At 56.9% G+C, this 57671-nt stretch carries 49 protein-coding genes (2 of these 49 cut by a window edge); 27 read left to right on the forward strand and 22 right to left on the reverse strand.

Annotated features, from left to right (window positions below):
- The 10 genes from nirJ to GS636_RS18280 form a co-directional block, all read right to left on the reverse strand.
- Positions 1–896, reverse strand: partial view of a heme d1 biosynthesis radical SAM protein NirJ gene (gene nirJ, locus GS636_RS18235; RefSeq protein ID WP_171671398.1) — the 5' portion only. It extends 319 nt beyond the left edge of the window; 896 of the gene's 1215 nt are visible here — the first part of the coding sequence; it begins with the start codon at positions 894–896; the stop codon falls past the left edge of the window.
- A gap of 3 nt (positions 897–899) precedes the next feature.
- A complete protein-coding gene (locus GS636_RS18240) occupies positions 900–1382 on the reverse strand; it encodes an AsnC family transcriptional regulator (protein ID WP_171671401.1) in 483 nt (160 codons plus the stop codon).
- The gene (locus GS636_RS18245) at positions 1379–1828 is read right to left on the reverse strand and encodes an Lrp/AsnC family transcriptional regulator (protein ID WP_171185622.1); all 450 of its coding nucleotides are present in this window, start codon (positions 1826–1828) and stop codon (positions 1379–1381) included. Before GS636_RS18245 ends, GS636_RS18240 begins: the two co-directional genes overlap by 4 nt.
- The gene (locus tag GS636_RS18250; protein ID WP_171671404.1) at positions 1825–2814 is read right to left on the reverse strand and encodes an AsnC family transcriptional regulator; all 990 of its coding nucleotides are present in this window, start codon (positions 2812–2814) and stop codon (positions 1825–1827) included. Before GS636_RS18250 ends, GS636_RS18245 begins: the two co-directional genes overlap by 4 nt.
- Before the next feature lie 3 nt (positions 2815–2817).
- On the reverse strand, positions 2818–3963 hold the full coding sequence (locus GS636_RS18255) for a cytochrome D1 domain-containing protein (protein WP_171671406.1): 1146 nt from the start codon (positions 3961–3963) through the stop codon (positions 2818–2820).
- Positions 3960–4340 carry a cytochrome c gene (locus GS636_RS18260; RefSeq protein ID WP_253762878.1) on the reverse strand — a complete coding sequence of 127 codons (381 nt, stop codon included), beginning with the start codon at positions 4338–4340 and terminating at the stop codon, positions 3960–3962. The genes GS636_RS18255 and GS636_RS18260 overlap by 4 nt, the downstream gene beginning before the upstream one ends.
- A complete protein-coding gene (gene cobA, locus GS636_RS18265; RefSeq protein ID WP_171671408.1) occupies positions 4333–5094 on the reverse strand; it encodes a uroporphyrinogen-III C-methyltransferase in 762 nt (253 codons plus the stop codon). Before cobA ends, GS636_RS18260 begins: the two co-directional genes overlap by 8 nt.
- A gap of 187 nt (positions 5095–5281) precedes the next feature.
- A complete protein-coding gene (locus tag GS636_RS18270; RefSeq protein ID WP_171671411.1) occupies positions 5282–5683 on the reverse strand; it encodes a plastocyanin/azurin family copper-binding protein in 402 nt (133 codons plus the stop codon).
- A 54-nt stretch (positions 5684–5737) separates the two neighbouring features.
- Positions 5738–7522 carry a NapC/NirT family cytochrome c gene (locus GS636_RS18275; RefSeq protein ID WP_171671414.1) on the reverse strand — a complete coding sequence of 595 codons (1785 nt, stop codon included), beginning with the start codon at positions 7520–7522 and terminating at the stop codon, positions 5738–5740.
- 124 nt (positions 7523–7646) lie between these two features.
- Positions 7647–9323, reverse strand: coding sequence for a cytochrome D1 domain-containing protein (locus GS636_RS18280; RefSeq protein WP_171094602.1), 1677 nt, complete (start codon positions 9321–9323; stop codon positions 7647–7649).
- Between the two features lie 244 nt (positions 9324–9567).
- On the opposite strand from GS636_RS18280, the gene GS636_RS18285 reads away from it, so the two are divergent.
- Positions 9568–10764, forward strand: coding sequence for an NnrS family protein (locus tag GS636_RS18285; protein ID WP_171647278.1), 1197 nt, complete (start codon positions 9568–9570; stop codon positions 10762–10764).
- Between the two features lie 21 nt (positions 10765–10785).
- On the opposite strand, the gene GS636_RS18290 is transcribed toward GS636_RS18285, so the two are convergent.
- Entirely contained in the window at positions 10786–11892 is a 1107-nt protein-coding gene (locus GS636_RS18290) for a Hint domain-containing protein (RefSeq protein ID WP_171671416.1), read from the reverse strand.
- 241 nt (positions 11893–12133) lie between these two features.
- Between GS636_RS18290 and GS636_RS18295 the strand changes: the two genes are divergently transcribed.
- Genes GS636_RS18295 through GS636_RS18320 form a run of 6 tightly spaced genes read left to right on the forward strand, consistent with a single transcriptional unit; the run spans position 12134 to position 17553 of the window.
- A complete protein-coding gene (locus GS636_RS18295; RefSeq protein WP_171094608.1) occupies positions 12134–12583 on the forward strand; it encodes a cytochrome c in 450 nt (149 codons plus the stop codon).
- A 16-nt stretch (positions 12584–12599) separates the two neighbouring features.
- Complete coding sequence (locus tag GS636_RS18300; RefSeq protein WP_171094611.1) at positions 12600–13967, forward strand: cbb3-type cytochrome c oxidase subunit I; 1368 nt, start codon at positions 12600–12602, stop codon at positions 13965–13967.
- 4 nt (positions 13968–13971) lie between these two features.
- Positions 13972–14781, forward strand: coding sequence for a CbbQ/NirQ/NorQ/GpvN family protein (locus tag GS636_RS18305; protein ID WP_171671417.1), 810 nt, complete (start codon positions 13972–13974; stop codon positions 14779–14781).
- 9 nt (positions 14782–14790) lie between these two features.
- Complete coding sequence (locus GS636_RS18310) at positions 14791–16716, forward strand: nitric oxide reductase activation protein NorD (RefSeq protein WP_171671418.1); 1926 nt, start codon at positions 14791–14793, stop codon at positions 16714–16716.
- Entirely contained in the window at positions 16713–17261 is a 549-nt protein-coding gene (locus tag GS636_RS18315) for a cytochrome c oxidase subunit 3 (RefSeq protein ID WP_171671419.1), read from the forward strand. Before GS636_RS18310 ends, GS636_RS18315 begins: the two co-directional genes overlap by 4 nt.
- Before the next feature lie 4 nt (positions 17262–17265).
- Positions 17266–17553 (forward strand): cytochrome C oxidase subunit IV family protein, encoded by a 288-nt coding sequence (locus GS636_RS18320; RefSeq protein WP_171671420.1) that lies wholly within the window; start codon positions 17266–17268, stop codon positions 17551–17553.
- A 56-nt stretch (positions 17554–17609) separates the two neighbouring features.
- Here GS636_RS18320 and hemA read toward each other — a convergent pair whose 3' ends face one another.
- Positions 17610–18833, reverse strand: coding sequence for a 5-aminolevulinate synthase (hemA, locus tag GS636_RS18325; protein ID WP_171671422.1), 1224 nt, complete (start codon positions 18831–18833; stop codon positions 17610–17612).
- A 185-nt stretch (positions 18834–19018) separates the two neighbouring features.
- Here hemA and GS636_RS18330 point away from each other — a divergent pair, with 185 nt between their 5' ends.
- Complete coding sequence (locus GS636_RS18330; protein WP_171671424.1) at positions 19019–19711, forward strand: Crp/Fnr family transcriptional regulator; 693 nt, start codon at positions 19019–19021, stop codon at positions 19709–19711.
- Positions 19712–19816: 105 nt separating this feature from the next.
- Here the strand turns inward: GS636_RS18330 and GS636_RS18335 are convergent, their stop codons facing one another.
- The 6 genes from GS636_RS18335 to GS636_RS18360 all read right to left on the reverse strand — a co-directional run bounded on the left by GS636_RS18335 (position 19817) and on the right by GS636_RS18360 (position 27772).
- Positions 19817–23122 (reverse strand): adenylate/guanylate cyclase domain-containing protein, encoded by a 3306-nt coding sequence (locus GS636_RS18335; RefSeq protein WP_171671427.1) that lies wholly within the window; start codon positions 23120–23122, stop codon positions 19817–19819.
- A 195-nt stretch (positions 23123–23317) separates the two neighbouring features.
- Entirely contained in the window at positions 23318–24577 is a 1260-nt protein-coding gene (locus GS636_RS18340; RefSeq protein ID WP_171671429.1) for a TRAP transporter large permease, read from the reverse strand.
- The gene (locus GS636_RS18345) at positions 24574–25107 is read right to left on the reverse strand and encodes a TRAP transporter small permease (protein WP_171671432.1); all 534 of its coding nucleotides are present in this window, start codon (positions 25105–25107) and stop codon (positions 24574–24576) included. Before GS636_RS18345 ends, GS636_RS18340 begins: the two co-directional genes overlap by 4 nt.
- Before the next feature lie 63 nt (positions 25108–25170).
- On the reverse strand, positions 25171–26145 hold the full coding sequence (locus tag GS636_RS18350) for a TRAP transporter substrate-binding protein (protein ID WP_171671435.1): 975 nt from the start codon (positions 26143–26145) through the stop codon (positions 25171–25173).
- 24 nt (positions 26146–26169) lie between these two features.
- Positions 26170–26712 (reverse strand): 3-hydroxyanthranilate 3,4-dioxygenase, encoded by a 543-nt coding sequence (locus GS636_RS18355; RefSeq protein ID WP_171185587.1) that lies wholly within the window; start codon positions 26710–26712, stop codon positions 26170–26172.
- A 106-nt stretch (positions 26713–26818) separates the two neighbouring features.
- Positions 26819–27772: a dihydrodipicolinate synthase family protein gene (locus GS636_RS18360; RefSeq protein WP_171671438.1), complete on the reverse strand. Its 954-nt coding sequence runs from the start codon at positions 27770–27772 to the stop codon at positions 26819–26821.
- Positions 27773–27919: 147 nt separating this feature from the next.
- Between GS636_RS18360 and GS636_RS18365 the strand changes: the two genes are divergently transcribed.
- From GS636_RS18365 to GS636_RS18445, 17 genes are all read left to right on the forward strand, one after another.
- On the forward strand, positions 27920–28693 hold the full coding sequence (locus GS636_RS18365) for an aspartate dehydrogenase (RefSeq protein WP_171671440.1): 774 nt from the start codon (positions 27920–27922) through the stop codon (positions 28691–28693).
- Between the two features lie 2 nt (positions 28694–28695).
- The gene (locus tag GS636_RS18370) at positions 28696–29661 is read left to right on the forward strand and encodes a LysR substrate-binding domain-containing protein (RefSeq protein WP_171671519.1); all 966 of its coding nucleotides are present in this window, start codon (positions 28696–28698) and stop codon (positions 29659–29661) included.
- An 81-nt stretch (positions 29662–29742) separates the two neighbouring features.
- Entirely contained in the window at positions 29743–31173 is a 1431-nt protein-coding gene (locus GS636_RS18375; RefSeq protein ID WP_171671443.1) for an NAD-dependent succinate-semialdehyde dehydrogenase, read from the forward strand.
- A gap of 129 nt (positions 31174–31302) precedes the next feature.
- The gene (locus GS636_RS18380; protein WP_171105430.1) at positions 31303–33528 is read left to right on the forward strand and encodes a PAS domain S-box protein; all 2226 of its coding nucleotides are present in this window, start codon (positions 31303–31305) and stop codon (positions 33526–33528) included.
- Positions 33529–33664: 136 nt separating this feature from the next.
- Positions 33665–34771 carry a cytochrome-c peroxidase gene (locus GS636_RS18385; RefSeq protein ID WP_253762880.1) on the forward strand — a complete coding sequence of 369 codons (1107 nt, stop codon included), beginning with the start codon at positions 33665–33667 and terminating at the stop codon, positions 34769–34771.
- Positions 34772–34782: 11 nt separating this feature from the next.
- Positions 34783–35967 carry a cytochrome-c peroxidase gene (locus tag GS636_RS18390; protein ID WP_171094650.1) on the forward strand — a complete coding sequence of 395 codons (1185 nt, stop codon included), beginning with the start codon at positions 34783–34785 and terminating at the stop codon, positions 35965–35967.
- A 5-nt stretch (positions 35968–35972) separates the two neighbouring features.
- Entirely contained in the window at positions 35973–36542 is a 570-nt protein-coding gene (locus GS636_RS18395; protein ID WP_170675639.1) for an arsenate reductase (azurin) small subunit, read from the forward strand.
- 14 nt (positions 36543–36556) lie between these two features.
- On the forward strand, positions 36557–39238 hold the full coding sequence (locus GS636_RS18400; RefSeq protein WP_171671446.1) for an arsenate reductase (azurin) large subunit: 2682 nt from the start codon (positions 36557–36559) through the stop codon (positions 39236–39238).
- 141 nt (positions 39239–39379) lie between these two features.
- Positions 39380–41584, forward strand: a complete 2205-nt coding sequence (locus tag GS636_RS18405) for a HEAT repeat domain-containing protein (RefSeq protein ID WP_171671448.1) — start codon at positions 39380–39382, stop codon at positions 41582–41584.
- A gap of 14 nt (positions 41585–41598) precedes the next feature.
- Positions 41599–42084, forward strand: coding sequence for a plastocyanin/azurin family copper-binding protein (locus GS636_RS18410; RefSeq protein ID WP_171671451.1), 486 nt, complete (start codon positions 41599–41601; stop codon positions 42082–42084).
- On the forward strand, positions 42077–43321 hold the full coding sequence (gene glp, locus GS636_RS18415) for a gephyrin-like molybdotransferase Glp (protein WP_171671454.1): 1245 nt from the start codon (positions 42077–42079) through the stop codon (positions 43319–43321). Before GS636_RS18410 ends, glp begins: the two co-directional genes overlap by 8 nt.
- Positions 43321–44160, forward strand: a complete 840-nt coding sequence (locus tag GS636_RS18420) for a response regulator (RefSeq protein ID WP_253762882.1) — start codon at positions 43321–43323, stop codon at positions 44158–44160. Before glp ends, GS636_RS18420 begins: the two co-directional genes overlap by 1 nt.
- A 253-nt stretch (positions 44161–44413) precedes the next feature.
- On the forward strand, positions 44414–45664 hold the full coding sequence (locus GS636_RS18425) for a sarcosine oxidase subunit beta family protein (RefSeq protein WP_171671456.1): 1251 nt from the start codon (positions 44414–44416) through the stop codon (positions 45662–45664).
- A 12-nt stretch (positions 45665–45676) separates the two neighbouring features.
- Positions 45677–45964 carry a sarcosine oxidase subunit delta gene (locus tag GS636_RS18430; protein ID WP_171671459.1) on the forward strand — a complete coding sequence of 96 codons (288 nt, stop codon included), beginning with the start codon at positions 45677–45679 and terminating at the stop codon, positions 45962–45964.
- Positions 45961–48915 carry a sarcosine oxidase subunit alpha family protein gene (locus GS636_RS18435; protein ID WP_171671462.1) on the forward strand — a complete coding sequence of 985 codons (2955 nt, stop codon included), beginning with the start codon at positions 45961–45963 and terminating at the stop codon, positions 48913–48915. The genes GS636_RS18430 and GS636_RS18435 overlap by 4 nt, the downstream gene beginning before the upstream one ends.
- The gene (locus GS636_RS18440; protein WP_171671465.1) at positions 48908–49471 is read left to right on the forward strand and encodes a sarcosine oxidase subunit gamma; all 564 of its coding nucleotides are present in this window, start codon (positions 48908–48910) and stop codon (positions 49469–49471) included. Before GS636_RS18435 ends, GS636_RS18440 begins: the two co-directional genes overlap by 8 nt.
- A gap of 593 nt (positions 49472–50064) precedes the next feature.
- Positions 50065–51891 (forward strand): BCCT family transporter, encoded by a 1827-nt coding sequence (locus GS636_RS18445; protein WP_171671467.1) that lies wholly within the window; start codon positions 50065–50067, stop codon positions 51889–51891.
- 140 nt (positions 51892–52031) lie between these two features.
- Here the strand turns inward: GS636_RS18445 and GS636_RS18450 are convergent, their stop codons facing one another.
- From GS636_RS18450 to GS636_RS18465, 4 genes are all read right to left on the reverse strand, one after another.
- Positions 52032–52823 (reverse strand): xanthine dehydrogenase family protein subunit M, encoded by a 792-nt coding sequence (locus GS636_RS18450; protein ID WP_171671471.1) that lies wholly within the window; start codon positions 52821–52823, stop codon positions 52032–52034.
- Positions 52824–52916: 93 nt separating this feature from the next.
- A complete protein-coding gene (locus GS636_RS18455) occupies positions 52917–55277 on the reverse strand; it encodes a xanthine dehydrogenase family protein molybdopterin-binding subunit (RefSeq protein ID WP_171671473.1) in 2361 nt (786 codons plus the stop codon).
- A 51-nt stretch (positions 55278–55328) separates the two neighbouring features.
- On the reverse strand, positions 55329–55811 hold the full coding sequence (locus GS636_RS18460) for a (2Fe-2S)-binding protein (RefSeq protein WP_171094676.1): 483 nt from the start codon (positions 55809–55811) through the stop codon (positions 55329–55331).
- A gap of 28 nt (positions 55812–55839) precedes the next feature.
- On the reverse strand, positions 55840–56364 hold the full coding sequence (locus GS636_RS18465) for a CoxG family protein (RefSeq protein ID WP_171185554.1): 525 nt from the start codon (positions 56362–56364) through the stop codon (positions 55840–55842).
- Between the two features lie 230 nt (positions 56365–56594).
- Between GS636_RS18465 and GS636_RS18470 the strand changes: the two genes are divergently transcribed.
- Positions 56595–57278, forward strand: a complete 684-nt coding sequence (locus GS636_RS18470) for a response regulator transcription factor (protein WP_171671476.1) — start codon at positions 56595–56597, stop codon at positions 57276–57278.
- A 44-nt stretch (positions 57279–57322) separates the two neighbouring features.
- Positions 57323–57671, forward strand: partial view of an FIST N-terminal domain-containing protein gene (locus GS636_RS18475; protein WP_171671478.1) — the 5' portion only. 821 nt of this gene lie beyond the right edge of the window; only the first 349 of its 1170 coding nucleotides appear in the window; its start codon is at positions 57323–57325; the stop codon falls past the right edge of the window.

Genomic DNA, 57671 nt, shown 5'->3' on the forward strand with positions numbered 1-57671 from the left:
TCCGGATGAACCCGACCGAGATTGTCGATATTGGCGACTCCCAACCCGCTGGAGTTTCCACCCCATGCGGCCAGATGCTCGCGGACATGGGCAGCTTTCTCGGCATCGAAATGCGCGCGGATCCAGTTCAGGAAATACCCTGCATCGGCGTCATTGTTGCCGGTCACGATATCCAACGGTCGCCCGCCTGACGCGGCCTCCCACGCGCGCTCCAACAGTAGTTCCAATCCCTTGCGTGTGCGCTGGTGTTCGGCGTCTTCGCCTCGGTTCTTGTCTCCCCGCCCAGCATAGACGAGGTGAGACAAATAGAACTTATCGACCCCTTCATCATCACAGAGCTTTAGCAAGTCAGGCAAGTGATGCTGCGTGCCTTCGGTCAGGCAGAACCGCAGGCCGACCTTGATGCCGCGCTTTTTACACTCTCGCACGCCGCGCAAGGCGTCGGCAAAAGCGCCCTCGACGCCACGAAACCAGTCATTCGTCGCTCCAATTCCATCCAGCGATATGCCGACGTAGTTGAAACCCACATCGGCAATCATGTCGGCGGTTTCATCATAAATCCGCGTACCGTTGGTCGACAAAGCCAGCATCGGCACCAGATCACGGGCACGTTTGGCGATGTCGAAGAAATCGAACCGGTCAAGCGGCTCCCCACCCGAGAGGATCAAGGCCGGGACGCGAAACTGGCCAAGATCCTCAAGGGTTACCATGGCTTGCTCATGGCTGAGCTCACCGGGGAACGCCACATCCGCCGAGACGGTATAGCAATGGCGGCATTTCAGGTTGCAGCGTCGCGTCAGGTTCCAGATCACCACAGGTTTCACTGGGCCAGGGCGGCGTTTGCGCACCGGTGTCGGGTTGACCAGTTGGTGCATGTATTCTGTCAGGCGGAACATGTCTCAGCCTTTCTTTTTCAGGCGCAGACCGGTCTTTTTCAGGATGCGCGTGGAATAGAGGATGTCCTTGGCCCGGCAGGCATCGCCCAGAATTGCAGCGATTTCGGCGCGCTTTTGTTCAACCTCATCAGGGTTGGCACCATGCACCATGGCAAACAAGTTATAGGGCCAGTCGGGCAGGGCGCGGGGCCGTTCATAACAATGGGTCACAAAGGGCAGGGCGCCGATCTGTGCACCCAACTTGGTGATGCTGGCATCGTCTACATCCCAAACAGTCATGCCGTTCGATGTCATGCCAAGTTTGTAGTGATTTGGGGCCGCAGCAATGCGACGGATCACACCGCGTGCTTTCAGGGCTGTCAGCCGTTCAAGCAGATCGGTTTCCTGAAGCCCAAGATCCTTGGCAACCTGCGCATACGGGGTCGGCGACAAGGGTAAGCCCCCTTGCAACGCCTCGATAATCTGTCTGTCGGTTGCATCGATCATGCTGCCACCCGGAAGCCAATGAAAAATTCCTGGAGTTTGGGGAAACGGAGAACATCGATCCCCGTTTCCCGTTCGATGGCATCGGCGGCGGCCTCGATCCCCTCAGGTGTTTCGGTGGCCAGCACGAACCACATGTTCAGCCGGTGCGTACGTTCATAATTATGGGCGACCTCAGGGTGCGCATTGACTTTGGTCAGGACGGTTTCGAAATTTTCAGTCGGAACAGCCATGGCGCACAAGCAGAAGGCCCCGCCCATGGCGGCTGCGTCGAAAAACGGGCCAAAGCGCGTGATAACGCGGTCTTTCTTCAGCCGTGTCAGACGCTCCAGCAGCTCGGTTTCGGACAGGCCAAGCTCGTCGGCCACTGCCGCAAAAGGATGAGAGGTGAGCGGCAGATCGTCCTGCATCCGGTTCAGGATCGCGCGGTCTTTGTCGTCCAGAGTCATGCGGCAACCTCCCGCGCTTGAATCAAGGCTCCGGTCTGCTTGAAGCAACGGGTCGAAAACAGCACCTTGTTCCGCGCGCCAGCCAGTTCGGGCAGCTCCATTGCACCGGCCAGCACGTCCATAGCCTCGTTCCGGGTCCGGGCGTGGATCATCGAATAGAGGCGATAGGGCCAGACATCTTCAACCGGATTGCGCTCATAACACAGCGTGACACCGGGATAGGCGGCCAGCGCCGGACCGGCAGTGTCAATTTGTTCCGCAGGCAAGTCCCAAACAACCATCGCATTGGCAGACCAACCCAGTGCCCGGTGGCGCACGATAACGCCGAGCCGAGAAATGATACCGGCAGTGTGCAAGGCGGCGATCCGTGCCATCACGTCATCCACGTTCCGGTTCAAGGAACGGGCCAGAGCCTCATAGGGCTCTGCGACCAGTGAAAGGCCCGAGCTGAGTGTCTGCAGCAAACAACGATCCCCATCGCGCATGGCTGATGCGTCTACTTTGCGCGCACTAGGAACGTTCTTGGCGCCAGCAGTCATGCGAAACCCAAGGTCCACGTTGAACGGTCGGACCAGACGCAGATCCAGCACCCGCAACCCCGAGGTCCGGCTGATCCGGGCCAGTGTCTCGTTGACATGTTCGCGGTCCGGGCCTGTTGCGACAAACCAGAGGTTCCAGGCATCTTCACGCTGATAATTGTGGTTCACCCCAGGTTCGGCATCGATCAGGGCGGCAACTTCTTCCAACCGACTTTCCGGTGCGGATACAGCCGCCAAAGTGCTCGCTGTGACTGCGCCGGGCGTGATGGTTGCGCCAACCCGCGTGATGCGGCCGGTGGCACGCATCCGGGTCAGACGGTCAAGTACTTCGGTTTCGTCCAGCCCCAGTGCGTCTCCCAGCACTTGAAATGGGCGCTCTGTGATCGGGAAATCGCGCTGAAAGTCGTCCAACAGGCGGCAATCAATCGGGTCGGTGATATGCTGCATCCATCAAAGCCCCGTTTTGTGCGCGCGGGCCGTGAAGAAGATGCCCGAAGGGCTGTCGGCGTCGATTTCGCGCAATTTCTCAAACGTTTGCGTGTCGTAGACCATCACCTTGTTGGCGTCGCGCACGCTGATCCAGACTTCATGCCCGCGTGGTGTGAATTCCATATGCAGTACCGCAGGGCCGGGCTTGAATTCGTGAATGATCTCTTTGCTGACGCTATCGATCACTTGAATGGTGTCGTTCAGCGGGTGGGCGAAATTGACCCAAACCTGTCGCCCGTCCGGGCGCGCCATGGCAAAAACCGGCTGGCCGTGCGTTTTGGTGCGCCCGGTTTCGGACAAAGTGTCGGCATCGACCCAGAGCACCTCGTGATGACCAACCGCGGGTAGTACGAATTCGCGCCCCGTCAGTGCCCAGCCTTCCAGATGGGGCATCTTGTAGACCGGCATTTCCTCTTGCCCGCGCCCATAATCAGGCAGCACACGGATGGGTTCCGGGTTGTCGGCCCACAGATCAAGTGCGGTCAGGCCGTCTTCGCCAAACAGGCCGGTGATATAGGTGCGGCCATTGGCGGTGATCAGCGCGTCATAGGGGTTCTTGCCCATGTCAGGTATCTTGGTGATCGCGGGTTCGCCTTCGGCGAAGTTGGCAATCCAGGTCTCGCCTGTATCCCACATTGTGAAGACAAACCGACGTCCCGGCGCGTCCACAAGACCGATGGTTTTGCTGTCGGTGGGGATGTCCGCAACCATTTCCAACGTGTCAGCATCAAACACCCGCACACCACCGGGCTCATAATTCGACACGGCAACAAGTGTACCGTCGTCCGAGATGGCACCGCCAATGGCGTTCCCCGCTTGAACAACGCGGTTCACGATCTGGTGGGTGACGATGTCAACCTTGGTCAGCCCGCCGTCACGGCCAAAGACATAGGCAAAGCGTTCATCAGGCGAATAGACCAGCGAGGCATGGGACAAATCGCCCAAACCTTCGATACGAGCCAGAGATGCCCGGTCCGATTGATCGACCAACAGTACCGATCCCTTGGCGCGTTCGATCACAAGACCAAGATCGCCGGTCGCTGTGGGTTCGGCGTGTGCGGTGGTCAACATCAGTGAGGCTGCAAGGCCGAGTATGAGGTGTTTCATTGTGCCTCCTGTTCCAGCAGGTAGCGAGCAATCCATTCGGCCTCTTCCTCGCTGATCAGAGGTCGCCATGGGGGCATCGCGGTGTCTGGGATGCCGTCAAGTATGACGCCGGTCAGGACGTCCGCATCATAATGTTCCAACGTCTCGCTGCGCAGATCGGGGCCGAGACCGCCTTTAAGCGACAAACCGTGGCAAGATCCGCAATCCTGATGGACAAGGCGTTTCAGGGCGTTGGGGTCGAGGGTGTCAGCGGCGAAGGCGGATGTTGCGATGAGCACAGCCGTTGTCAGCAACACCGACGGCACCGAATGCCGTCGCGCGACAGGGCGCTGTGCACCGCATCCTGCCGCAACTGTTCTGCGTCCCAGCTTAGCCATTGGCTTGCTCCAAAAGCTCGGCCACGGGCCGTTCGGCATAAAGCGATACGACCTTGCCAATTATAAAGAGCGTGGGTGCTTTTAACCCGGCCTCGCGCACGTCAGTGGCTAATTGGTCCAACCGAGATACCATGCGGCTTTCATCCGGTGTGGTCGCTTTGCCGACGGCAAGAACCGGGGTAGACCCCGGCAGATTTTCCGTCATCAGACCCATGGCGATCTGGCCTATGTTGGCGACACCCATATAGACCACCAGCGTCGAGTCCGGATCGGCTAGACGTTTCCAGTCGAGGTCCAGCACCTTGTCGGCCTGACGGTGCCCGGTGACATACTGCACCGAGGTCGCCAGACCGCGATGGGTCAGTGGAACGCCGGTAGAAGCGGACGCACCCTGTGCCGCCGTAATGCCCGGCGCATATTCGACAGCGACACCGTGGGCCATCAGATAAGCGGCCTCCTCTGAGCCGCGGCCAAATATCATCGGATCGCCGCCTTTGAGACGGGCAACCGTGTGACCCGCACTGGCCTCTTCCAGCAGAATTTCGTTGATGCGGTCTTGTGGAGCCGTGTGGCATTTAGGTGCTTTGCCAACCGGGATCAGCCGTGCCCCCTCGGTGTGCAAATTTAGAATGTCGGCAGACACCAGCCGATCATAGACCACTACATCTGCTTCTTGCAGCATCCGCAATGCGCGCAGGGTCATCAGCTCGGGATCGCCAGGGCCTGCGCCAATCAGAAAAACCTTACCGCTCATGTGCAAACTCGCTTGGTCTGAATGTCATCGAAACCCGGATCAGCCTTGCGTAAACGGGACGTCGCTGGGCCTGCCGGGCGTGTCATGAGAGCAAGGTGGCGCAATCGCAAACCGACCTCCTTGACATAAGTTAAGGAGCGCGGGATTTGCGCCCGCGCTCCTGTTTTCTTGCCTGTATTTTATTGCTTTAGGGTTCGACGGTGATCATTCCGATCATGTTCTGTGTTTCCCAATGCGGGCCGCACAAATATTCCTGCGGGCCGGGTGTGAGAAACGTCAGGTCGACTGTTTCCTCAGGGAACAAACGGTCGCTTTCGGGTTCGCTGCCGTTTTTCAAAAGAACCGAATGGCTGGTGCGTTTGTCGACATTCACCCAGCGGACAGTTGTGCCTGCCTTCACGGTCAGCTCAAACGGGCAGAAATTATATTTATACATCAGCACCACTTCGGCATCCTCGACGGCGGATGAAGGCTGACCAAACAGCTCGACATAACGGTCTTCCGCCTTGGCACACAGTTCGGCGGTTTCATCCGCCCAGGCGGGCGCGGCCAGAAACAGCAGCGCGGGAAGAAGGCGTTGGGGTTTCATAGTCCATGTCTCCCTTCCAAAGTGACGGGGGCCGGATGACCCGGCCCCGATCCGTTATTGTTTGACCACGTTGATGAATGCACTGTCATCGTCCAGCGCGAGACTGGTGTTCAGCGTCACATGGTGGAACCGGGCAGCGCTGAAGTCGTCGTGGATCGCAAAGCCAACGGTATAAGTCTGGCCTGCTTCCAGCGGTACATCACCGGGCGCGCCAGAGTTAAGCGGGCGAGTGAAGACCACCGTCCACATACCGCCGGACAATTCAGCCGACGCGGCGATTTCACCGTCATTGACCACGCGCTGTTCCAGCAGATAGCCGTTAGTGGCGCTGCCATCTGCATAGACGCGCATCAGGTCAAGATAGGTGCCATCGGCCAGATACTGCTCGATCTGTTCCGCAGCCTGCAGCTTGTCCCAACCGCCCAGTGCCTTGCCACGTCGACCTTTGATTTCGACATCCGTGCGGCTTTCGCTGATGTATTTGGTCACAGTGTCCTGCGTATTTAGACGGCCAGCTACGTCACCATTGGCGGCGATTGCCTCGGCACCGGGATCAAACGGCATATACGAGTTGTCCGCGTGGCAAGACGCCCAGCAGCCCACTTGTTCGCCCAACTCGATACCTGTGCCGGTGATCATCATGGCGACTTTGATCTGGTTGTCGGGATCCATCTTGCCGCCGTCGACAAACGGGGCGGGGTTGTGGCCCGCATCCGGCCATTGCAGGCGGATATACAGGTTTTCGTCGTCATGCGCCGCCTGAACAGTTGCGTCAATCACACCGCGTTTTCCGGGGATCGGTGTTGGTTCAAGGTCGCCGCCTGCAACGATCTTGTTGCCGATCGCGTCCAGTTCCTTAGCGTGGCATGTGGTGCACTGATCGCCACCTTTGGTCAGAGGCCGCGCCCCGCCGTGGAACTTGCCGTTCTGTACCCACTCAAACGAAGCCTGACCGGGATAGAACAGTTTCAGATCTGCACTGGCAACCGCGTTCCAGTCGATGTTGGTTGCGATTTCTCCACCACCGCCTGAAGGGGCCGCGGCTTCTTCTCCAGCTGCTTTGGCGCGTTCTTCTGCGACAGCAGCGTCAACAGCGGCTGCGATCTGAGCCTGAACGGCCTCTTGCTGCGCTTTTTTGGCAGCTTTTTCTGCTTCGGCTTCAGCGGCTTCCTGGGCTTCAATCTTCTCGAGGCTTGCCAGATACTCGGCGGGGATCTCACGAATGAATGCTGGGTTTGGGGCTTCAAGCTCTTCCAAATATTCCTCGTCAGCCCGATCACGGGCGTCCGAATGCGCAATCCCCTTGTGACAGTCGATACAGGTTTGACCGACCGTCATTGCGTTCAGGTGCTGCTGACGCGCGCGGGGTTTCTGAAACTCGGGCATCATCGATTCAAAATCGTGACAGTTGCGGCATTCGCGCGAGTCGGTGGCTTTCATCCGTTCCCATTCGTTCATGGCCAGATGAACGCGTTTGGCCTCGAACTTCTCGCGGGTGTTGATGGATCCGACCATCTTGCCATACAGCTCTCTGGACGCCTTTATCTTGCGGATCATCTTGTGGGTCCAGTCCTTGGGCACGTGGCAGTCTGAACAGACAGCCCCTACGCCGGACCGGTTCACATCGTGGATCGTGCCGGTGTATTCCTCGTAGACGAAATCGCGCATCTCGTGGCACGAGACGCAGAATTCCTTGGTGTTTGTGGCTTCCATGGCGGTGTTGAACCCACCCCAGAAGATGATACCGGCAGCAAAGGCTGCGGCAATGCCGGCCACGGGCATCCCCCATAGGAAATACCGGCGCCAGATCGGTGGTTTTTTATCAGGTTCGGAGGTCATTTCCGGGCTCCGTCTTGGCTGTCTTGACTGGCGCGGCGTGTCAGGCCGACGCGTTTAACAGATGGGGAAAACGAAGAAAGGGCGGGCGAGGGGCCCGCCCTTTCTGGTTCTAGTGTCAAACCCGTCAGGTGACGTGGTTCGACCGGTTGTAGACGTTGAACTTGCCGGTGGGCGCAAACAGTCCCTTCACGCGACCGATCTCTTCCAGCGTCTTGGCGTCGAAGATCACAATCTCACCGTTTGGTTCTTTCGAGGTCGAACGGTTCCACTTGGAAACCCAGACCTCGGACCCATCCTGGTTGAACTCGAAGTGGACGGCGACGTTGCCTTCCTCTTCAGTGATCTGGATCGTTTTCACGATCTCACCGGTTGCCTTGTCTATGACCTGCACCGATTGCTGGATCTCAGGCTCGGGGTGCTTGGTCTGGTCAGCCCAGATGTAGTCTGATTCCGGGTGTGTCCGGATGAACAGACCGGGTCCGTCAGTTTCGACTTCGTAGCAGACCTTCCAGGCATCATCCGGGCGACCTTCAGGGTCGTTGCTCCAAACGGTCACGGTGCCTTCGCCCAAGTGGGTTGTACCGGCAACAGGGCCGCAGTTCGGGTCATCCCAGTTGGCGCCCGGGCCTGGGTGCGGCAGCGGCGCGGTGTCGATCAGAGCTTCCAGCTTGTGGGTTTCGGTATCGACCACAACCATCTTGTTCGACGCGTTTGCGGCGATCTGGAAGTAACGGCCGGTCGGGTCAAAGAACCCGTCATGCAGGAACTTGGCGCTGTCGATCTTGTCGATCCGCAGGTTTTCCAGATCGGTATAATCGACCTGCCACAACTGACCCAGTTCTTTCACGGCAACGATCCAGGTGGGTTCGTTTGGAGTGGTGTAGATCGCAGCCACGCGGGCCTCTTCCACATAGTCCCCATCGACGTTGTAGCCGCGGGTCGAGACAACCTTCTTAGGCTCCATGGTTTCAGCGTCGACAATGGCGAAGTGCGGCGGCCAATAGGCCCCACCGATCACGTATTTACCGTCGCCCGAAACGGCCACATCGCGGGCGTCATAGCCAATGGTCACTTCGGCCACCAACATGTTCTCGGGGTTCTGCCACAGGTCGATCTTGGTCATCTTGCCGTCGCGACCCATCGTGTACCAGAAGCGGCCCGGGTTTTCGGGTTCTTCCAGTTTATGATGTTCGGAGGCTTTCAGAACGTGCACGGCGTAACCCGTCGGGATGTGCGCCAGAACTTCCTTTGTGTCACCGTCGATCACAGCCACTTTGCCCACGTCACGCTCGATGACCACGAAGAAGTTTTCCCAGTTGCGGCCATGTAGTGGCTCGGTCGGGTAGTCCTCGGGTTCGACATAGACCTTGCGTGTCGCCATCATCTGTTCAAGCGACATTTCCGGTGGCTGGGGCGGCTCCATCTGGATGTAGGTCGCCATATCGCGGATTTCTTCTTCGGACATAACGTCCGAGAAGTTGTTCATCCCGCCTTCGGTCCCCCAGGCGATGATCTTTTCAAGCCGTTCCTGACCCAGTTTCAGGGTGCCGGATTCGGTTACGGTACCGTCGGCGTTTTTGGTTTCCACCAATGGCTCAAGGCTTTTACCTGTCGCCCCTTTGCGCAGCACGCCGTGACAGCCGGCGCAGCGTTCAAAGTACAGTTGTTTGGATGATTCAAAGGCTTCCTTGCTGAGAGTTGGCTCTTCGGCGAAGGTTGGAGCAGCGACGCTGCCCAACAACATTGCCAATCCGACCCCCAATGCGCGGCCAGTTTTGTTGTAGCTGATTCCAAGTGACATGATCACTCTCCATTTGCGTGGTGAGGCAAGGCAGAGACTGAGCCATCACGGAGATGTCATCCTTGACCAAAGTCAACGGAAGGGGCGCAAACTGAGACTTAAAGGCAATAATTCAACTGTTGAAACACCAATAAAACTTGAGAATTTCGCACATGTTTAAGCGAGGCTTGATTTCGGTTAAGGCCGCGTAAGACCCGCCGCGATAGAGCTTGCGTAACCACTGGTGAGGCTATGGAGAGCGGTCATGGCATCTGTGATAAAACGCGTTTTCAGTGAGGGATTTCGTGTCTTTTTCCTCTTGGCGGGTCTTTATGGTGTGTTCGCAGGGTTAGCTTGGGGCGCATGGTTGGCTTCGCTGGACGGTCTGTTGCCATTTTGGGATCAAAGCTATGCCATGCCACCGGTTATGTGGCACGCCCATGAAATGATATTTGGCTATGCGACAGCGGCCTTGGGTGGGTTTTTCCTGACCGCTGTTCCAAATTGGACCGGTGCCCCCGAGGCGCGGGCACGCTTTATTACTGTTGTCGCGTTTCTCTGGATTGCCGGGCGGGTGGCCGTCTGGTTTTCAGGTTCATTGTCGCCCTTGCTCGTGGCCTTTTTGGATTTGATTTTTGTGCCAATTCTGGCACTAAAAGTTGCGAGTCAGTTGATCCGTCGACCCAAGCCGCAAAACATCGTGTTTGTGTATCTTCTGGGTTTGATCTGGATCGCCAACCTGATGGTCCATCTGGAATGGATCGGAGCAACAACTGATACCTTGAACACAGGGGTCCGGGCAGGGTTGCTTGCTCTTTGCTCGATGATCGCGATTCTGGGCGGTCGGATCACACCAGCTTTTACCCGCAATGCAATGAAACGCGCGGGTCAGCCAGAGGCGTCCTGGCCTGTTTCGGTGCCGCAGCTAGACAAGGCGGCGATGTTTCTGGCGCTGCTTCTGCCTTTGCTTGTGCTGACGCTGCAAACAAGTCCAGTGGCAGGTGTTGTTGCTCTGGTGTTGGGCTGCGTGCAACTATCGCGCATGGCCCGTTGGAGAGCACGATGGGCTATGCGCCAGCCAATCCTTCTGGCTTTGTTTTTAGGTCTCGGAATGTTGGCTCTTGGACTGATTCTTTGGGGGCTGGCAGCTATTGGGTTTGGCAACGAGGTTGGCGCGATTCACCTGCTAGGGATCGGTTGCGTGGGCGGCATGACCCTCGCGGTCATGAGCCGCGCTGCTCTGGGTCACAGTGGCCGCCCGCTTGTTGCACCGTCTCCGATGGTGATTGCTTATGGGTTGATGGCCGCTGCGGCTTTGGTGCGTTGGTTGGGGTCAGAGCTGACAGGCGGCTATATGACCGCCATGTTGATGGCTGACGGCCTTTGGATTGCAGCGGTTGGGCTGTATGTCTTCGCAATGTGGCCTGCTTTGACAGGACCTCGGGTGGCAAAGGCGCTTTGAGCCCAACTGGCTCTCCGAGACCTAGCATTCGGAAATCAGCGGGCGCTCATTCTTGATATGCCGAGAGACTAGAGCGCGTGCGCGCCTGCCCTTATCCGGGATTTGTCTTGCTGGCTGTGGGATGTAGTTTGGTTGCGCAAGCTCTGGAAATAGTTCGAGGATTTCAGCGCGCGCGTCCGAGTGGATACTGGCCATGGCCTGGGCACCGGTGAACAGGCTCTCGGATGGGGCGCCTTCGGAATAGATGATCTCGTGCTGGTCGAACAGAATATGAAAATAGACGACGTCTTGCGCCATCACGTCCACATTTATGCCCGGAATGCCAACCAGTTTGTGCGCCGGAACCAGAACTTCTGCGCTGTCGAACATACGAACGGCGATGGGTGAACGAAGCATCATCCGATGTTGAGGCGAGACCAAGAGGTCCCGTTCCGGCAGCCCTTTGCCAAGGCTTCCAGCTGCTATCCGAATTGGCAGAAGTTTTGGGCGCGCGGCCAAATCGGTCGCATCCAACACACGCGAACCAATCCAGCGTATTTCTTGCGGCCCGTTATCGGCTGTCACAACAAAATCCCCGACACGCAGATCTTCTATGGAAACAGGGCCATCTGGTGTCGTGATCCGTGTTCCGGCCACGAAGCAGGGGACATCTATGATCGCGGTAGGGTCTGATGTGTCCGGTGCGTTGGTCGGTGTTACGTTTGACCTGACAAAGGAATAAGTCGTTCCGGCCACCAGAGGTTCTGAAGTGATGTATCCGACCAGATTACCTTCAACCTCGACACGGAAAACGTCTATGGTGCCGCCACCCGGCTTGCTGAGGCTGTACGATTCCTCGAGATAGATCGCACCTGTGTCTATCGTGACAGAACCATCAAGGTTGGTTACGACACCGGTCTGGGTCAGGTCATCGCCAAATTCGTTATTGAACCGATCGCCGTTAAAGTCTGTCCCATTGTCGGGGGCGCCATTGACCAGCGTACCCCCGGCCGCGTCAGTTACATCAAAGACCCGTCGATCTGTCGCGGCATCGTAAGTCCCCGAAAGCGTGATATTGCCGGTGTTAAACCCAGTGAAGTTTAGTGAAATAACCCCCGGCACATAGCCGATATATGAATAGTTCGCCATCGATTAACCCGTCACTATTTTACTGCTGATCCGAAGCGTTGGCACACTCTCCGGCTACTCTCACGCGATATCAGTTAACATCGTGTGATTTTAAGTCAATTTCTGGGCGCGATTTGGGTGCTCATAAAGAACTTTAGAGACATCATCGCGTCACATCCAATGTCTTGACTTTCGTTAAGGCATGGATGCGCGCCGCCCGCCATGCTGACAACACTAGCTAATCTGCGCAAAGGAGAGCGCGATGCGAGAAGTCATGACAAAGAGCATGGCTCGCAACATATTCTATGGCGGGTCACTGTTCTTCATCCTCATCTTTCTGGCCCTGTCGGCCCATTCGCACCTGTATATCGTTAATTCGGAAAACGCCGCCAAACTTGATGAAAGCGTGATCCGCGGCAAGCATGTCTGGGAAAAACACGCCTGTATCAACTGCCATACGATCCTTGGGGAAGGGGCTTACTATGCCCCCGAAGTGGGCAATGTGATGACCCGCTGGGGTGTGCTGGATGACCCGGAATCAGCCTTTGAATCCCTCAAGGGCTGGATGGAAGCACAACCGACCGGCATTCCCGGCCGCCGGCAGATGCCCAATTTCAACCTCAGCGACGAAGAAATCCGCGACCTGACCAACTTCCTGATCTGGACGGACAATATCGACGCTCAGGACTGGCCGCCCAACGAGGCAGGCTGAGAAAGGGAACGGAGCAATGAAATACGAATCCCAAAAAATCGCCTATGCCTACTTTGCGGTAGCTATGGCCTTGTTCGCAATACAGGTGATCGGCGGCCTGCTGGCCGGTTTCATCTATGTATTCCCAAATTTCCTGAGTGAGCTTCTGCCATTCAACATCGTTCGGATGCTGCACACCAACTCTCTGATTGTCTGGTTGTTGCTGGGCTTCTTCGGTGCGGCGTACTTCCTGATCCCGGAAGAGACCGAGCGCGAAATCCATTCGCCAACTCTGGCCTACCTTCAGCTGATCATTCTTGTGGTCGGTACATTAGGTGTGGTCGTAACTTATGTCTTCAACCTGTTTGAAGGCAACTGGTTGTTGGGCAAAGAGGGGCGCGAGTTCCTTGAACAACCCAAATGGGTCAAGGCGGGCATCGTCGTGGCCGCGCTGATGTTCCTCTACAACGTGTCGATGACCGTTTTGAAGGGCAAAAAGACGGCCATCTCCAACATCCTTCTGTTGGGCCTTTGGGGGCTGGCTTTGCTGTTCCTGTTTGCCTTCTACAACCCCGGCAACCTGTCCCTGGACAAGCAGTACTGGTGGTATGTTGTCCACCTGTGGGTGGAAGGCGTCTGGGAGCTTATCATGGCTTCGATCCTGGCCTACCTGATGCTGAAGCTGACCGGTGTGGACCGTGAGATCGTCGAAAAATGGCTGTATGTCATCGTCGCCGCCGCGCTGTTCTCGGGCATCCTTGGCACAGGGCACCACTATTACTGGATCGGTACACCTGCATACTGGCAGTGGATCGGGTCGATCTTCTCCAGCCTTGAGGTGATCCCGTTCTTTGCAATGATGGCCTTTGCCTTCGTCATGGTTTGGAAGGGCCGCCGCGACCACCCCAACAAGGCTGCGCTGCTGTGGTCGCTGGGCTGTGCCACGCTTGCCTTCTTTGGTGCCGGTGTCTGGGGCTTCCTGCACACGCTGCATGGGGTGAACTACTATACCCACGGCACGCAGATCACTGCAGCACACGGTCACCTGGCCTTCTACGGCGCCTATGTCTGCCTCAACCTGGCGATCTTCACCTACGCGATGCCAATCCTGAAAAACCGGGATCCGTACAATCAGGTACTGAACATGGGCTCGTTCTGGCTGATGACCAGCGGCATGGTCTTCATGACCTTCGTGCTGACCTTCGGTGGTACCGTGCAAACGCACATGCAGCGCGTGGTTGGTGACTATTTCATGGATGTGCAGGACCAAATCGCAGTCTTCTACTGGATGCGTCTTGGTTCCGGTGTGGTTGTTGTTCTTGGTGCACTGTTGTTCATCTACTCGATCTGGGTGCCCCGGAAAGAGGTCATTGAACCCGGCGCAGCTGAAACCCCTGCGGAGTGATGGTATGGACGGCTCCATGAAACTGAATGAGGGGGCGGCAAACGCCCCCTACTACCTGCCCCAGGGCGATGAATGCGACGTGTTCTGCGCCGCATATACCAACGACCTGCCGGTTTTGCTGAAAGGCCCGACAGGATGCGGAAAGACCCGCTTTGTCGCTCATATGGCGGCCAAACTCGGCCGCCCGCTTTACACCGTGGCCTGTCACGATGATTTGGCCGCAGCCGACCTGATCGGGCGCTACTTGCTGAAAGGTGGCGAAACCGTCTGGGTCGATGGCCCCCTGACCCGGGCGGTGCGCGAAGGCGCGATCTGCTATCTTGATGAGGTGGTCGAGGCCCGTAAGGACGTCACCGTCGTCCTACACCCGCTGACCGACGACCGGCGCATCCTGCCGATTGACCGCACAGGTGAAGAGCTTGAGGCCGCGCCCGGCTTCATGCTGGTGGCTTCATATAACCCCGGATACCAGAATATCCTGAAAACCCTGAAACCCTCGACCCGTCAGAGGTTTATCTCGCTCGAGTTCGACTTCCCGTCGCCTGAAATGGAAGCGCAAGTCGTCGCTCAGGAAAGTGGTTTGCCGCTGGAACGCTGCAAACCACTGGTGCGACTGGCGAACAAGCTGCGCGGGCTCAAGGGTCAGGACCTTGAGGAAGGCGTTTCCACCCGTCTGGTCGTTTATGCCGCGACGCTGATCGCGCAAGGCATGTCCACGGACCGCGCCATCCTCGCCGCTATGGTTGAACCTCTGACAGATGACGAGGACATCAAACGCGGGCTCCTCGATCTTGTCACGGCTGTCTTTGGGTGAGGCCGGCCGATGGTCAAGATCGACTTTGAGCCATGGGAACCCGAAGAAACGATCGGGAAACTGTGGCACACCCTTGCCAGCCGCCTCGATGCACCCCAGGTGCATGAAGGAGCCGCGGTTGACCTGTCTCAGGTCGCGGGGCGGCTGGCTGTCCTCTTTCGAGGACTTGGGGGTAGCCCGGGCGTAGAATTACGCCCGGTCTCACCCGAGGTTTCGCGCCACCGTTTAAGTTGGCGCCGCCGATTGGCGACTGAGGCCGAACTAATGCCCCGCGCATCGTTTGACGGTGAAGTGCTTCGGCTACCGGATCGCCTGGCTGTATTCCCTGCGCGTGAAGCAAATGGCGCACTTTATGTCTGGCTGGCCGCGGCTGCGGCTCATGCCGGAACCCGCATCGACGAAGATGACCCATTACGCGCTGACCTGCGCGCTCTGATCGCTGCTCAACATATGGTCGATGCAACATTAGATAACGCCCCCGGGCTCCGTCCGCTTTATACCGAGCTGTGCAAGGGCGTTCTGCATCACCGTAACGTTCCCGACCTGCCGCCCGATGAGGCAGCAGTAGAAGAGCTTGTCCGTCATAGGCTGGGCGATCCTGCCTCTCTGTCTTCAAGAGCCGAGCAACTTCTGTCTCTGGTAGATGACGATATAGCTGCGCCGCGGGGCTATCAACATTTCCGCCCGGTTCCCCTTTGGCCCGAATTGCGGGCGGTTGGGTTTTCCGAACATAACGAGGTGGAAAACCCCGAGACCGAGGGCGAACCTGAAGAGTCTGGTGAGAAAACTCACCGGGCCCGCCGCCGAAAATCCGATCAGGCCGCGCGCAGCGACAGTTTCATCCTGCACAAATTCGAAGCGATCCTCAGCTGGGCCGAGTTCCTGAATATCAACCGCCGCATCGATGACGACGATCCTGACAACGCCAAGAAAGCCGCTGACGATCAGGAAGAGATTGGTTTGGGTCAGATCTCAAAAGCTCCGCCAACCAAATTGAAATTGCATCTGGACCTAGCGCCAGAGGATGTGAACCGCGAACGCTTGTCAGGTCGGATCCTCTATCCTGAATGGGACGTGCGGACCAGGCAATACCTGCCGGATCACGTCAATGTTCTGCTCTCAGATGCCGATATTCGTGAGGACGCGGCCGAGTTTGGCAAGGATCCCGCCACGGCCCGCCGTATCCGTGCTGTGAAACGCCAGTTCGAGGCTCTCCGCCCCGGACGGGTGATGACCCGCGGCCATCTGGACGGAGACCAGCTGGACATCGAAGCTGCGGTGCGTGCCGAGACCGAGCGAAAGGCGAGCGGCGAAGCAAACGACCGCATCTGGATGCAATCGCGCCCCGAAGCCCGTGATCTGGCGGTTTCGATTCTGTTGGATGTCAGCCGCTCAACCGAAAGCGCGGTCACAGGCCGCGCCGTGATCGACATCGAACGCGAGGCTTTGGTCGCGCTTGCCTGGGGTCTAAACGCCTGTGGCGACGACTTCTCCATCCACGCGTTCAGTTCTCTTAAACGTCAACGTGTTTATGTACAACGCTGCAAGCGGTTCGATGAACCAATGGGCGCAAATGTCGAGCAACGCATTGCCTCACTGCGACCCGGTCACTACACCCGGCTCGGCGCGGCGATCCGCCATTGCTCTGCCGATCTGGCCAGCCAATCCCGCAAGCGCCGTTTGCTGCTGGTTATTACAGACGGCAAGCCCAACGATCTCGACCATTACGAAGGTCGCCACGGTATTGAAGACACCTGCATGGCGGTACGTGAGGCGCGCCGTGCCGGGCAATCGGTTTTTGGCGTAACCATCGACAAAACTGGCAAAAGCTGGTTCCCACGCATGTTCGGTCAGGGCGGTTTCGCCGTCATTCCCGATCCACACCGCCTGACCATGGCTCTGCCACAGATCTACCGCCAACTGGTCGGGGCATGAGCGATGCTTCCTTGATCGACGAGCTTCCCGGCGAGTTGCTGATGTGGGTTCTGATCATATCGGAACTGCTGGTCTTCGGTGCGGGCCTTATTGCCTTTATGGGCGTGCGGCTGACCGATCCTGTGGGCTTTGCCGAGGCGCAATCGCATCTCTACCGCACCGGAGCTGCCTTCAACACTGCGGTGCTGGTTACGTCAGGTTACCTTGCCGCGCAAGCTCTGCACTGGCGCCGCGCTGCGGAACGGTTCAAAGCACGGTTTGCACTTGTGTTCGCGGCTGCGCTGGGGGTTGTATTCCTTGTTATCAAAGGCGCGGAATACGCTGGAAAGGCTGAACAAGGCATCACGTATGAAACCCATCCCTTCTTTCTGTTCTATTACCTTTTGACTGGCTTCCACGCCGCCCATGTCTTGGCCGGGGTCGGACTCCTTCTCTTGGTGGCCTGGCGCGACGACCCGCGCAACATCGAGGCAGGCGCGCAGTTCTGGCACATGGTCGATCTGGTCTGGATCATGTTGTTCCCCGTGATCTACCTGTTGGGATAAAAAGATGCCCGCGTCTTCATCTTTTCACAAATACTCCCGCCGGAGGCTCCCGAACGTACTCACACGCGCGTGGTTCAACCTGTTGGCGCTCAGCATAACGTCGGCGCTGCTGACCATGTTACCGCTTGGATCTACAATCGTTGGTGCAGGTATTCTGGGCCTTGCGCTTCTCAAGTGCCGCATCATCCTGGCGCAGTATCTCGACCTTGCAACCAGCCCGGCCTGGCTGCGAGGGTTTTCCGTTGCGCTGACAGGCTTTGCACTGATCGTCTTCGTCCTCTATCTGCTCTGAACAAAAATGTGCCGCCCCGAAGGGCGGCAGTTTTTCAAGCAAAGGGGTGCTTTGAACTATTGTGCGGCCATTGGCATGCGCGCGATCTGACAGCGCTGCCATAGGGCTGACAGCGCACCGACGAGTTGATCGATATCCTCGTCGGTATGAACCGGAGACGGCGTGATCCGCAACCGCTCGGTGCCTTTGGGAACGGTGGGATAGTTGATGGGCTGGATGTAGATGCCGAATTCTTCCAGCAGGGTGTCCGAGATGAACTTACATTTAACCGGATCGCCAACCATCACCGGGATGATGTGGCTGGGGTTGGGCAAATGCGGAATGCCTTCGGCGTCCAGCCGGGCCCGAACCTGTGCTACCCGTTGTTTTTGCAAGTCACGTTCCGTGGTCGATTGCTTCAAATGCTGGATTGAGGTCGCAGCGCCTGCCGCGATGAATGGCGGTAATGCGGTGGTGAAGATAAACCCGCTGGCAAAGCTGCGCACGAAATCGCACAGTGCGGCAGAGGCAGCGATATACCCACCCACCACACCAAAAGCCTTACCCAGCGTACCTTCGATAACGGTCAAACGATCCATAAGCCCTTCGCGTTCAGCAATACCGCCGCCACGTGGGCCGTAAAGACCAACTGCGTGGACTTCGTCCAGATAGGTCATTGCGCCGAATTTGTCGGCCAGATCGCAAATCTCTTTGATCGGGGCAATGTCGCCATCCATCGAGTAAACCGACTCGAATGCGATCATCTTGGGCGCGTTGGGATCGGCGGCGGCCAATTTAGCCTCCAGATCCGCAAGGTCGTTGTGTTTCCAGATCACCTTCTGCGCCCGTGAGTGGCGGATACCTTCGATCATCGAGGCATGGTTCAACGCATCAGAGAAAACTATCAGACCCGGGATTTTCGCAGCCAGCGTCCCCAACGCGGCCCAATTTGAAACATAACCCGAGGTAAACAGTAGCGCCGATTCTTTGCCATGCAGATCAGCCAGTTCAGCCTCAAGTACCACATGGTCATGGGTGGTGCCTGAAATGTTGCGGGTTCCGCCTGCGCCAGCTCCGCAGCGATCTAGCGCATCGTGCATCGCAGTGATCACCGAGGGGTGCTGACCCATGCCCAGATAATCGTTCGAACACCAGATTCGAACGTCCCGCTGAACCGGTCCATCCGTCTGCCGCGCATTCGGAAACGCCCCACAACGTCGTTGCAAATCGATGAAAACGCGATAATTGCCTTCATCTTTCAAAGTGTCGAGGCTCTGGCTGAAAAAACGCTCGAAGTCCATCTGACGTACTCCCCGGATAACTGGCTTTGAGCTGAATTTAAGGCAGTCGACTTGGTCGTGAAATGACAATTGTCAAGTTTCGGCGCAAGAATAGGGCTGGCAACACTAAGCGTGCTTTGGCATAGCTTTGCCCAGGGATGATAACCCGGGGTCGGCCCGGAACGGACTAACAGGGGGATGCCTGCATGTCGCATGAGGCACAAAAGGCAATCGCACGCCAATCACTGCTATTGCGCAGCCTGCCCGAGCAGCATGTCGATACTTTGTTGCGTCAGGCCGTCTGGCGAAAATATGACCGGGGCGAGACGATTTTTCTTCAAGAAGAAGAAGCCAAAGCCGTTCACGTCGTTCTGGCCGGTTGGGTCAAGCTGTTCCGGGTTACACCTACGGGTGCGGAAGCGGTCGTCAGTCTTTTCACGCGCGGCGATAGTTTTGGTGAGGCCGTGGCCCTTCGGGATGTACCGTACCCAGTCTCGGCCGAAGCAGTATCACCTTGCGAAGTGATGCACATTCCCAGCCCCGTACTGTTGGCGCTGATGCGGGAAGATGCGGAAATAGGCGTATCGATCCTGGCGTCTACCTTTACGCACCTGCATTCACTTGTTGCGCAGCTCGAACAGCTCAAGGCGCAAACGGGCGCGCAGCGCGTCGCAGAGTTCCTGCTGAATCTATGTGAAATTGAAAGCGGCGCGTGCGAAGTGGAGCTGCCCTACGACAAGATGTTGATTGCTGGCCGTCTGGGAATGAAACCCGAAAGCCTGAGCCGCGCGTTTTCACGTTTGAAATCTGTGGGTGTCAAGATTAACAGAAACCATGCCGATATCGCGGACATCGATGTTTTGCGCGACTACGCGGAAAGCGACCCGAGCGAGAGGTAACCTCTGAGAGTCGTAAATCGAAGTCACGTCCGGACAAATTAAACGGCAAAATTCGGCCTGGAAGACTTTGAACTGGTTCACTCACTCTCCAGCTTGAAAATACACTTACGACGTTTTCGCATGTTCAAGCACGGCCAAAGCATCTGCGATATCTCGGTTCTGTGCCCCACCCGTGATCGTGCTTAGAATGCCGTCCACGTCTGGTGGAAACTCTGGTGCAAAATCGCAGCGCTCGCAGGTCCGCAAATACTCCACCGCAGTTCGCAGTTCCAACATTCTGGCTTGCTGTTCGCGCGCTGTTTTCAAAGCGCGCGCAAAAAGGGCGTCGGCGGGTTGATCCGATGACTGCACCATTGCCTCGACTCGATCAGTTTCAGCCTGCGCCCACCCTTCGTTGGTCAAATCTTGCTGCGCGCGTGCCTCGCCCAGAAGATCTTGCGCTGTTTTTGCATCCTCTGCGTTCAACGAAACCTCGGCCAATGCAGTCAGGAACAAGGGTTTGTAGTTTCCCGCCCCACTGGCCCACCACGCTTCGGCAGCGTTGCGGAATGCGCCGAAAGACTTCTGGTTTGGATTAAGCAACGCATCCGCCCAGCTGCGCCAGACATTTGCCGTCAACGTCATGAACGGAAAAGCGTGCTTTATGGCCAGAGCTTCCAACCGCGCCACAACATCATAAACCTGTTCAGGCTCGCGCCGGAGCAGGTGAAGCATGCAAAGATAGGTCAAAGACTGCGCCAGGCTGTGCGCATGGTTCAACTCTTGAGCCGCCGAAACCGCCTGCTGTTGAATCTCGAGCGCATGATCCGGCTGGCCGCGCATCCAGACTGCGATGCTCAGAAAACACGATGTGATGGCTGCGTGATCGGTGCCATACACATAAGCAAGGCGGCCGTGTTGTTCCGGTTCATATAACTCCAGCGCCTGTTTCAGGTGATCGCAGGCCGGTTCCAAATCCCCGATGTGCAGCAAGACCGCACCCATGGCCCGATGGGCGATCATGATATGGTGCGTTTCCTTGGTCAGCTGTGCCAGGTCCAGCAATTGGGAAGCCGTGACCCTGGCCAAATTGTACTCGCCCCTTACAAGGTGATACGCATAAAGACCGTTTAGTACGGGAAACAACTGCTCAGTTTCACCCAACCGGTTGCACAGGTCGCGAATTCGTGCGTAAGCCGCCCCTGTTTCATCCGCCGCTATGCCTGCGGTTGAACGAAGAACGCCAGCCTGCAAAATTTGTATCCGCGTTTCTTTGCGATCCCTGTCAACGGACTCCTCCATTTTTTCCAGCAATGAGATAGCTCTGCCCAGCTGTGTCACTGCTTCCACCCCAGCTGATCGTTCCACAGCGCGTTGGCCCGCCAGATACCAGTGATCGATCGCCTGTTCTGGCATATCTGCCATCGTGTAGTGATGGGCCAGAATTTCAGGTCCAACAGCCGTGTCTTGATGCTCAGTCTGGTTCAGCGCTTCAACCACGCGGGCGTGCAGCGTCCGGCGCTCTCGCTTTAAAAGGCTGTTGTAAGCCGTGTCGCGGATCAGCGCGTGCCGATAACTAAAGGTTTCTTCGTGCTCTGTTCCCGACAGCGTCATGATGCCAGCATCCACCAGCAAATCCAGACCTGCCCGCAAGGCCGTTTCATCAAAACGCGAAACCTGCGCGATCAAGGGATACGAGAATTGCGGGCCAATGACCGCGCCGATCTGGGCGACCTCCTTGGCCGAGCTCAATCGATCAAGTCGGGCCATTAAGGCGTCATGAAGAGTTTTCGGAACTGATGACGACGCCGAGGTTTGGTCAGGTGTATAGTCATCCGGGCTATCCGGCCGGAAACTGGCTTCCAGCAGAACCTTGGTGACTTCTTCAACATAAAGCGGAACCCCATTCGAGCGCGCCGCGATCAGGTCATAGGCTGCATTTGGAACGGCTGCGCCAGTAGCGACTTCGTCTACAATCTCCTTGATCTCTGCAAAGCCCAACTGCTTCAAATCGATATGAGTGAGATTTGAGGTAAATGACCAGTCCGGGTCAAAACCTGTGCGAAAACTCATCACCATAAGAACTGATGCGTCGCCGATCTGATCGACGAAAAGATCCAGCAGCGTCTTTGTCGTCGGGTCTACCCAATGCGCGTCTTCAAAAAGCACCAAAACCGGGGCCTTCCTAGACATTGTGACCAGATGGTCCACCAGCATACCCAGGGTCTGTTTCATGACCTGCTCAGGGGTCAGATCCAGCGGGCCCAACTGATGCTCGAACGGAACCGACAGAAGCGACGCGGCCAATTTTAACGCACTGTCGGACTGTGTGCCCAAAACGCGTTTTAGCTTGTCCAATTTCTGGGTCGCGCTGTCGTCCGCTCTCAACCCTGCGGCGGACTCAAGTTGGCGAATAACGGGATATAACGCACTTGCATCATGGTAAGGTGAGCATTGGAAACGGATGTGCCGGAAAGAGGCTTCGGGGATCGTACGGCTCAGCTCTTCAATCAGACGCGATTTGCCGATACCCGCCTCGCCTGACACCAACGCCACCTGACCATGCCCCTGGCGGGCCAAATCCCATTTGCTGTGCAGCGTTTTGAACTCTAGCGTTCTACCAACAAGAGAGCTCATCGCGATGTCACCGGACGCTATGAACCGACTCAGGGTTTGGCGCGTTCCGGTGACTTGCCAAGCTTCGACTTCCTTGGCGAAGCCTTTCAGCTGAAACGTACCACGACGCACGTATTCAAACGTGTCACCCGCAAGTTCGTGGGTTGTAGGCGCGACAATAAGCGTGCCCGGATCCGCCATGGACTGCAGCCGCGCGGCAAGGTTGGGAGTTTCCCCCATTGCCGTGCCATCCTCGAACATCTTTTCGCCACGCAAATCGCCCACAACGACCAGTCCGGTTGCGATGCCAATACGAACCTGAAGCTGGGCATGCGTTCGCAAGGCAGGGATTTCGCGAATAATTCGTAGACCTGCGTGAATGGCGCGTTCGGGATCATCTTCGTGCGCGTGCGGAAATCCAAAAAACACCATGATGCCATCGCCATAATAGCTGGCGATGTGGCCGTCATAGGCTGCGACGGCTGCTGCGCAAGTTTCTTTGAACAATCTCAGAACTTCGGCCAGATCTTCGGGGTCTAGCTGTTGCGACAGCGGTGTAGAGCCCACGAGGTCAATAAACATCACTGTCAGCTGTCTGCGTTCAGCAATGATATTGGCCTCTGTGCCGGATCGACCTTGAGCACCTTGGCGAACAGCTTTCAGGAAACGGCGTCTTGGCCCAAGGGGCAGGCCAATGGTTACAAGGTCATCATCGCTGAGTTCCGAGAGATCACCCAACTCGATCTCATGCCTGGCAAAGGCATCTGCATATTTGGACAAGCCATGTTTGCTCAGCCAGTTTGCAATATCAGCCATTTGACCTTGCGCGTGACATCGTCGATGCGGTGCCACGCTCTCCGCTTTTTCGTTTAACCCTTAAGCTCGGCTTGCGAGCCGACAAGAGTATTTGATCTCATCAAGAACGACAGGACAGGGCGGGTCAAGAGCGCGGTGCGAGGACAGGATGTTTCCTGTCAATTTGCTTGGGTTGGTGGGCTTTTGGGATCAACCTTAGATCAACACCGTCGACAGGCTGGGGAAATAGCTAAGCAAAAGCAGAACCAAAGCAACCGCGATCAGGAAAGGCCACAGCGATCTGAGGATTGAACCGGGTGATGTGCCACTCATGGATGAGGCGATGTACAATCCGATCCCTACAGGCGGGGTCAGCAAACCAAGCACAAGGTTCAGGCAGGCGACGATGCCGAATTGATACGGGCTGATGTCATAGGACCCGGTTGCAATGGGCAGCAGGATAGGCGTGATCAGGATAATCGCTGCAATGCCATCAATCACCATTCCAACCAGCAACAAAGCCAGATTTACAATCAGCAGAAATACAAAGGGGTTCGAGGTGACGGATGTGATCAACCCGGCCAGATGCTGCGGTATCTCTTCGTAGATGATGACCCAACCAAACACACTGGCGGCCGCAATCATGAACAGGATCATCGAGGCATTGGCAGCGGTGCGTTTGAACATCTCGGCCAGGTTTTGCGGCTTCAGGTCGCCATAAACCAGCCAGCCCACAAGAAAGGCGATCAAGGAGGCAACCGCGGCGGACTCGGTCGGGGTGGCGATCCCGAACAGGATGCCGCCGATGATCGAAAGCGGTATCAGCAGGGCCGGAGCTGCGCTGATCAGGGACCGAATAGCCTCGGCCCGCGTCATCCAGCGGCCTTTGGGAAATTGTTGCTGCCAACCAATCAAAGTGATGACCAGCGCGAAAGCACCAGCCAGAATTAAGCCCGGCAAAATACCCGCAATGAACATATCACCTATGGGGATCTGGGCCAGCACACCAAAGATCACAAACATCATCGATGGCGGAATGACCGGGGCCAATAGGCCACCAGCGGCTGTGGTCGCGGCGGCAAAGCCTTTGTCATAGCCTTCTTCATCCATCGCAGGGACCATGGCGCGCGACATCACCGCGATCTGCGCTGTGGCAGAGCCAATGATCGCCGCCATGAACATATTGGCCAGCAGGTTGATATAAGCCAACCCGCCACGAAATCCGCCAACAAATACCCGCGCCAGAGCGACGAGGCGTCGGGTCATGCCGCCTTCGTTCATAAGCTCGCCGGTCAGCATGAACAGCGGAATGGCTAAAAGGCCATAGTTCTCAAGACCCCCGAACATTTTCTGCGCGAAGCTCTCATAAAGAACAGTGTTGCCGCTTTCCCAAATGTACCAGATAGCCGTGATGGCCAGCACGATCGCCACAGGAACAGACAGAAGAAGGGTGGCCAGAAAGACGATGGGACTCATGGGTGCGATCCCTTCGCCGGAGCGCGCAGCAAGTGCATGGTGGAATGCAAAGTTGCACCAAGCGCAAACAGCCACATGACAAGCCAGAACAGGTATTTTGGCAGGCCCAGGGTCAGTGTCGGCTCGGCATAGATGAAATTGAAGGTCTGACCCTGAAAAGCGAGGGTGTCAAAGCCGCTGCGCGCGATGTCCAGCGGCAGAAACCAGCGCCAACAGAACCACAGCATCGCAACGGAGAAGGCAAACACAACCACATCGACCGTCTTGCGGATTACCCGTTTAGCGTGATCCGGCACATTGTCGGAGAGAATGGAAATCGACACCGAACTGCGATGATGCAACGCTGCAGATGCCCCCAAAAACGTCATCCAAACCATGGCATAAATTGCCAGTTCATCGACCCAGAACAGCGCGTTGCCCGCTGTACGTGTAACGACATTCAGCAAAATCAGAACGGTTATGCAGACCGCCAGAAAGGCAGCGCACCACAATTCGACCCGCGCCAAGCCAGCCGACAGCCGATACAACATCGCTGTTCTCCCGTAAGAAAGGGCGCAGGTTCGACCTGCGCCCTTTTCGTCATGCCGTTTGCGTTATTTTGTTTCTGCCGCAGTCTGCCGCAAAGCGTCAAGGGAGGAGGTCTTCTCGGACCAGATCCCGTTCCACTCTTCAATCGCGTCGCCAAAGAACGCAGCGTCAACCTTTTTGTAGGCTTTGCCCGTGCCTTCGATCTGCTCCAGCCATTTAGAATCGTTTTCGACATAGGCGTCGATGGTGCTGTCGACATGTTTGGCCATCAGTTCAGAAATCATCGCTCGGTCTTCTTCGGACAAACTCGCCCAGACCTTGGCCGATACCAGACCAACCATCGGGAACATCATATGATCCGACTGCACGATGGTGTCAGCGTGTTCATAATACTTCAGAACCCAGATCAGCTCGGCATCCATGTCGATGGCGTCGACCTGGCCGTTGGCCAGCGCATCATAGACCGCTGGCAAGGGCATTGGTGTAGGCGCGGCACCTACCGCGTTGTAGAAGTCGAGGATAGGCGTGAATGGCGTGATCCGCAGCTTGAGGCCTGACAGATCTTCGGCGGATGAAACATCGCCGCGGCTGACGATCTGGCGCAGCCCGGCCATACCATATCCCAAGCCCACGACGCCGACTTGTCCCGGCAGCGGTTCCAGCATGGATTTAGCCGTGTCGGATCGCAGGATGCGACCCGCGTGACCAATGTCATCTGCCAGATAGGGAGCGTAAAAAGCCCCTAACTCGGGCGCGCGGTTAGAAACCTCGGCCACCGTCATGAAGGCCATGTCCAACGCACCGGTTTGCAATTGCTGCAACATTTCAGCTTCGTTCCCCAGCTGGCGCGCGGGGAAAACCGACACCGAATGCGCGCCACCACTGGCCTCATTCAATTCAGCCCCAAACGCCTCGGCAGCTTTGGTCCAAATGTGGGGTGGAGGTGTGATCAGCCCCAACCGGAATTCTTCGGCCTGAGCGGCGACGGATGACATTGCCAGCACAGCCGCAGAGGCGGCAATTTTTGCGATATGTTTCATGACTTCCCCTGTTTTGATCTTATTTCACAATGTAACCCAGCCCTCGGGCGGTTCCTTGCCCGGATGCACAGCCTGACAGTTCGGGCAAGTACGATCTTCTTCCGAGGCATAGAACTTCTGATAAACCGGAGGCAGGTCATCAACGATGGACTTTAGCTGCATTTCCGCACGATGCACCAGTGATCCGCATTCGAAGCAGTACCATTCGATGGCATCCAGCTCACCCGTCTGGCGTTTTGGTTCGATCACAAGCCCTATCGAGCCTTCCTGTGGGCGTTGCGGAGAATGGCGCACATGCGGTGGCAGCAGGAACACTTCACCTTCGCGGATCGGAACGTCATAGAATTCCTCGCCGTCAAAGATTTTCAGAACCATGTCGCCTTCCAGCTGATAGAAAAACTCTTCCACAGGATCGTCATGATAATCGGTCCTCTTGTTCGGCCCACCAACAACCGTGACCATCAGATCGGCATCTTCCCAGACCTGTCGGTTGCCTACAGGTGGCTTGAGCAGATGGCGGTGTTCGTCGATCCAGGCTTTGAAGTTGAATGCTTTCAGTTTTGACATGTCCCACTCCCTATCCCCGAAAGTTTGGCGCGTTTTTCCATAACAGCAAAGAAATTATCAGCATCTAGCTATCAGATTTCTTTATAAAGCTCAGCGCGTAACCGTTTTAGACGCGCAGGCCGCATTCGTCGAAGGCTTTGCGAATGATCGTCTTTTCAGCCTCGGTTAGTTCCAGCATCGGTGGACGCACATGGCCACCGACCTGACCCAGTAACTCCTGCCAATATTTTCCAAATGCGGTGGGCTTGCCCGCCGGACGCGCGCGTTTCATGGCATCCCGAACCGGGTTCAGGCTGTCAAACACACGTCGCGCTTCATCCGCCTCTCCGGCAAAGGCCAGTTGCGTGTATTCGTTCATCCGCTGATCGACCTTGCTTTGCAGCTGATAAGGCGGGGAGGAACAGAGATAGAGCTTCCAGTCGAGTTCCAGGATATTGTCCAGCCATTCATGCTCGGCCGAGGTCGAGACATGGATCTTGTCTCCGACCATATGTGTCAGTTTCACATACATCTCGCGTGGGACCGAGTATTTGATGGCCACGATATTCGGCAAGTCCGCTATGCGCGCGCATTCTTCAGGCTGCATCAGATAACCGCTGTCAGGGTGGCTCCACATGGCGATGCCGATGTCCAGTTCGTCACAAAAGCGTTTGTAATACTGATACAAAACCTCACCGCGATCCTGCACAAAGCTCAGAACCGGCGCGTGCAGCACGATGTAGTCCGCTCCGCAATTCTGCGCATGATGCGCCAGCTCCAACGCTGTATTCATGTTCTGATCTGAGACCGAGACAATCACGCCGGCCTTGCCTGCGCATTCTTCGACGGCAATTTCGAAGTTCCGCTTGCGTTCCTCAAGGCTCATCGAAAAGAACTCGCCCTGTTTTCCGGCAATGAACAGGCCCTGAATGTCCAGATCGTCGATCCAATGGCGGATGTTGGCGCGCAGTCCATCCTCGTCCAGCGTCAGGTCTTCGATGAATGGATTCAATGCCGCGGCCCAGATCCCCGTCATGTTTTCGCGAGCGTAGGCTTTGGCGTCGTGTTTTGAGTATTTCATTTTTAGCGCAGTCCCAGTGGCTTTGAGCTTATGAAAAGCACAACGCGACAGTCGATCCAGAGCAATTTCAGGGAAATGGCTATCGGAAATTTTTATATCACAAACTTACCAATTCAGGTTTTTTCAACGCTGGTCTAGGGTTCAGGCATGAAAATTGCAGTCATCGGAACCGGCGCAATAGCGCAATTTGTTCAGCACGCCTTGCCAGAACATGGGCACGAGTTGGCGGCCATTATGGTCAGGCCGCATCGTGTCGATTCAAAATCGCCCCTGTCAGTCGGCTCGGTTGAGGATCTGCCGGATGGTGTTGATATGGTTCTCGACTGCGCAGGGCACGAGGCTTTGGCCGGTTTGGGGCCAGACATTCTGGCACGGGGTACCGATATAATCAGTGTCTCAGTCGGGGCGCTGGCGGATCAGCAGGTTGCCGACCGGTTGGACAGGGCCGCGCGACAAGGTGGGGGCCGCTTGCATTTGGCTAGTGGCGCCATTGGCGGGTTGGACTGCCTCAGGGCTGCTGCAGTTGGTCCGCTCAAGTCCGTTACCTATGTGGGGCGCAAACCACCTGCGGGGTGGAAAGGGTCGCTTGCTGAGCAATCCCTTGATTTAGGCAAAATCAGCAAGGCCGAAACGCATTTTCAGGGTTCCGCCCGAGAAGCAGCGCTGGCCTATCCCAAGAATGCCAATGTCGCAGCTGCCGTTGCATTGGCGGGTGTTGGGTTTGATGAAACACAGGTTCGTCTGATCGCCGACCCGACAATCGAGAAGAACATTCACGAGGTCGAGGCCGAAGGCGACTTTGGCACCTTTCAGTTTCGGATCAGTGGCACAGCTCTGCCCGACAATCCGCGAAGCTCGGCGCTTGCGGCGATGAGCGTGCTGTCCAAGCTGGATCAGCTTTGCAAACCGATTGTTCTCTAGCCATGGTCGGGCGTCATTCCCGCATCGTGGATCGTGCGTTGACCCGGCTGAAGCTGCGCCAACTGCGTCTGCTGGTCGCGGTGGGTGCGCATGGAAACATCCAGAATGCTGCGCGCGAGTTGGGAATCTCTCAACCCGCTGCCACCAAGATGATTCAGGATCTTGAGCTGGACTTCGAGGTTAAACTGTTCACGCGCACCAATCGTGGGGTGGTCCCAACTGTTTTCGGAGAGACCCTGATCCGTCATGGGAAGCTGATCTTTGCCCAGGTTTCGAACGCTGCGCAGGAACTTGATGACCTAAACGAAGGGAATTCGGGTCGCGTTGTGGTTGGCACGTTGCTTGCAGCGTCGACCAGTCTTTTGCCTGCGGCCATTGAACTGCTGCTGGAAGACCGCCCGAATGTGGCGGTCAAGATCAGCGAAGGCACCAACGAGGTCCTTATGCCCCGGCTGCTGTCGGGCGAGATCGACATGGTTGTGGGCCGTCTGCCCTCGCATCGGCATCGCGACAAGATCCGGCAGGAAAAACTGTTTGAGGATCGAATATTGGCCATTGTTGGTCCGCAGCACCCGCTGGCCGGTCGGGACGACGTGACATTTGCCCAAACCAAACCATTCGGCTGGATACTTCCACCGCAAGAGACCACGTTGCGGCGTCAGGTCGATCATTTCTTTGTTGGCCAGCAGCAATATGTGCCGCCAGTTTTGATCGAGTCGGTGTCATATCTGACGAACCGTGCGCTGTTGCAATCACGCGACTTGATCGGCCTTATGCCCGCAGAAGTCGTCGCGCAGGATGTCGAAAACGGGCACCTTGCCCAGCTGGCCTGGGCGGTTCCGTTCGGGCAGGGGCCGATTGGTGTGTCTTTCCGAGCAGACGATGATCTGTCGCCCGCCGGCCGGGCCTTTAAGACAGCATTGCACAGGGCGGCGCAGGGTAAACCGATCAGCTATTCGCCAAAGTGATACCCGTATTTGTTCAATTCACTTGATGTAATACGAGGCGTCGCGCGATTTGAAAACAAGGCAAGAAGAGGTGTCAGCTTCATGTATCCAGAGCTTAAACTGTTCATAGATGGCGCGTGGCGAAAGACCGGACGTGACATCCCGGTGATTAACCCGGCGACCGAAGAAGAGCTTGGACGGCTGCCCTGCGCGTCGGTCAAGGATCTGGACGATGCGCTGGAAGCTGCTGTCAAAGGCTTCCGCGTCTGGAGCCGAACGTCTCCTCGCGAACGCGCGGATACAATCCTGCGTGCTGCGGCCCTGATGCGCGAACGCATCGACGTGATTGCGCATTCAATGACCCTGGAGCATGGCAAACCCTTCAAGCAAGCCCGACTTGAAGTGATCCGAGGCGCTGAGTTCTTTGAATGGGACGCGGGCGAGGCCATGCGAACCTATGGGCGTATCATTCCGGCGGCCTGGGGTCACAAATTCGCCGTACATCACCAGCCAATTGGCGTTGTCGCCGCGTTTTCACCGTGGAATTTTCCCATGAGCCAACCGGCCCGGAAAATCGCCGGTGCATTGGCTTCGGGGTGTTCGGTGATTTTGAAAGCCGCAGAAGAAACCCCCGCAGGGGCCTTACATATCGCCAAGGCGTTCGAAGATGCCGGGTTACCGCCGGGTGTTCTGAATTTGGTATTTGGGGAACCGGCGGAAATTTCCGGGCATCTGATCCCTCAGGATCCGGTACGCCTTGTGGCTTTTACCGGATCTACAACCGTTGGGCGACACCTGACCGCTCTGGCAGCGCAAAGTGACACACGCGTTCTGATGGAGTTGGGCGGGCATGCACCGGTCATTGTGTGCGAAGACACGGACGTACAAGCTGCGGCCATCTCTGGCGCGGTGCGCAAGATGCGCAACGCGGGGCAGGTCTGTACTTCGCCCACTCGCTTCTTTGTGCATCAAAGCATTTTTGAGTCATATGCTCGTGATTTTGTGCAGCGGGCTGCTGACACCGTTGTTGGTAACGGTTTGGATGCTGAGGTCGAAATGGGCCCACTTGCCAACGACCGACGCGTGCCCGCGCTGAGTGAATTGGTCGAAGACGCGCGCGCCAAAGGCGCGATTGTCGCCACAGGAGGCGCGCCTTTGGGAAACCAAGGTTACTTCTTCCAACCTACGGTCTTGTTGAACGTTCCTGAGACTGCGCGGATCATGCAGGAAGAACCATTTGGTCCAGTGGCCGTCATCAACCCTGTATCGTCGTTGGACGAAGCGATCGAACAGGCAAATTCTGTTCCCTATGGCCTGGCCGGATACGCCTTTACCAACAGGGCAGACTACATCGACCGACTTGTCGATGAGGTTGAGGTTGGCAACCTGTCGATTAACACTCTTGAAGCGTCGATGCCGGAAACACCCTTCGGAGGGGTCAAGTCCAGCGGGTCCGGCCGTGAGGGCGGAACCGAAGGGCTTGAGAATTACATGACGGTCAAAAACGTCTGGCACTCAGCCAAGATTGTCTGAGCAAATCCGCATATCCCAAAGAAGGCACGATTTGCCGCGTTTAAAGCGCTTCGCAAAAAGTGTGTCGTCCGGGTACCAAGGGTAAGTCCAAACGGCAAGGATCAGGTCGGAGGAACAATGGTGTTCACAATGAGCCAACCCGCGACAACCAAAGGTGCCCCACCAGAAAAATCTTTGACCGCACCGCTTGGTGTGGCCATCGCGATGGGTGTCGCGCTAGCATTTATACTCTCGGTATTTTTGTACATGTCCCGAGAAACAACAGACCGTATCGGCGAGATGCGAAAGGTTTGGCAGGGTTATTCTGTCGAGACGACCCCACGCGGATATTGGATATCGGAAATCCGGGGATATTTTGGGTATGGCGGGCTGATCCACAACTTCAAGAACTACGTCTTGCGGCTTGACGCCGAATACAGTCCGATCTTGCAAACGCAGTCGCAGAACCTGCTTACAACGATTGAGACCTATCGAAATGCTGCCCCTTCGCAGATCGAACTGGATGCGTTGCAGCGGATCGAAAAGGTGGCGCGCGAGTATATTGGGAATATTCCCAAGATCGAAGCGGGCATAGCCGACGGCCTGCGTGCCGAAGAAATAGATGCTCTGGTGCGGGTCGATGACAGCGACGCACTAGAAGCGCTGTCCCAGCTCGAGGCGCTTTGGATCACCGAGCGGGATCAAAGCTTGTCAGATATGGTGCAGGCGTTCTCGGAAGGGGAACAGCTGGTGCGGCGTTTTTCTGTCCTGCTGGTTGGCTTGATTGTTGTTGTCGGCGTGATCGCGATCCTGACCACGTTGCTTATCGCCAATATCCTACGCACCAATCGTCGTCTGAAAGCCGAATTGGAGTTGCGTGAACAAGTGGAACTGGCCGAGCGCAAACTTGCACGGGCAGTCGAGCAAAGCCCGGCCTCGATCATAATCACGGACACGGAACTGAAGATCGAATATGCCAATCGCAAGTTCTTTGATCTCAGCGGATACGAAGCCGACGAGATCTATGGGCGCACCCCCAAAATGCTGCAATCAGGACATTCGGGGCAGGGGGTTTACACCGATCTAAGGCAGAAACTGCAACGTGGGCAAAGCTGGTACGGCATCTTTCGGAACCTCAGCAAAGACGGCAATCATTTCTGGGTGTCGACCGCGATTTTTCCTTTGGTCGATCAAAACGGCAAAGTTACCCACTACATTGGGATTGGCGAAGACATCACCGAAACCCGGCGCACGCATGAGCAATTTGCCCAAGTGCAGAAAATGGAAGCAGTGGGCATTCTGGCAGGCTCGGTTGCGCATGATTTCAACAACGTGTTGATGAGTATCACCGGGAATGCCGATTTGATCGAACTGGATGCGGAAGGGAATGACGATATCCAGACCTCGGTCAACCATATTCGAATCGCTGCGCGCCGCGCGCAAGCGTTGGTCCGCAAGATGTTGACATTCGCCCGGCAAAGACCACGTAACCCGCGACGTGGCGATATGGTGAAAGCCACCCAGGAAGCACTGGACCTTATTCGGGTGTCTGCGCCACCCAGTGTCCAAACGCGCTTCGATGTAGAAATCGAAACTGCTTTTTCCGATTTTGATGGCACCCTGTTCTTCCAGACTCTTTTGAACCTGTGTCACAATGCGTTTGAAGCTATCGGCGATCAGCCCGGCGAAGTCGTGTTGCGCATAGGCTTGGCCGAAAAGGATGCGCTGGATGACCTGCCAGACGGCGCCATCGGCGTAATCCGTCTGGATGTCAGTGACACGGGACCGGGCATTGCCCAGGACCTGCAGGAACAGGTATTCCAACCCTTTTTTTCCACGAAGCCTGTTGGCAAAGGCACCGGTCTGGGCCTGACCATCGTGCACAACACGGTTGAGGAATGCCATGGTCGTGTTGAACTGCATTCTGAGCCTGGCAAAGGCACCTGTTTCAGCCTGTACTATCCGTTGATGCCTGCGCTCAGCCTTGAAGATCAGGCCGAGGTCGAGGCCGTAGCCGGTGACGAACATGTCCTGTTGGTCGACGATGATGAGAACATCCTCTACGTGACCCGTCGATTGCTGACGAGATATGGCTATCGGGTCGAGGCGTATTCCGATCCGCTAAAAGCGCGTGATGCGTTTCGCGAGAACCCCGACGGCTATGACATCCTGATCAGCGACCTGATGATGCCTGGCCTTCGGGGTACAGATCTGATCGAATCCGTACGCGCGGTGCGGTCTGATTTGCCTGCGATTTTGATCAGCAGTTATTTCGACGATGCCGAGGTAACGGTTGCCGGAGCCTCGCCCATCATGGTTCAAAAACCACTGGAAGTTCAGTCGCTTGCCCGGATCATCCGATCTCAAATGACCTGAGCTTGTAACATAATTTAACATCTCTTCTCATAGTTTAACAAAGCTCAAATTCTCACGAAACAACTGCTCCTTAGTATTTGCTTAGCCGGTCCTTGGCCACGCCGAGAGATCGGAATAGCGAAAAAGGGGCTTTTAGATGATGACCAAAGCCAGAACATGGTTCTCGGCGCTATCGACAGTTTCGCTGCTGACGATGGGCGTCGCGTTCCCGGTTCACCAGGCCCAGGCGGATGAGCCGGGCCCGGTAGAAGCCATAGAGTTCGACCCAGCCAAGGCGGCCCTTGGCAAGCGACTGTTTTTTGATCCGCGACTGTCTGGCGACACCGAGCTGTCTTGTGCCAGCTGCCACCAGCCGGAAAACGGGTTCACCGACGGACAAGCGCTGTCAGACGCATATGCGGGCAGCCTGCATTTCCGCAACGTGCCGACGCTGATCAACAGCGCCAAGCGCGCAGCGTGGTTCCACGACGGTCGCATAGGCACCAACCTCAACGACGTGACCCGCGAAAGCATCACCGAGACATACTCGATGAATATGGACATGCGTCTCATGCAGGAACGCATCAAGCAGGACCCGGTCTACGTCGAGATGTTCGAAGCCGCCGGATTTGGCGAACCTTCGAACGGCGGTGTCCGCAATGCGATCCCGGAATACCTGAAAACGCTGATTTCGCGCGGGGCACCTTTCGACTCGGGTGAGATGTCGGATGAGGCCAAAGCGGGGTACGAGTTGTTCAACGCAAGCGGCTGTAACTCGTGCCACTCGGGTGAGCGGTTCACCGATGACCTGCCGCACAATATCGGTGTTGGCGACAATCCCGATATCTGGGCAACTCCGGAACGTCACATCACTTTCGTGACCATGATGAAGTTCCTCGGCGTCGAGAACTACATGAACCTGCGCGCCGATCCTGGTGCATATATCCGCACCCACACCGCTAACACGTTCGGCACCTTCATGACCCCAACGCTGCGCGAGCTGACCTATACGGCACCGTATATGCATAACGGCTCAATCGCGACGCTGGAGGATGTGGTCGCTTTCTACAACGCCGGTGGCGGTGACGACGAAAACAAGGATCCGCGCATCAAACCGCTGAACCTGAACGAGACCGAGCAAGCACAACTGGTGGCCTTCCTCAAGGCATTGTCCGGCGAGCCACTGACCGGCCCCGAATTCGTCGCCGAAGAGATCGATACGGACTATGCGCCGATCGAAAACTGGCAAGACGCAACAAACTGAGGAGTGGACCCATGAAAGACCTTAAGTCTTACCTTTCAGGCACAATCGCCACCGCTGCCCTGTTTGCCGTCCTTGGTTCGCAGGCCATCGCGGAAACCAGTATGGAGATTGAGGCCGGTATCGGCGGGGCAGACCCCGACCCGGATGCGCCACTGGTAGCGCTGGGTGAACCACCCATCCCGCTGGACAACCCGCAAACCGACGCCAAGATCGAACTGGGCAAAATGCTGTTCTTCGACCCGCGTTTGGGCGGTAACCCATCGACCCCGTGTTCAGCCTGTCACCTGCCCGAAGTGGGCTGGGATGTCGAGGCACCGATCTCGTTTGGCTATCCGGGTACAACCCACTGGCGCAACAGCCAGACCGTTGTGAACTCGGCTTACTATGGGAAACTGTTCTGGGCGGGTTCGTCCAAAAGCCTTGAGAGCCAAGCGAAATCCGCCGCAGGCGGTGCAGTCGCCGGCAATGGCGAGGCCGACATGATGGAGGCGCGTTTGGCCTTCGTTCCTGAATATGTCGAACGGTTCAATGATGTCTTTGGCGATCAATGGCCGCGTATCTCGAACGCATGGCGCGCCATCGCCGCGTTTGAGCGCACCATTGTTCAGACCGACACGCCCTTCGACAATTATCTGCGCGGGGATGATGCGGCACTGACGGACGAGCAAAAGCGCGGGTTGGAGTTGTTCACTGGCAAGGCGCAATGTTCCGAATGCCACAACGGTGCGCTGCTGTCGGATGAGAAATATTACAACACCGGCGTGCCCCCCTATGACGGTTGGCAGGATGATGGTTTGGCTCAAGTCACCTTCCGGTATGAGCTTTATGCCAAAGGCTCGACCGAAGAGATGTATCGCCACACCAAGGACGACCCCGGCTTTTATTTCCGCACCAAGGAAAAGGCTGACAAGGGCAAGTTCCGAACACCAAGCCTGCGCTACACCCTCTATACCGAACCTTACATGCACAATGGCATGTTAGAGACGCTTGAGGATGTGGTCGAATTCTACAACCAGGGCGGTGGCGAGAATGAGTTCTCGGCCAACAAAACCCAGCTGATCCAACCCCTTGGCCTGAATGATCAGGAAAAGGCGGATCTGGTGGCCTTCCTGAAATCCCTGTCCGGTGACGAGATCCTGGTCGAAGAACCTGATCTGCCGGATTACCAGCCGCTTCCTGCGGCAGCAGAGGAGTAAGCGTCATGACAGATCATAACGCGACCGGATGCAGCTGTTCCGGCGAGGCCAAAAAGGCCTGCACCGTGAACCGCCGCCAGTTCCTGTTCGCCTCAGGGGCCACGACCTTTGCCGTGATGGTGGCCATGCCCACCCGCCACGGTCAGGCCGAACAGGTTCCCGCCCTTGTGTCCACTTATCCGCGCAAGCTGATCGGCAAACTGTCCGAGCTGGAACAGGATGTTCCGGTCGAGTTTTACTACCCGGATGAGGGCGATTATTCGGACTCGATCCTGGTCAAGACCGGCGTGGAAAGCGGCGGTGGCATCGGTCCGCAAAAGGATGTTGTGGCTTTCAACCTCACCTGCACCCACCAGGGCGGGTCGATGTACGACAGCTACAAGCCTGAACATAAGGTGCTGGGCCCATGCCCGCTGCACCTGTCCACCTATGACGTGACACGGCACGGCATCCTCGTTTCGGGGCAAGCCTACCAGTCTTTGCCGCAGGTTCTTTTGGAACTGGACGGTGATGACATCTACGCCGTTGGCATGTTCGGCCTGATCTACGGCCGCTACGACAACCTGATTGCATAAGGGGAGACGGTATCATGGCAACCCCGTATTACGTACCCGAAACCAACGTCCCGCTGCCGCCTAAAGGCGCCGAGGTCATCTCGACCGCCTGCGATTACTGCATCGTGGCCTGTGGTTACAAAGTCTACCGCTGGCCCGTGACGGCCGAACCCGGTGGCCCAACTGCGGACGAAAACGCGTTTGGCGAGGATTTCCCTGTTGCACCTCTGGGTGCCTGGGTTGCGCCGAACCAGCACAATATCGTGCTGCACAAAGGCCAGCCGCACCATGTGGTGATCATTCCTGACAAGGACACGCAATACGTCAACACTGACGGCGACAGTTCCTTGCGAGGCGGGTGTATCGCGCAGAAATGCTATAACCCGCAGACACCGACACGCGACCGTCTGAAGACACCGCTGATGCGGATCTATGGAACATTGATGCCAGTTCCGTGGGATCTGGCGCTGGATGTGGCGGCCGAGGTGGGCAACCACGTCATCGCCAAGCACGGCACCAACGCTTATGGCGTGAAAACCTTCAGCTATCAGTATATCGAGAACACCTATGCGATCTCGAAATACGCGCTGCGCCATATCAACACCGCCAACTTCACTTTCCACGACACGCCGTCCGATGTGACCTCGACCCCCGGTTTCAGGGATGCGGGCTTTGACAACTTTGGCCCCTCCTATGAGGACTGGCGCGATGCGGAAACCTTGCTGGTTTGCGGCACCGACCCGTATGAGACCAAGACCATCCTCTATACCCAATGGATGATGAAGGGGATGCAGAACGGTCAGAAGGAGATTTATCTGATCCCACGCCGGTCTGCCGGTGTTGCCCATGCCGAGAAAATGGGCGGTCTGCATATCGACGTTCTGCCGGGCACTGACCTGCTTGTCGTCAATGCCATTGCCCGTGTCATCGTGGAAAATGGCTGGGAAGACAGCGACTGGATCAAGAAATGGGTCAACAACAAATGGGAAAGCTCATCCGGCTTTGGTCAGGGCACCCGGAACACGCCATGGCAGTGGCGGACAACCTGGGGCAAGTTCCAGACCAAGGGCTTTGAAGACTGGAAAGAGTGGCTGCTGTCGCAGGACGAATTCGCGCCTGAGACCGCTGCGGCCATGGCCGAGATCGACGTGCAGAAGATTTACACTGCCGCCGAATGGCTCGCCAAACCTAAAGAGGACGGTTCGCCCCCGAAAACCTCGATCATGATCGAGAAAGGGTTCTATTGGTCCAACAATACCGGCAACACGCAGGCGATCTCCGCTCTGGGTATCATCTGTGGGTGTGGCGGACGTCCGGGTCAGGTCATTGGCCGGGCCGGTGGCCACCAGCGGGGCGGCGTGAAGGGCGGGAAATACCCGCGCAACAAATCGCCTGAGAAACTGCCGGGTCGTCGTCGCCGTGCCATGGATACTGACCGGTATCTGATCGCAGGCCATACCCGTATGGCCCACGTGATTGGCACCACCTGGATCCAGTCCATGTGCGGCAGCCAGCAGCTGGCTGACAAGTTCGAAGAACTCACTGTCCGCAACCCGCACCAGATCGCCTCTTTCGACAAGCAAGAGATGATCGACACGCTGAAGGCCCGCGCCGACAGCGGTGGCATGGTGGTGATCAACCAGGACATCTATCTGCAGGACCCAATCGGCAACCGCTATGCCGACATCGTGTTCCCCGCAGCGACCTGGGGTGAAGAGGACTTTCTGCGTGCCAATGGCGAACGCCGCCTGCGTCTGTATCAGAAGTTCTATGATGCGCCCGGTTCAGCGAAACCTGACTGGTGGATTGTTGGGCAACTGGCGCAGCGGATGGGCTTTGACGGGTTCGACTGGCAGAACTCGAACGAGGTAGCGGAAGAGGCCGTGCGCTTTACCCGAGGGTCGCGCAAGGATTTCCACGCTGTTTACCGTTTGGCCAAGAAAGAGGGCAAAGGCCTGCACCAGAAGGTCCGTGAATTCGGCACCGATGGTGTACAATGCCCGGTCATGCTGGATGCCGATGGCGTCACGCTGATTGAAACCAAGCGCTTGCACGACACAACCCGCACGTTGCCCGATACCGGAGCGGCAGGTGCGGATGTGTTCAACAAAAAGCTGACGCATTTCAACAGCCAGACCGGCAAGTGCAACATCCAGAAATCGCCCTGGAACCTGTTCTCGGACTATTGGGAATGGCTCAGCCCGAACAAGGAAGAAGGCGAGCTTTGGGCCACCTCGGGTCGGATCAACGAGCGTTGGCAATCCGGTTTTGACGACCGCCGTCGCCCGTATATCGTGCAGCGCTGGCCGGAAAACTGGGTCGAAATCCATCCCGACGATGCGGCTGAGCGCGGCATCGAAAGCGGCGACTATGTGATGGTGTATTCGGAACGCGTTCCGGGCAACAAACACACGCTGCTGGGTGTGGAAGGCGATGACTTCCAGTTCTCGAAGCTGATGGAGAACGGGCATATCGAGCTGACCAAAGCGGCGATCACCGCCGTGGCCATGGTCACGCCCGCCATCAAGAAAAGCGTGGTCTACATGGACTTCCTGCACATGCAGCAGCCCGCAAACGCGCTTGAGGGCCGGATCGTCGACTGGATCAGCGGCAACTACAACTACAAGATGGGTGTTGCCAAAGTCCGCAAACTGGGGCCCAGCCCCTACAAAACGTCGTTCCGCACGATGTCCTTTGCACCGCGTGACATCGCCTGATGACAGCATACCGGGGGGCGGACGCCATGCCGCCCCTCTGGTTCGGTCCCACTGCAGAAGGGACCACCTGGAAGGCAGGTATCGGTTGGGAAACCTGCCTTCCACTTCCCAACCTTCCCAACACAAACATGGCAGCTTGATATGAACATTCAGACCAATACCGCCCTGAGAGACGAGGCCACCGGCCTGTTTTCCGAATATGCAAAATCCGAATATGACGTTATTCGCCTGCGCGCGATTCAGGCCCTGACCACCATAGGCGCCAGCAATAGCCCGGCCCTGATCGAAGCACTGCTGGACGACGATGAGGACGTCCGACAGGATGCCGCCCAAGCCTTAGGGGCATTGGGTGTGAAAGAAGCAGCCCCGCAATTGCTTGAAAACCTGATCCACGACCCGTGTGGTGAGGTCAAACTGGCCTGCGTTACCGCTCTGGCCGAGTTGATGGCAGCGGATGCCGCGCCCTATCTGCGTACGCTCGTAACCGGACGAGGCGACGAGATCACGTGGGACGAAGACGAGCTGCATCAGGATGAGTGGGACGACTGGCTGGACACCCAAATCGCAGCCATCAAGGCGTTGGGCCAGATGGGAGATGCAGCCGCGATTGAACCCATTGTCGTAGCCTTGATGGACGAAGATGGGCAGGAGTTGGGCGATGTTGCCTGCGAGGCTTTGGGACGGATTGGCGTACCAGCCGTGCCAACTCTGGGCGTTTTCACACAGTCTTCAAACCGCCGCTTGCGCCACCGCGCCCTACGTACCCTGGCGACGATTGGTGGTGAAGAAGCCGAAGGTCTTCTGCGCAAGGCTTTGAATGATAAGGATGGCGCTGTTCGTTTGATTGCCTATGAGGCACTGATGCCCAACGATCCGGTTCTGGTCGAGCAGGCATTGACGGACTCTGTGGAAGAAATTCGGATTGCCGCGCTCAATCAGTCCGGTTTGTCGGAACCCGAACTGCTGGATCGTATGATGCGTGACCCCGGCGCCAAGGTTCAAATGGCGCTGATCGATCGACTGGATCGTAGCCAGCCTATCGCGGATCAGGAAGACTTGCGCTGGCAAGTGCTGGACTTCCTTGCCACCGGTCAACAGCCCGAGGTCTCGGCGCAGGCGTTGGGCCTGTTGTCAGCTTTGGCGCCGACTTTGGTGGCGGATCGCCTGAATGCGCTTTTTTCTGTTGAAAGCGATGACCTCAAGGCTGAGCGCCTGCAATGGGCTATCGTGGATGCTCTTGCGACTTCGCCCCTGCGCGAAGCGGCTGAATGGTTGCAGCGTGCATGTCGCTCGCCCTTCCGGTCCGTTCGGCTCAAGGCTGTGGCGTCTCTTGCCTTGATCGTTACTGACATGGATCGCCCGCATGTAAATCAACAACAGGGACGCGAGTTGCTGTTGTCCTACGCATTGGCGCCTATGCCGGTTGCAATAGAAGAGGAAGAAAAAGACGCTCCGCTAACCGACATCGCTGCGTTGCAAGACGCGGGTCTTGATGTGTCAGAAGGCGGTGAGAATGGCCCGACATCCAGCCTCGGTGCGATCTTGGGTCATGATGCTATTGCTGCTGAAATGACACAAGAGGCCGCGGAAGACGACGTCCAGCCGCTTAGCCCGCGCGAACAAGCTCTGTTGGCCAAGGCGACCCGTCATCCCAAACGCCGTCGCGTGGCGTTGGACGACGATGCCGAGGCGTTAGAAAGGGAAACTCGCATGTCTGCCATCCGCCTGTTGGGCGAAATTCGCGGGATGCAGATCATGCTTGCTCAGATTGCCAAGGACCCCGAAACCGACATAGCACAACACGCCTTTGCAGCGCTTGGCGTTTCAATTGTGCGCAACGGGCTAGAGCTGGGCGAAGCGCAACTGGTCGACCTGATCACTCAGGGGCTTTCGCACACAGATTCCACCCTTTCACTGCAAGCGTTGAAATTGCTGCAAAAGGCCGATCTGCCACCGCAAGACGCGCTGAGAGGTAAGTTGCGGGCGATGATAAAAACCGGAGATACTGCCTTTCGTATCGACGCCATGCACGTCCTAACCCAATGGGATGGCACCCCGGACGTGGCGCGTAGCCTGCTGGATGACATCTCGGCCCCGGTACGGCAAGCAGCGATGCGTCTTTTGTCGGTGACAGCACCGGATCAGGCAGGCGCTGCCATTGTGCCGTTCCTTCTGGCCAACCCCGAGCAGCGAATCCTGACCTATGTCAAAGACGACGCCCCTGCGGTGATGTCCATTGGTCGCCAATTGCTGGCCGAGTTGCGCGACGAAGACCACCGCGCCGAATGGCCGGTGATGATAAGCGCGCTGGCCGATTTGTTGGGGGAACCTTCACGGGCGGCCTGAACCCGGAGGGACAGATGACACTTTCGCTGAAACCATGTGCAGCGATATTGGCATTGGCATTGGCATTTGCTCCTGTCGCGCAGGCCGAGGATGTTCCCGAGGTTGCCGTTGTGCATCAGATCATCGATTTGAACGCCGATACCCCGGCGCATACCTTTCGGTTTGAGCCGAACCTGTTGCGTGTACCCGCCGGTGCAACCGTGCGTTTCAAGGGGTCGACCGGGCGTCACACGGTAACGTCGATTATCCGAATGATCCCCGTCGGAGCCCGTAGTTTCGAGATCAGGGGCAAGCCCGAGATGGACCTGACCTTCGAGAAAGAGGGCGTCTATGGTATTCGCTGCCGCGTGCATGGCCGACACGGAATGGTGATGCTGCTGGTTGTTGGCGATCCCAACTCGAACCTGGAAGAAGCGCGCGCCTATCTGCCCAAGCTCGGTGAGGCTGAGCAGGCTGGATTTGAAGCGCTGTTCGAACAATTGGAGAACCAAAATGGCTGATGGATGCGCTTGTGACCGCCACGCTCATATGTACCTGTCCGTCGAGCAGGCACTGAATCGCGGCTTGGCCGTCTCTGATCCGTTGACCGACACGGAAACATTACCGTTGATCCAAGCGATCGGACGGGTGCTGGCAGAGGACTGCACCAGCAAGGTCGACATGCCAGCCTTCGATAATTCGGCAATGGACGGCTATGCGGTTCGGACTCATGATCTGGGCGACGATCCGCTGTTCGATTTGCCGGTTGGCGGGCGCATTGCAGCGGGAGACAGCGGTGCGCATTCGGCCCCGCTGGGCAGTGCCTTGCGTATCTTCACCGGTGCGCCGGTTCCAAGCGATTTCGACGCGGTGTTGATGCAGGAAGATTGCGACGTCACAGAGAACGGCATCCGGTTCGCCCGCCGGCCGAAACCGGGGCAGCATATCCGCAGGGTGGGCGAAGATCTGAAGGCAGGCGCCCCGATCCTGCGTCGGGGATGCGAGATTACTGCACGAGAAGCCGCAGCCCTGGCCTCTGCCGGGTATGGTGCGGTGAATGTGGTGCGCAAGCTGAAGGTTACGATCTTTTCAACGGGAAGCGAGTTGAAACAGCCGGGTGACGATCTCGGGCCCGGTCAGATCTACAACTCGAACCGCTATATGCTACGGGCGTTGTTGGACAAGCCCTGGATCGATTTGACCGATAAGGGCCCGGTCGAAGATGACCCGGCCTTGTTGGAGCAGGTTTTGCGTGATGCGTGTGAGACATCTGATCTGATCATCACGACCGGCGGTGTTTCGGTTGGGGATGAAGACCACATGCCACGCTTGTTTGAGGCGATCGGCGGCCGGACCGAAGTGATGAAGGTTGCGATGAAGCCCGGCAAACCGATCATGTTCGGACGGCGCGGGGATGCTCTTTATGTCGGGTTGCCAGGCAATCCAGTGTCGGCCTATGTGACCTGGCAAATTATCGGATCGCAAATGATGGCAAGACGAGCCGGATTGCATCGCGCACCTCAAGTGCCGGAACAAGCGGTTCTGGCGGAACCGCTGCAACGCCGCGCTGGCCGGCAAGAATACCGACCGGTCCAGATCGAAGGCTTTTCGGCAGATGGCGCGCCGCGCCTGCGGCTGATGGCCCCGTCCTATAGCGGGCGGGTCGCGTTGCTGGCGCAGGCCGACGGCTTGGCGGTCATCCCGGCCGAAACCGAAACAATGTCCCCAGGGCAGGGGCTGGGCTTTCTAAGGTTCTGATGTCGCACGTTATGCTGAAAACTGTTACCGCTCGCGGCTTGCACGATCCAAGCGCGCGCGGTTACAACAGGTCTGCGCCAGCCAGTAACGCCCGCCCGGAAACCCTTATGGTCAAAGAACATATTCTTGTTGTTGATGATGATCCACAGATCACCTCGTTCTTGCAGAGGTATCTTGAGAAACAGGGTTGCCAGGTCACATGCGCGGCGGACGGCACTGCAATGGATGCGGTTCTGGCCCATGGGGGCGTGGATCTGATCCTGCTGGATATCGGCTTGCCGGGGCGCAATGGCTTTGACATTACGCGTGAGCTTCGCGTTGAATCCAATATCCCGATTATCGTTTTGTCGGGCCGCGATGACATATTTGATCGGGTTGTCGGCCTGGAATTCGGGGCCGACGATTACATCACCAAACCCTTTGAAGCACGTGAGGTTCTGGCGCGTATCAGAACCGTACTGCGAAGAAGCCGAACTGAAGAGAGCGAAACCTCTGAAAACGGGTCTGAATCTGCGCTAATCACATTCGGTAATTGGGTTTTGAACCCTCATGAACGGACGCTGACCTCCAAAGATAGTGGACAGCAAACGCCCCTGACAACGACTGAGTTTGACGTATTGCAAGCTTTTGTCACAAGCCCGCATATGGTTTTTTCACGCGATCAGTTGCTGGACAAGGCGCGGGGGCGCGAGACCGTAGTCGGCGACCGCACAATTGACGTCCACGTATTACGGCTTCGCAAAAAAATCGAACCCGACCCGACCCAGCCGACATTTATCAAGACGGTTCATGGAATCGGATACTGTTTCGCCGCAAACGTGCGGAAATCCGGAGTTTGAAACGTAAAGCAGGTCAGGCAAACGATCCGCTAAGCGTTATCTGGGGCATGAACGGTTTGGTAGATTTTCAACTCGATAGTTTCCCGCTTCTGAGAAAAACAAAGGGCTTCTTGCATTCACATCTCATCAGAACAGTCACATACTCGTCTGCAATTTGTCGCTCTTGTTAAAGTGCATGACGGAATAAGCACTGACGCGGCCATTCGCCTGCCTCAATATGCGCCGGTGCACAGACAGTTAGGAACACATCCAGATGCGGTATTCGGCTCTCGCTATTTTGCGACAGGTTCTGAATGGTCACAGGGGTTGGGGCCCCGCGTGGCGAGATCCCGAGCCGCAATCAGACTATGATTTCATCGTTATCGGCGGTGGCGGTCACGGTCTGGCAACTGCCTACTATTTGGCGAAAGAGCATGGTGCAGCCAGAATCGCAGTCCTGGAAAAAGGTTGGATCGGTGGTGGTAACGTCGGTCGGAACACAACGATCATCCGGGCCAACTACCTGCTGGACGGCAACCAGCCGTTTTATGAGCTCTCACTCAAGCTATGGGAAAACCTTGAACAGGACCTGAACTATAACGCGATGGTCAGCCAACGCGGTATTCTTAACCTTTGTCACACGGATTCGCAGCGCGACGCTTACCGTCGTCGGGGCAACGCGATGATGTTCACTGACTCCGGCGCCGAACTCCTGGATGCAGAGGGCGTGCGCGCGATGTATCCCTTACTGAATTTTGACAACGCGCGGTTCCCGATCCTTGGCGGCTTGCTGCACCGGCGTGGTGGCACGGCGCGACATGACGGGGTGGCCTGGGGCTATGCACGCGCGGCGGACCAGCGGGGCGTCGACATCATTCAGAACTGTGAAGTCACCGGGTTTCGTATCGAAAACGGCAAAGTTCTGGGGGTTGAAACCACCCGAGGTTACATCGGAGCCAAAAAGGTGGGCGTTGCCGTTGCAGGTTCGTCTGGTCGCGTGATGGGGCAGGCGGGAATGCGTTTGCCTATCGAAAGTCATGTTTTGCAGGCTTTTGTGTCTGAAGGTTTAAAGCCTGTTTTGGACGGTGTAATCACCTATGGGGCCGGGCATTTTTACATCAGCCAGTCCGACAAAGGCGGGCTGGTGTTTGGTGGCGATATCGACGGCTACAACACCTATGCCCAAAGGGGCAATTTGCCGGTGGTAGAGGATGTTGTTGAAGGGGGCATGGCTGTCATGCCGATGATTGGCCGAACGCGCCTGCTTCGGATGTGGGGCGGTGTGATGGACATGTCGATGGACGGATCACCCTTTATCGATCACACGGGCATCGAGGGCCTCTATTTCAATGGGGGTTGGTGCTACGGCGGCTTCAAGGCGACCCCCGCTTCGGGCTTTTGCTTTGCGCATCTGATGGCCACTGATCGCCCGCATGAGGTCGCCACCGGATATCGCCTCGACCGCTTCAAAACCGGTCGGATGATTGACGAAAGAGGCGCAGGCGCGCAACCGAATCTGCACTGAGGAAGCCAGGACATGATTATCAATCACCCATTGCTTGGCCCGCGTGATGCATCCGAGTTCACCTATCTGGGCGACGCCTCGTTGATCGAACGGCCAGATTGGCAGTCAGAAACGGCGCAAGACGAATTTCACGACTATGTCTACCTGCGGGACAACCCTGCGGGCACGCATCGCGAGCTTTGGTTTCATGAACAGGGGGACCGGTCCTGGCTGGTGGTTACCCGCAATACATTGACGCATGAAATCCTGGCAACGGAACTGGCGCGGGACGTTGCCCGCAAGATGGGGCGCGGGAAATGACTCAGAAAAATCGCTTGCAAGGGGGCTTGGTCGACCGCTCGAAAAAGCTGCGTTTTACCTTCGATGGGAAGTCATACGAAGGCTATCAGGGCGACACGCTGGCTTCGGCCCTTCTTGCCAATGACGTGCGGCTGGTTGGTCGTTCCTTCAAGTATCACCGTCCGCGCGGCGTTCTGGCTGCGGGTTCGGAAGAACCCAACGCGCTTGTCGAATTGCGGACGGGCAACAGGCAGGAACCGAACACGCGCGCGACGACGATCGAACTGTTTGATGGGCTTGACGCGAAATCGCAGAACCGCTGGCCCTCATTGGCGTTTGATGCGATGTCGGTCAACGATCGGTTGTCGCCGTTTCTGACGGCAGGGTTTTATTACAAGACCTTTATGTGGCCCAAAGCGTTCTGGGAAAAGCTGTACGAGCCAATGATCCGCAAGGCCGCGGGTTTGGGCAGTCTGTCACAAGAAGACGATCCGGACATCTACGACAAAGGTTACCTGCATTGCGATGTACTTGTGATCGGGGCGGGTCCATCGGGATTGATCGCCGCATTGACGGCAGCCCGGTCCGGGGCACGAGTCATTCTGGCGGACGAAGACAGCCAGATGGGCGGTCGCTTGTTGGCCGACAGTGACCGGTTCGAGGGTGTATCGAATGCCGATTGGGTTGCCCAGACGTTGGGCGAGCTGGCGTCGATGGACAATGTCCGCCTGCTGACACGCACCACTGTGTTTGGTGTGTACGACCATGGCATCTTTGGTGCGCTCGAGCGCGTGTCAGATCACCTCGCGGTGCCCGAAGCGGGCAAGCCGCGGCAGATTCTGTGGCGCGTTTACGCCAAACGTTCGGTATTGTGTGCCGGGGCGACGGAACGGCCCATCGCGTTCGCCAACAATGATCGACCGGGCATCATGCTGGCAGGTGCGATGCGCGAATATGCAAACCGTTGGGCGGTTACACCGGGTCAGCGCGTTGCGATCTTCACCAACAACGACGAAGGCCACTTTGCCGCGCAAGACTTGATCCGCGCAGGGGTAAAAGTTGTCGCTGTGATCGACCCTCGTCATGACGTGCAACGCATTGCCGAGTGTGAATTGCTGGCGGGCGCGCAGGTCACGGATGCGCAGGGTCGTCTAGGGTTGAAAATGATCACCGTGCAATTGTCCGACGGTCAGACCCGACCGATTGAGGTAAGCGGATTGGGTGTGTCGGGTGGGTGGAACCCGAATGTGCAACTGACGTGTCACCAACGCGGTCGTCCGCAATGGTCAGACACGCTTGCAGCTTTCGTGCCGTCGGCAGATCTGCCAACGGGTATGTGTGTTGCAGGGGCCGCGGCGGGTGAGCTTACCAATTCCGGCGCGCTTGCGTCCGGCAAGGATGCGGCGCTTGCTGCCTTGAAAGATTTGGGGATCAAAGCCAAACGGATCGATTTGCCGGAAAGCAAAGACGAAGAATACCAGATATCTCCGCTCTGGCATGTGCCTGGTAAGGGCCGCGCCTGGCTGGATTTTCAGAACGATGTGACAGTCAAGGACGTCAAGCTGGCAGAGCAGGAAGGGTTCCGAAGTGTCGAGCACCTGAAACGCTATACCACGCTGGGTATGGCGACCGATCAGGGCAAGACAGCAAACGTAGGCGCGCTGGCCGTTATGGCCGAGATTACGGGCAAGAGCATACCTGAAACAGGCACCACCATCTTCCGACCGCCGTATTCGCCGGTGTCGATGGGCGCATGGGCAGGACGCTCGGTCGGGAAAGATTTCAAACCCACCCGTCTGACGCCCAGCCACCATTGGGCTGAAGAACAGGGCGCTGTGTTTGTCGAAGTTGGCCCGTGGCTGCGTGCGCAATGGTTCCCCCAGCCAGGTGAAAACCATTGGCGTCAATCGGTGGACCGCGAGGTCTTGTCCGTGCGCAGCAGTGTGGGTGTCTGCGACGTCACCACATTGGGTAAGATCGACGTTCAGGGTGCAGATGCAGCCGCCTTCCTGAACAAGGTCTATTGCAACGGTTTTGCCAAGCTGCCCGTGGGCAAAACCCGCTATGGGCTCATGCTGCGAGAAGACGGCCTTGTCATGGATGACGGCACTGCAGCGCGTCTGGCCGAGGATCACTTTGTGGTCACCACAACCACAGCCAACGCGGTGGGCGTCTATCGTCATATGGAATTTGTACATCAATGCCTGTTCCCGGACATGGACGTGCAGTTGATTTCGGCCACCGACGCCTGGGCGCAGTTTGCCGTTGCCGGCCCGAAATCTCGTGAGCTGTTGCAGCAGGTCGTTGATCGAGATTTTGACATCAGCAACGAGGCCTTTCCCTTCATGGGGTGCGCCGAAATCACCATTGCAGGCGGCATCCCGGCGCGGTTGTTCCGCATCTCGTTCTCGGGTGAGTTGGCTTTTGAACTTGCAGTGCCCACGCGGTATGGCGATGCGTTGATCCGGCACCTGATGGAGCTTGGTCAGCCTTTGGGGGTCACCCCATACGGGATGGAAGCGCTGGGTGTGTTGCGGATCGAAAAAGGTCATGTGACAGGGAATGAGCTCAACGGAACTGTTAGCGCTCATAACTTGGGTATGGGCCGTATGGTTTCGACAAAAAAAGACAGTATCGGCGCACCGCTCAGCGCACGAGAGGCCTTGGTTGACCCTGATGGATTGGCTTTGGTCGGCATCCAACCCGTTGATACCTCAGATACTGTGTTGGCCGGGTCGCATGTCTTTGCGGAAGGCGCGTCACATCTGCCGCAGAACGATCAGGGCTATGTCACTTCGGCCGGCTATTCGCCACACTTGTCCAGCAGCATCGGCCTTGCGTTTGTCCAGCGCGGCGCCGAGCGTCTGGGCGAGACGGTTCAGATCGTGAGCCCGGTGGACAACGTGAACATCCAAGCAACCCTTGTCAGCGCTCACTTCGTTGACCCTGAAGGAGACAGGCTCCGTGCGTGATTTTGTTGCCAAGGCCGCCTTGGGCGGTACCGAACCTCGGAAGGACGTGATTGGAGCGCTGACCTTTCAAGAGCGTGACGACATCGCTTTGGCGTCGATCTCAGCCCGTTTGGGTCAGGAGGAGGCGCTGAAAGCCAAGTTGGCCAGCCTGTGCTCTGTCGCAATCCCCGCGCCTGGATGCAGCGAAGACGGTACAGCCAACAGTTTGCACTGGCTTGGCGCAAATCACTATCTGTGTGAAGAGGCGTTTTCTGGCCCGTTGGTTTTGGCCCGTCGCCTTGCGGATGCACTGGCAGGCATCGCGTCAATCACGGATCAGACGGATGCCTTTGTTCGGATTGATGTGTCCGGACAAGGTGTCGTCGACCTGTTTCAACGCCTTACCGTCCTTGATGTCGAACAGATGTCGGCGGGCGCATTCACCCGCACCGCAATTCATCACGTGGGATGCCTGCTGCGCTGCAATCAGGCGGGGACGACCTTTTCTGTCTATGCACCGCGCAGCTACGCGATCTCGGTTCACCATGCGTTGACAGAAGTAGCAAAGGGCTTATGAGGCTCGGTCACCAAGCGCCTTAGGCTGTTCGGGTCGTACTTAAGCGCGGCACGGTCCGACAAGGAAAACTCTTCGGGGTGGATACGCTGAATGTGCCATGTACCGTTAACTGACCCGCGGCCAGCATATGCTGAACAAGACGCGTCCACCCCGGCGACAGACCGGCCGCTTCAGTCGGTTCCGAACGTCGGTGTGCTCCAATCCCATTTGGTTACGCTAACACTAAGGTGTGTGAATGTGTTGGTCGCTTCGCTCGGCGTAAGCGTCGGTTTTTTGAATGACCTGTTCCCCCCTCGTTTATAGGGTCCTCCAATCGAAACACGCAAAATCTCTTGCAGCTTTAAGTGCTGGTACGGCGGCTTTTTAGTCTGCCTCCAAGAACCGGAAGCATCGCAAGTGGTGAAAAAAGCGGGAGGAACCAACGGTACACCATGCCGGGAGACGTGGTGAAATTACCGTAGCTCAAGCCAAAGTGGGCAGAGCCCGTTCAGGGTATGGTGGGTGCAACAAAGCGTTTTGCTCTGTGCCCCGTCGCCTCTCAGTTCAGTTTCGCACACCAAAAAAAACGGCATATGCAAGGAGGAGCAAGCAACATGTCGATACCTGAACCCTTTACGGACGTTGAAATAGAAACGGCGAATGCCGGTTTCTATGAGAATTACAGCGTCCCGATTGCCCTGCTCAGCAAGGCGATCATGGTCGGCCTGGTTTTGTGGGCCTTGGTTTTCCCTGCCAATGCAAACAGCACTCTGGGCAGTTTGAATGGAAAGCTGCTTGAAATTTTCAACAGTTTCTACGTCATCATTGTAGGCCTGTTTTTCTTTTTCCTCGCCATCGTCGCAATTATTCCGGCAACAGGGCGTCGGATTATGGGAACGCCGGGTGAAAAGCCCGAGTTTTCAAACTTTTCTTGGTTTTCCATGATGTTTGGCGCAGGTCTGGGCGTGGGGCTTATGGTATTTGCCACGGCCGAACCTCTCGGACTATGGGGGTCGAATCCGGTGGTGGTATCCGGCGCGGTTGAAGGCAACTCGCCCGAAGCTCTGCAATCGGCCTACCGCTTCACTTACCTGCACTATGGCTTCCATGCCTGGGCAATCTACGTCGTGACCGGCTTGTCGCTGGCTTATTACGCTTACACCCGTGATATGCCACTGACTATTCGCTCGGCCCTGACCCCGCTGTTCGGTCGCTTCGTCAACGGCTTTTTCGGTCATGTTGTCGATGTTCTGGGCGTTGTTGCTACGATCCTTGGTGTGTCCGTCACCATTGGATACGGCGTCAGCCAATTCATTGACGGTCTGTACGCCATCACTGGTATGGATTGGATCATGGACCTGAGCGGTAAGGTGCCAACCCCCAGCAAAGTGGGTTTGATCACAGGGCTGGTCGTGATTATGACCTTGTCGATCCTGTCTGCTGTGTCGGGCGTTGGACGTGGCGTCAAATACCTGTCAAACCTGAACCTTGTCCTCTCGGTCATCTTGCTGGGTACGTTCATCGTATTTGGCTCGTTCGTTTTCGCCATGACCACCTATGGGTCGGCAATGGTCGATTACATCCTGCACTTCCTGTCGCTTAGCTTTAACGCTTATGGCCCGCTATCGGCGGAAGCCTTTGCAGCAGCTTTGCCTGCCGAAGCGCAGGCTCACGCAAAAGACCTCATGGGTGGTGCGACCAACGCTTGGGGCAGCTTTGACGGCTTCAAAAGTGGCTTGGAAGGCGCTGCCGCGCAGTTGGACGAAGCAACCCTTGAGGCGGCATACGCTGCAGGTGAACAAGGGCGTCAATTTGGTTGGCAGGCCGGTTGGACCACGTTCTACTGGGCCTGGTGGATCGCGTTCTCGCCCTTTGTGGGTCTGTTCCTTGCGCGTATCTCCAAAGGCCGGTCCGTGCGTGAATTTATCTTGGGCTGTGTGTTCGCCCCTGCGCTTGTCTGCTTCGCCTGGATGACTGTTCTGGGCGGCACGGCAATTGACCTTGAACTGGCTGGCGCGGCCGAAGGTGCGATCATTGGCGCTTCGAACACCAACAAACTGTTCGTGACGCTGTCTTACATGATCGACGGTGGGCTCCTGTCCATGCTGAACGTGATGTGCGTGATCCTGATCCTGACCTTTCTGGTCACTTCAGCTGACTCAGGCATTTTGGTGATGAACACCATCATGTCTGGTGGCAGCCAGGAAACCGGCGTCAAGCATCGGATAATCTGGGGCGTGATCCTGACTGCAGTGATCGGTGCGCTTATTCTGGCAGCCGGTGCGAACAACCCACTGGACGCATTGCGCAACGCCATGATCATCGGTGCGCTGCCGTTTACCATGGTGATGGGTCTTATGTGCCTTGCGTTGGGTAAAGCCCTGTTCCGCGACAGCCAGCGTGACAAACACGGATCAGTGAGCACGCAGGCGGCTGAATAGTCACGCCAGTTATCGTCAGATTAGTCAGGCCGTCCAAATGGGCGGCCTGATAGTTTGTTAGAACGAAGGTGATAAGTTTTTAGCCTGGCATGAAAAAAGCCCCGGCAGAACCGGGGCCTTTCGGGTTTAGGTGTAAAGACTTACATGCAAGCTTCGACTGCGCGTTTAGTCATCACAGATACAAGATGCGCGCGATACGTTTTGCTACCATGCAAGTCCGAGATCATGTTGGCTGGGTTGACCCGAAGATCCATCAACGCGTCCGGGCGGAATTCCTTACCTAATGCGTCTTCGGCCTCGGACCAACGGAACACGCCATCCTCACTTGCGCCAGTGACAGCCACCCGCACGCCGTCGGCAAAACGGGCAAGGTAAACGCCGACCAGCGCGAAGCGTGAAGCGGGTTGCAGGAACTTTTGATAGCTTGCAGCCTGCGGCACGGGGAACCGGATCGAGGTTATGATTTCACCTTCTTCAAGTGCGGTGCTGAACATGCCCTCAAAGAACGCATCCGCCGCGATCTGACGTGTGTTGGTCACAATGGTTGCCGCAGACCCAAGAACCCCGGCCGGATAACAGGCCGCCGGATCGTTGTTGGCCACCGACCCACCGACGGTACCGCGGTTACGCACCGCAGGATCACCGATCTGCCCGGCCAACGCCGCAAGCGCGGGATAAGTCCCCGCGGCCTCGCGCGCCACAGTGGCGTGTGTCGTTGCACCACCGATCGAGACAGACCCGTCATCTTCAACGCAGACGCCCTGCATTTCGGCAATGCCACTCATCGAAACCAGCTTGGACGGTGCGGCAAGCCGCTGCTTCAGCGTCGGGATCAGGGTCTGCCCACCTCCCAACGCTTGCGCGTCCTCAGCCCCCAACGCAGCCACGGCGTCGGCAATGGTCGAGGGTTTTTCAAACTCGAAATTGTACATTTCGTTTTCCTTTCCGAAAGGCGCTCTTTGGCCTTCATCTTTTTGGAAATACTCCGGGGAGCGCGAGGGGCTGGCCCCTCGCACCCCAACACCTCAGCTGTTCATCGCCGACCAGACGCGAGACGGGCTCATTGGCATATCGATGTGATCCACCGCCTTGCCGCCCGAGTTCAACGCATCCAGTACCGCATTGACCACCGCAGGTGGTGAGCCAATTGCACCAGCTTCACCGCAACCCTTCACCCCAAGTGGATTGTGCGTGCAGGGTGTCTGGCTGGAATGGTCGACACCATAAAACGGTACATCATCCGCGCGTGGCATCGCATAATCCATATAGGACGCACTTAGCAGTTGGCCGTTCTCATCATAGGCGCAATTCTCAAGCAGGGCCTGACCGATACCCTGGCCAATGCCTCCATGCACCTGACCGTCAACAATCATCGGGTTGATGATGTTGCCGAAATCATCGGCCGCCGTGAACTTTTCAATGCTGACCTGACCCGTGTCCGGGTCGACCTCAACCTCACAGGCATAAGCACCAGCCGGGAAGGTGAAATTGGCCGGATCATAGAAGGCAGTTTCTTCCAGTCCTGGTTCGACTTCCAGCGGGAAGTTATGCGGGACGTACGCTGTCAGGGTCACGTCACCCCAGGCCACTGACTTGTCGGTGCCTGCCACACTGAATTGACCGTCTTTCAGCTCGATATCGGCCTCGGACGCTTCCAACAGGTGTGCGGCGATCTTTTTGGCTTTTTCGATCACCTTCTCAGTTGCCTTGACCATAGCCGAGCCGCAGACAGCCAACGAACGAGAACCATATGTGCCCATGCCAAACGGAATCTTCGACGTGTCGCCATGTACGATTTCGACCATCGATTCATCGATGCCGATCATGTCTGCTACAACCTGCGGGAAGGCGGTCTCGTGCCCTTGTCCGTGGCTGTGTGCCCCTACCATGACGCTGATTGAACCGGTAGCGTTCACGCGAACAGTGGCTGCATCATAAAGACCCGCGCGGGCCCCGAGCATCCCAACAATGTTGGATGGCGCAATGCCACAGGCTTCGATGTAGCAGTTGATGCCCAAGCCCCGCAGTTTGCCGTTGGCTTCGCTTTGCGAGCGACGCGCGGCAAAGCCTGCCAGATCAGCAGCGGCCTCAAGCTTGTCCATCGTCCCGTTATAGTCCCCGGTGTCATAGGTCAGCGCCACCGGTGTGTCATAGGGGAACTGAGTGACAAAGTTCTGACGACGCAGCGCTATCGGGTCGACGCCCAACTCGCGCGCCGCCTTATCCACTACGCGCTCCAACTGGAACGTCGCTTCGGGGCGACCTGCACCACGATAGGCATCCACGGGCACTGTGTTGGTGAACATTGCTTTCACATTCACCTGAATGACCGGCGTCTTGTAGTTGCCCGCCATCAGCGTCCCATGCAACCAGGTTGGAACCGAACTGGAGAAAGTCGACAGATACGCACCCAAATTGGCAAAGGTGTTGGTACGCAGACCGATGAAATTGTTATCTGCATCCAGCGCCAGTTCGATAGTGCTGACATGGTCACGGCCATGGGCATCCGACATGAACGCTTCGGACCGGCTGGAGGTCCATTTGACCGGACGACCACAGGCCTTGGCAGCAAAGGTGCAGAACGCTTCTTCCGCATAATGGAAGATCTTCGTACCAAAACCACCGCCCACATCAGGGGCCACAACGCGTACCTTATGCTCGGGCAGGCCCAGAACAAAAGCGCACATCAACAAACGGATCACATGCGGGTTTTGCGACGTGGTATAGAGCGTATACTCGTCCGTTCCACGCTTGTATTCACCAACGGCGACGCGCGGTTCCATCGGGTTCGCGACCAGACGGTTGTTGACCAGATCCAGCGTCGTCACATGCGCGGCATTGGCAAAGACTTCATCGACCTTGGCGTCGTCAGTTTCACCCAACTGCCAATCGTAACAGATGTTGTTCTTCAGATCGTCATGAACCAGCGTTGCGCCATCCTGCGCTGCAGCCTTCATGTCGATCACAGCGGGCAGTTCTTCGATGTCCAGATCGATAACTTCGGCAGCGTCACGCGCCTGTTCAAGGCTGTCGGCCACAACTGCGGCAATCGGATCGCCCACATGGCGCACTTTGCCTTGTGCCAGAATGGGGTGCGGAGGCTCTTGCATGGGTGCGCCGTGCTTGTCGGTCACCTCCCAGCCGCAGGGCATCCCGCCCACGCCTTCGAAATCCTTGCCGGTGAATACCTTTACCACACCGGGCATGGCTGCGGCGGCAGAGGTGTCTATTGATTTGATCCGACCATGCGCAATGTCGGACCGCAGAAAATGTACATAGGCCTGACCATGTACGTTGATATCGTCGGTATAGTTACCTGCTCCGGTCAGAAAGCGTACGTCCTCACGCCGCTTGGAACTGGCTCCGATGCCATTGTCTTTGGGCATTGCTTGTTCTCCTCCCTGGAAAAGAATTTTCGTCGAAAACTCTTGCCCGCCTCACTCGGCGGCGATGCTGGAAACGTCCTGACCGGATGCGGCCATGATCGCTTTGACAATGTTGTGGTAGCCGGTGCAGCGGCACAGGTTGCCTTCCAGATATTTCCGGATTTCAGCCTCGGTGGGACGCGGGTTGTCCTTCAACAGCGCGGCAGCGCTCATTACCATCCCCGGCGTGCAGAACCCGCATTGAAGTCCATGATGGTCCTGAAACGCCTGCTGGATCACGTTCAACGACCCATCCGCATTGGCCTGACCTTCGATCGTTCCTACGTCGGCCCCGTCGGCTTCAGCCGCAAGCATGTTGCAAGACTTCACAGCCTCGCCGTTCACATGCACCACGCAGGCACCGCATTGCGCGGTGTCGCAACCCACGTGGGTGCCTGTCAAAGACAGATGCTCGCGCAGAAAACCGGACAGCAAAGTCCGCCCTTCGACGTCTCCGCTTACGGCTTTGCCGTTCACGGTCATTGAAATCTTCATGAATTTCTCCTCCCTGAATTCTTATGGTTCAATCGCCCAATACGCGTTTGAACCAGCCTTTCTTTTCTTCCTTTTCCTCACCGCCATCCGAAGTTTCCGCCTCGGGCTCTGGTTGAGGTTCGACAGCGTTCTGAAAGTTCTCAAAAAACTGATCAGCCAGTTTTCTGGCAACGCCGTCGATGACCCGTCCTCCCAACTGGGCCAGCTTTCCGCCAACACGCGCGTCGACGTTGTATGTCAGCAAAGTACCTTCGGGGGCGTCTGCCAGATTGACCTCTGCAGACCCTTTGGCGAACCCTGCTGCTCCGCCCTTACCTTCACCCGAGAGCTTCACGCTTTCAAGCGCCACGAGATCAGAAAGGGTAACGGCCCCTTTGAAGGTCGCTTTGACAGGCCCCACCTTCTGCACGACTGTCGCTTCGAAACCTTCTTCTACCGAGCCAGTCATTTCCTGACACCCCGGCACACATTCCTTCAGAACGTCTGCCGACAAGAGCGCATCCCAGACCTTGGATCGTGGCGCGGCTATGACGCGACTGTCACTGAGTTCCATTAAACGTCTCCGAACATTTTCTGTTACGCTACGCGGCGTTGGCTGCCCTGCCTATAAGACCTTGGGCGTAGTCACCGCCGTGCGCGGGGGCAATGTTAACCACTCTGACGCCCCATTGCGCCGCAGGCAACGCATTTGTCATCTACGACCTTCGCCCAGTAGGGGTGGTTTTCATTGAGTGTTAGGATTGTTTAGGCTGGAGCCAACCCGATTACAAAAGGCGATACCAAATGCTTGCCGATTCCGCCCGCCGGGCAGATTTCAAGAACGTACTGATTGTTGATGACCATCCCCTGTTCTGCGACGCGCTTTCGATGACGTTGCAAACTGTTGCGCAGATCGGCGACATCCACACAGCAGACAGGCTGGAAGGGGCCATGGACCTACTGGCGCAGGGATTGAAACCGGATGCCGTCATGCTGGACCTTAACCTGCCGGACGTGGATGGGCTGGACGGGCTGGTCCGCCTGAAAGCGGCCGCGAGTGTTCCGGTTATTGTCGTATCTTCGCTGACGGACAGCCGCGTCGTCAGTCAGGTAATACAGGCCGGGGCGTCCGGCTACGTGCCCAAGCACAGTCAACGTGACGTATTTCGTACCGCAATCGAGACGGTGCAATCCGGTAATATCTTTGTACCTGAAGGCTGCGTACTGATCGAAACGGAAGACGACGATGAACACAGAGATGCGGTCAACCGTTTGGCAACGCTGACAAATCAGCAATCGCGTATTCTGCAACTGATCTGCGAAGGTAAGCTGAACAAACAAATTGCCTATGATCTTTCAATTGCTGAGACCACAGTAAAGGCGCATGTGACTGCAATTATGCGGAAACTGGGCGTGCAAAGCCGCACGCAAGCGGTTTTGATTGCCAAGAAAGCGTCTTTTGCCAGTGTCTTGCAAGAGCAGGGCTAAGCGTCATAGTCTCGCCCCATCGTCGCTTTGAGGGAGGAGGCACGATGGACCAAGCTTTCGGGTGGGCAGAGGCCCCGGCCCGTGCGCCAGGCATCGTCAAAACGGCTTTCGTCCAATACGACAGCGCTCAGGCAATCAAAACGCTTGAACGTAACCTGGGTGTCGGGCCTTTTGCGCTTGTCATTCTTTTCGTGAGCTCAAATGCGGATGCGTCTGCCGTCATATCAGAGGCTGAGGAGGTTTTTGCTCCAACACCCGTCGTGGGTTGCACCACCGCCGGAGAGCTAGCCGATGATGGCTATAGTGAAGGCAAGATCGTCGCAATTGCCATGCCAAAGAGCCACTTTGAAACCCGCACCGTCCTAGTCCCCGACCTGGACGATTTCGATGCAG

The organism is Ruegeria sp. HKCCD4884 (assembly GCF_013110855.1).
GTDB lineage: Bacteria > Pseudomonadota > Alphaproteobacteria > Rhodobacterales > Rhodobacteraceae > Ruegeria.

Coding starts and splice junctions, on each gene's coding strand:
- GS636_RS18240 (WP_171671401.1), bottom strand. CDS start 1,382: ATGATCGATGCAACCGACAGACAGATTATCGAGGCGTTGCAAGGGGGC.
- GS636_RS18245 (WP_171185622.1), bottom strand. CDS start 1,828: ATGACTCTGGACGACAAAGACCGCGCGATCCTGAACCGGATGCAGGAC.
- GS636_RS18250 (WP_171671404.1), bottom strand. CDS start 2,814: ATGCAGCATATCACCGACCCGATTGATTGCCGCCTGTTGGACGACTTT.
- GS636_RS18255 (WP_171671406.1), bottom strand. CDS start 3,963: ATGAAACACCTCATACTCGGCCTTGCAGCCTCACTGATGTTGACCACC.
- GS636_RS18260 (WP_253762878.1), bottom strand. CDS start 4,340: ATGGCTAAGCTGGGACGCAGAACAGTTGCGGCAGGATGCGGTGCACAG.
- cobA (WP_171671408.1), bottom strand. CDS start 5,094: ATGAGCGGTAAGGTTTTTCTGATTGGCGCAGGCCCTGGCGATCCCGAG.
- GS636_RS18270 (WP_171671411.1), bottom strand. CDS start 5,683: ATGAAACCCCAACGCCTTCTTCCCGCGCTGCTGTTTCTGGCCGCGCCC.
- GS636_RS18275 (WP_171671414.1), bottom strand. CDS start 7,522: ATGACCTCCGAACCTGATAAAAAACCACCGATCTGGCGCCGGTATTTC.
- GS636_RS18280 (WP_171094602.1), bottom strand. CDS start 9,323: ATGTCACTTGGAATCAGCTACAACAAAACTGGCCGCGCATTGGGGGTC.
- GS636_RS18285 (WP_171647278.1), top strand. CDS start 9,568: ATGGCATCTGTGATAAAACGCGTTTTCAGTGAGGGATTTCGTGTCTTT.
- GS636_RS18290 (WP_171671416.1), bottom strand. CDS start 11,892: ATGGCGAACTATTCATATATCGGCTATGTGCCGGGGGTTATTTCACTA.
- GS636_RS18295 (WP_171094608.1), top strand. CDS start 12,134: ATGCGAGAAGTCATGACAAAGAGCATGGCTCGCAACATATTCTATGGC.
- GS636_RS18300 (WP_171094611.1), top strand. CDS start 12,600: ATGAAATACGAATCCCAAAAAATCGCCTATGCCTACTTTGCGGTAGCT.
- GS636_RS18305 (WP_171671417.1), top strand. CDS start 13,972: ATGGACGGCTCCATGAAACTGAATGAGGGGGCGGCAAACGCCCCCTAC.
- GS636_RS18310 (WP_171671418.1), top strand. CDS start 14,791: ATGGTCAAGATCGACTTTGAGCCATGGGAACCCGAAGAAACGATCGGG.
- GS636_RS18315 (WP_171671419.1), top strand. CDS start 16,713: ATGAGCGATGCTTCCTTGATCGACGAGCTTCCCGGCGAGTTGCTGATG.
- GS636_RS18320 (WP_171671420.1), top strand. CDS start 17,266: ATGCCCGCGTCTTCATCTTTTCACAAATACTCCCGCCGGAGGCTCCCG.
- hemA (WP_171671422.1), bottom strand. CDS start 18,833: ATGGACTTCGAGCGTTTTTTCAGCCAGAGCCTCGACACTTTGAAAGAT.
- GS636_RS18330 (WP_171671424.1), top strand. CDS start 19,019: ATGTCGCATGAGGCACAAAAGGCAATCGCACGCCAATCACTGCTATTG.
- GS636_RS18335 (WP_171671427.1), bottom strand. CDS start 23,122: ATGGCTGATATTGCAAACTGGCTGAGCAAACATGGCTTGTCCAAATAT.
- GS636_RS18340 (WP_171671429.1), bottom strand. CDS start 24,577: ATGAGTCCCATCGTCTTTCTGGCCACCCTTCTTCTGTCTGTTCCTGTG.
- GS636_RS18345 (WP_171671432.1), bottom strand. CDS start 25,107: ATGTTGTATCGGCTGTCGGCTGGCTTGGCGCGGGTCGAATTGTGGTGC.
- GS636_RS18350 (WP_171671435.1), bottom strand. CDS start 26,145: ATGAAACATATCGCAAAAATTGCCGCCTCTGCGGCTGTGCTGGCAATG.
- GS636_RS18355 (WP_171185587.1), bottom strand. CDS start 26,712: ATGTCAAAACTGAAAGCATTCAACTTCAAAGCCTGGATCGACGAACAC.
- GS636_RS18360 (WP_171671438.1), bottom strand. CDS start 27,772: ATGAAATACTCAAAACACGACGCCAAAGCCTACGCTCGCGAAAACATG.
- GS636_RS18365 (WP_171671440.1), top strand. CDS start 27,920: ATGAAAATTGCAGTCATCGGAACCGGCGCAATAGCGCAATTTGTTCAG.
- GS636_RS18370 (WP_171671519.1), top strand. CDS start 28,696: ATGGTCGGGCGTCATTCCCGCATCGTGGATCGTGCGTTGACCCGGCTG.
- GS636_RS18375 (WP_171671443.1), top strand. CDS start 29,743: ATGTATCCAGAGCTTAAACTGTTCATAGATGGCGCGTGGCGAAAGACC.
- GS636_RS18380 (WP_171105430.1), top strand. CDS start 31,303: ATGAGCCAACCCGCGACAACCAAAGGTGCCCCACCAGAAAAATCTTTG.
- GS636_RS18385 (WP_253762880.1), top strand. CDS start 33,665: ATGATGACCAAAGCCAGAACATGGTTCTCGGCGCTATCGACAGTTTCG.
- GS636_RS18390 (WP_171094650.1), top strand. CDS start 34,783: ATGAAAGACCTTAAGTCTTACCTTTCAGGCACAATCGCCACCGCTGCC.
- GS636_RS18395 (WP_170675639.1), top strand. CDS start 35,973: ATGACAGATCATAACGCGACCGGATGCAGCTGTTCCGGCGAGGCCAAA.
- GS636_RS18400 (WP_171671446.1), top strand. CDS start 36,557: ATGGCAACCCCGTATTACGTACCCGAAACCAACGTCCCGCTGCCGCCT.
- GS636_RS18405 (WP_171671448.1), top strand. CDS start 39,380: ATGAACATTCAGACCAATACCGCCCTGAGAGACGAGGCCACCGGCCTG.
- GS636_RS18410 (WP_171671451.1), top strand. CDS start 41,599: ATGACACTTTCGCTGAAACCATGTGCAGCGATATTGGCATTGGCATTG.
- glp (WP_171671454.1), top strand. CDS start 42,077: ATGGCTGATGGATGCGCTTGTGACCGCCACGCTCATATGTACCTGTCC.
- GS636_RS18420 (WP_253762882.1), top strand. CDS start 43,321: ATGTCGCACGTTATGCTGAAAACTGTTACCGCTCGCGGCTTGCACGAT.
- GS636_RS18425 (WP_171671456.1), top strand. CDS start 44,414: ATGCGGTATTCGGCTCTCGCTATTTTGCGACAGGTTCTGAATGGTCAC.
- GS636_RS18430 (WP_171671459.1), top strand. CDS start 45,677: ATGATTATCAATCACCCATTGCTTGGCCCGCGTGATGCATCCGAGTTC.
- GS636_RS18435 (WP_171671462.1), top strand. CDS start 45,961: ATGACTCAGAAAAATCGCTTGCAAGGGGGCTTGGTCGACCGCTCGAAA.
- GS636_RS18445 (WP_171671467.1), top strand. CDS start 50,065: ATGTCGATACCTGAACCCTTTACGGACGTTGAAATAGAAACGGCGAAT.
- GS636_RS18450 (WP_171671471.1), bottom strand. CDS start 52,823: ATGTACAATTTCGAGTTTGAAAAACCCTCGACCATTGCCGACGCCGTG.
- GS636_RS18455 (WP_171671473.1), bottom strand. CDS start 55,277: ATGCCCAAAGACAATGGCATCGGAGCCAGTTCCAAGCGGCGTGAGGAC.
- GS636_RS18460 (WP_171094676.1), bottom strand. CDS start 55,811: ATGAAGATTTCAATGACCGTGAACGGCAAAGCCGTAAGCGGAGACGTC.
- GS636_RS18465 (WP_171185554.1), bottom strand. CDS start 56,364: ATGGAACTCAGTGACAGTCGCGTCATAGCCGCGCCACGATCCAAGGTC.
- GS636_RS18470 (WP_171671476.1), top strand. CDS start 56,595: ATGCTTGCCGATTCCGCCCGCCGGGCAGATTTCAAGAACGTACTGATT.